This window comes from Alphaproteobacteria bacterium (assembly GCA_024244705.1).
Lineage (GTDB): Bacteria > Pseudomonadota > Alphaproteobacteria > JAAEOK01 > JAAEOK01 > JAAEOK01.
The window spans coordinates 57,672-115,342 of the sequence record JAAEOK010000088.1 but is presented as its reverse complement, the minus strand read 5'-3'; the positions used below and the strand labels follow the sequence as shown (position 1 = coordinate 115,342).

The following is a 57,671-nucleotide window of genomic DNA, read 5'->3' as shown; positions in this document are numbered from 1 at the left end:
AACGGGCCTTTGTCTTCATCGTCGAAGCGGAGTCCAACGACGAGTTGGACCGACTTCTGCGCAACCTGCCGGCCTGGGGCGTGCTCGAGTGGGATGTCGTCCCGCTTCAGTCCTTCGCCGGGCGCAGCGATCAGGAACGATCGATCGCGGCCGACCTGAAGAAGGTCTTGGGATAAGGCAGTAGGTCAGCGGTTCCCCGGTCAGGGTCGATATCGCGATCTCTTGGGAGCGGAACCGTCCGCCGATCGTACAAATTGGTCTCGTGTCGCTGGTTCAATCCCCGCCACCGCCCTCCGCGTTGACAGCCGAGGGCGTGCTGGTTTAAGCCCTGCCGCGCCCGCCAAGTGTTGTATGATCGGGGGTCTAGGGGCCCCGGGGAGACCGCCGTGGATCAGCCGCATGACAAGCCACAGGATACCAGCGTGCCCGCGCCCGTAGACGCGCCGGCGGCGGCCGCGCGTCCAGCGCTGTCGGTGGTGATCCCGATCCACAACGAGGAGGAGAGCATCCCGCCGCTGTGCGAGCAGCTGTTCCCGGTCCTCGACGGGCTCGGCAAGCCGTTCGAGGTGATCGCCGTCAACGACGGCAGTTCCGACGGCTCGTTCAAGGCGCTGGCCGCGGCGGCGGCCCGCCGACCCGAGCTCAAGATCGTCGATTTCCGCCGCAATTACGGCCAGACGGCGGCGATGATGGCGGGCTTCGACCACGCCACCGGCGACGTCATCGTCTCCCTCGACGCCGACCTGCAGAACGACCCGTCCGACATCCCGACCCTGCTCGACAAGCTCGACGAGGGCTACGACGTGGTCTCGGGCTGGCGCAAGAACCGGACCGACGCGGCGATCCGGCGCAACTTCGTCAGCCGCGTCGCCAACCGCATGATCTCGGTCGTCTCCGGGGTCCGGCTCAACGATTACGGCTGCACGCTCAAGGCCTATCGTCGCGACGTCATCGACGGCGTCCGCCTCTATGGCGAGATGCACCGCTTCCTGCCGATCTACGTCCACTGGATGGGCGCGCGCATCACCGAGATGCCGGTCAAGCACCACCCGCGCCAGTTCGGCCACTCGAAGTATGGATTGCGGCGGACGTTCAAGGTCATCCTCGACCTGATGGTGGTCAAGTTCCTCGAGAACCACTTCGTCAACCCGATCTATTTGTTCGGCGGCTTCGGTGTGCTGTTCATCCTACTGTCGGCGGTGTTCCTCGCCTACATGTTCTATCTCAAGTTCGTCGAGGGCATCTCCTTCATCCTGACCCCGCTGCCGGTGCTGTCGGCGGTGATCTTCCTGGCCGGGATCATGAGCCTGATGATGGGCCTCTTGGCCGAGATGCTGGTCCGCACCTATTTCGAATCACAGCACCGGCCGGCCTATCTGGTGCGGCGCAAGGTGAATTTCGACGAGGCGGCGTGATGTGCGGCCTGGCCGGCTTCGCCGGTTCCGGAGACGCGGCCGACCTGGCGCGCATGACCACGGCGCTGGCCCATCGCGGGCCCGATGGCGAGGGCTTCTATAGCGATCCCGAGACCGCGGTCCATCTCGGCCACCGCCGGCTGGCGATCATCGACCTCGGCGGCGGCGCGCAGCCGATGTGGAACGGCGACGAGACGATCGCCGTCGTCTACAACGGAGAGATCTACAACCACGTCGAACTGCGCCGCGAGCTCGAGGCGCGCGGCCATGTCTTCCGTTCCAGCCATTCCGACACCGAGGTGCTGATCCACGGCTATGCGGAATGGGGCAGCGACCTGCCGCGCCGGCTGAACGGCATGTTCGCCTTCGCCCTCTACGACCGGACGCGGCGCCAACTGTTCCTCGCCCGCGACCGTTTCGGCGAGAAGCCGCTCTATTACTATTTCGACGGCCGCAACTTCGGCTTCGCCTCGGAACTGAGCGCGCTGACCGAGCACCGGCATTACGATCGCACGGTCGACATCCGCTCGCTGCAGAAGTTCTTCGCCTACAGCTTCCTGCCGGCGCCGAACGCGCTCTATCGCCATTGCCGCAAGCTCCCGGGCGGCCATTTCCTAGCCTTCGACCTCGATAGCCGCCGGCTTTCGGTCGACCGCTACTGGCAGTTCGTCATCGAGCCCGACATCGACCCCAGCGACGAGGACGGCCTAGCCGAGGAACTCCTGGGCCTGCTCCAGCAGGCGGTGGAGCGGCGGCTGATCAGCGACGTGCCGCTCGGCATCTTCCTCAGCGGCGGCATCGATTCGAGCGCCACCCTGGCCCTCGCGGCGCGGTGCCGGGATGCGGCCGAGCTCAAGACCTTCACCATCGGCTTCACCGAGAAGTCGTTCAGCGAGCACGACTACGCCGACGCGGTCGCCAAGCGCTTCGGCTCCCACCACAGCGTCGAGGTCCTCGGCCTCGACGGCGCGCGGGCGCTGATCCCCGAGGTGCTGGCCAAGCTCGACGAGCCGCTCGGCGACGGGTCGATCATCCCGACCTATATGTTGAGCCGGTTCACCCGCCGCGATGTCACGGTGGCGCTGTCCGGCGACGGCGGCGACGAGCTGTTCGCCGGCTACGACCCGTTCCGGGCGCTCGGTCCGGCCGCGCTCTACGAACGCCTGGTGCCCAAGGCCGTCCATTCGGGGTTGCGCCGGGTCGCCGATTGGCTGCCGATCTCGACCCGCAACATGAGCTTGGATTTCAGGATCCGCCGCACCCTGATGGGGCTGTCCTACCCGCGCGCGGTGTGGAATCCGATCTGGCTCAGTTCGCTCGAGCCGCAGGACATCCGCGAGGCGCTCGAGGAGCCGCTCGAGACCGAGGAGCTCTACGCCGAGGCGCTCGAGGTGTGGCACGGCAACCGGACCGGGAACCTGGTCGACCGCGGGCTGGAATTCTATACCAACCTCTATCTGCAGGACGACATCCTGACCAAGGTCGATCGCGCGGCGATGATGGTGTCGCTCGAATCGCGGGCGGTGTTTCTCGACAACGACCTCGTCGAGTTCTGTCGGCGCCTGCCGCATACGCTCAAATACCGCAACGGCCAGGGCAAATACCTGCTGCGCAAGGCGCTCGCCAACGTGCTGCCCGACAGCGTGCTGTCGCGTCCCAAGAAGGGGTTCGGCATCCCGATGGCGGCGTGGCTCAAGCAGATCCCGGCCAACCCGCCGCTCGATCCGGTCTCGGGAGTCGATGTCGACTGGGTCGCCAAAAGGTGGCAGGAACACCGCCAGGGCAAGGCCGACCACCGCTTCCTGCTGTGGAGCTGGCTCGGCTTCCGGCTCTTCGCCGACGGCATGGGCATCGGCGGTCCCGCTCTGGCCGGAGACGCCGCCGACGCCTGATACTCGTCGGGCGGAATTACTCGGCGGCGGCCGGAAAAAACGTATCGCTGACCCGAATGACCGCACCCTCGCCGCCGTGCCACAGCACCGGCCCGCAGGAGTTCATGCGGGACAAGGTCTCGGCATCGAACACGACGATGAGGCGGATCGGATAGGCCAGCGGCGCCACGCAGCCGGTCTCGAACAGCGCGTCGCGATAGGACAGCCGGTCGTGCCAGCGCATGATGTCGGCCGGATTGATCGGCACGAATTTCCACGACACCAGGGTCGGGCGCGCGAAGCGGCGGGCGAGCCCGGCATAGGGCTGCCGCTTCTCGGCCTTGGGCTCGATCAGCACGATTTCGCCGCGGCTGCTCGCGCGCTGGACGACGTCGATCAGCGCGGCCATGCCGCCGAAGTCACGGGTGACGATATATTCCCGCGCCACGAGTGCCGCCTGGACCGCGAAGCCGAGACAAACGATCACCGTCAATGTCGCGACGAGCCTGGGTTTGAATCGCTCCGGCAACCACAGATCGACGAAGGCGACACCAATGGCGATGGTCAGGAACAGGGTCAGCGAGGCCGGCCGAAACAGGTAGAGCTTGGCCAGCAGGTGCGTATCGCGGTCGAAAAAGGCGATCGCCGACGCGAGGAAGAAGTAGGCCAGCAGGGCGAGGGCGAACAGCGGCAGACTGCGGTCGGGCGCGCGCCTGGCGAGCACCGTCATGACCGCGATCAGGAATGCCGCGCCGACCACGCCACGGACCCAGGTCCAGGTCACCGCCTCGACCGCGAAGGGGGCGATGTGGTGGGGGTTGCGCAGGGCATAGAGGACGTTGGGGTCGGGGCCGCCGGGGGCGACCGCGACGGCGTTGCCCAACTGGTCGAAGGCGACGATGACGACCAGAGGCGCAACCGCGAGGGCGTAGGCCCCCGCGAACAGAAGCAGGCGGGGCACCGGCATCTGCCGCAGGATTGCGAGGAGGAAGAACGCGAGCGTCCAGAAGCCGCCGACCAGGAAATGAAGGTAGGTGGCCAGAACCATCAGTGCCGCCGCCGGCCACCACCGCGATCGCAGCCCCAGCCCGATGGCGAAGATGACGGCGCCATAGGCATAGGTCTTGCTCTCGGCGCCCTCGAACAGCCAATCGTCGCCATGGAGCGTTTCGCCGGCGAAATCGAACAACACGACGATTGCGAGCGCGCGTAGCGCCGAAACGCCCAAGGTGCTGAAAAGAAACGCGAAGGCGGCCGCGTAGAGCGCCGCCATGACCAGCCGCAGGAGGACCTGGGTCGCCGCAAAGCCGATGGTCTCCACCACGGCGCCGGAGAACGACCTGAACAGGAAACGCGCATTGGCCTGGTCGAAGATGGCGGTGTAGGGCGAATACAGGTCCGGGTTCACGCTGCGGTGGGCGAGGATGTAATTGAATTCCTCGTTCGGGTTCCACGACACCGGCAACAGCACCAACACGGTCATCGGCAGCAGCGCCAACGCCAGGAAGCGAAAGTCCGAGCGGCGGTCGAGTTCGGCGATCCAGGCGGATACCCGCTCGCGCAGGGTCGCGCCGCCCGCCGCGGGCGCGGTCATCGATCACCTCGGGCGACGGCGACCGGGCGAACGCCGGATAGTGGCGGTGCCGGGCGGGCGTCGCGGGCGACCATCATCAAGGCTTCGCTGTGACGCGGCACGACAGGACCAGGGTTGGGTGACGGATGCGCCGGTCTTATGCCGCTCCGGCGCCGCCGGCGCAAGGCTCTAGAGCATGATCCGCGGTGGTGCCTTCGACTCGATTCTGTGGGCGAAACGCGCGCAACGGATCCCAATGTCCGTATGCCGCGCGTTGGCGGTTGTGATCGGACGGGCGCGCCCGACACACCGTATTCGACGGGGACGGCTCACTCGGCCAAAGTGATCTCTCCCTCCCATTCGGAAACGGTACGGCCACCGGACAACTGGGTCGGCCGAAAGGTGCCTTGCCCGGCAATACCCGCATACTTGCCGGTCCCGCTCAGGAGCTTCCAATGGCCGACCGATTTGCCCTGGTCTCTTTTCCAGGAACTCGTTCGGGTATCGTCACCGTCGCCGTGCAAACAGATACCTTCGCCCCAGGTCCCGCTTTCGTCCCAGAATCCGGCGCCATGGCATTCGATCGCCTCGGTTCCGAAGACACTGTCCGGCGAATGCGAAACTCCCGTGCCCTCAAACACCCAATACCCGCTGTTCTCTCCGGTCTGCCAGTTGTCAGTTTCCGAGACCAAGAAATTTGTGCCGCTGACCTTTTCACCGGCCAGCGCCGTCAGGGGAAAGAGCATGAGTATCACCGCCAATGTCATGCGTTTCATGGCTGTCCTTCTGGGTTTGATGGCGATGCAGATCAGCCTATCGCACGGCGGTAGATCGACGAAGCGGGAAGTTGGGAGATCGCTCGGGATCAAGAAACGGCGCTCACCGGCCGGCTGCGGAAGGTCCCAGCGGCCTCGTTCGACACCGTCGATCACGCACATCGCAGTTGAATGCCCCTAGCCGGTCGATTAGGGTTTTCGGACACTAACAAAAATTACACCGCTCGATCCGGCCGGAAAACGGACCGCCGAACGGCTCATGTGTCGCGCACCGGAACGGAACCGGCCGACACCTGTCTAGGGAGGAGATGGAACATGTCAACACTTCGAGCCACACAAGGAGCCCTCGCGGTAGCGGCCGCGGCGGCAATCGTCGTCGGCCTCGGGACCGGGTTGTCCCCGGCGAGCGCGAAAGAAAAGGTCACGGTCGGCTTCATTGGGCCGTTGAGCGGGGGCACCTCGTCGAACGGCCTCGGCGGGCGCAACGCGGCCGATCTCGCGGTCCAGCTGCGCAACGCCGACCCCGACGCCAAGTACGAATACGAGCTGCTCGTCCAAGACGACGAATGCAAGCCCAACATCGGGGTCCAGGCGGCGACCAAGTACGGCGCCAACAAGGACGTGATCGCCGCCACCACCCATTACTGTTCCGCTGTCGCCATCTCGACGGTCGACGTCTATCACAAGTTCGGACTGCCGATCATCGTCTGGGGCGCGGTGCTGCCGGACATCACCTACGGCAACGATTACAAAGAGGTGCATCGCGTCAACGGCACCATGATCAACCAGAATGCGACCGCCGCCGAGTTCATGACCGGGCTGGGTTACAAGACCTGGGCGATCATCCACGACACCACCGACTACGGCAAAGGCCACAACAAGTATTTCAGCGAGAACCTGGCCAAGAACGGCGGCGAGATCCTCGGCACCTTTGGCGTCACCGCCGACCAGCAGGACTTTTCGGCCGAGCTTACCAAGATCAAGGCGCTGAACCCGGAGGTTCTGTATTTCGGCGGCCTGACGCCGATCGGTGTCCGCATCCGTGCGCAGATGGAGAAGCTGGGCCTGGACGCGCAGTTCGAAGGGACCTCGGGGATCGTCTCCGATACCTTCATCGAAGGAACCGGCGACTTGGCGGAGGGCGTGCTGGCGTTCCGCGAGGGCGCGCCGACGGAGAAGCTGCCGGGCGGCCAGTTCTTTCTCGAGCAGTACGCCAAGCAGGGCTATTCCGAACCTCCGGAAGCATACGGTGCCTTCGCCTTCACCGCGATGAACCTGATTCTCGATACCATCGAGGCGGTGGGACCCGATCGCAAGAAAGTCCGCGACGCGCTCAACAACGTGAGCGGTGCCAATGCGGCCGATTCGATCACCGGCAAAGTCGACTTCGACGACCACGGCCAGAACACTATCGCAGTGATCACCAAATACGTCATCCAGGACGGCGAATGGACGATCTGGGAGGAAAGCGAATACGCCGCCGGCAAGCGTAAGCTCAAGGGCATGTAGGACCGCAATCGTCGGTGCGGCGGCCGGGCGTCGGTCCGGCCGCCCGCCATTCCCCGATCGACCACGACCCTGAGGGCGCTGCCATGGATGTCGGGCTGGTTGGCCAGCACCTCATGAACGGCCTTATGCTGGGCATGATGTATGCCCTCGTGGCGGTCGGGTTCACCCTCTTCTTCGGGGTCATGGACATCATCAATTTCGCCCACGGCGACGTGCTGATGGTGGGCGCCTTCGTCGGCCTGGCAACCTATCTCGGGCTGACCTTCGTCGGCATCGAAAACCCCTGGGTGCTGCTGCTTGCCATGATCGCGTTCGCGACCTGCACGGTAGCCGCGTTGGGGGCGCTGATCGCCAGGTTCCTGGTTCTGCCGCTCAAAAACGCGCCGCCCTTGAACACGCTGCTGATCACGCTGATGCTGGGCACGGCGCTGCACGAAGGCGTCAGGCTGTTCTATCCGCGAGGCGCCAACCCCCAGCACTTTCCGTCGCTGCTGCCGAGCACGGACTATGCCTTCGGCAACTTCACCCTCAGGGTCGACAGCGTGATGCTGTTGGTCGCCGGAATGGCGGCGATTGTCGGGCTCCACCTGCTGATCAACCGGACCAAGCTGGGGCTCGCCATCCGCGCCGTCGCCCAGGACGAGGACACGGCCAAGACGATGGGCATCAACTTCACCCTGATCGTGCTGGTCACGTTCGCCATCGGATCGGCGCTGGCCGCGTTTGCCGGCATTCTCCACGGGCTTTATTACAGCGAGATCAATTTCGCCATGGGTCTGCTGCTCGGGGTGATCGGCTTTTCGGCGGCCATCGTCGGCGGCCTCGGCAACATCTACGGCGCCATCATCGGCGGCTTCCTGTTCGCCGGCCTGCAGACGATCAGCGTCGTCGCGCTGCCGTTCGCCAGCGCCTACAAGGATGTCTTCGCCTTCGGCGTCGTCATCCTCATCATGGCCTGGCGGCCCACCGGACTGATCCGCGAGAAGGTCAGCGAGCGGGTGTAGCGGATGGACAATTCGCCGGCCAGGGCCCCGCTATTTCCCGCCATCGCCGCCGCCGTCGCGGCGGTCGTCTTTGTGATCCTGCTGCTCAAGGTCGAATCGCAGGCCGGGATCGCGGCCTTGCTGGCGGCCGGTGCGGTCGCGCTCATGGCGGCGGCCCATTTCGGCATGACGGCCCGGATCGGACATGTCTTTGCCGAACGCGACCACGTCCTCAATCTGATGATGGTGATCGGGGTCGTGGCGGTGACCGGTTTCTTCCACGAGGACCATTTCGTCCTGCTACTGGTCGCCACCGTGATCATCTACGTGATCGCCTGTTTGGGGCTGAATCTGCAATTCGGCTATTCCGGCGTTCTCAACTTCGCCGGGGCGGCGTTCTTCGGCATCGGTTGCTACACGGCGGCGGTACTGACCGCGCATACCGCGATCCCCCACCTCATCGTCCTCGTCGCCGGCGGGATCATGGCGGCGGCCATCGGATCGCTGCTTCTGCTGCCGGTGTTACGTACCTCGAGCCATTATTCGGCGGTGGTGACCATCGCCTTCGGGTTGCTGTTCAAAATCTTCTTGGAGGTCAACGACGCCCTCGGCGGGCCGCAAGGGCTCCGCGTCGAGGGCATGAGCGTGCTCGGTTGGAACTTCAACGACAACATCGAGATCGGCGACACTTTCGAGGCGTCGTTCTACGTCAATTACATCGTCATCGGACTGATCGTCCTGGTGCTGGCCTTCGCCTTCGTCAGGCGCGTGGAGCGCTCGTGGATCGGGCTCAACCTCGACGCGGTGCGGCTCGACGAGACGGCGGGCGCGTGCTTCGGGCTCAACGGCATCCGCTGGAAAATCACCGCCTTCACCCTCGGCAATTTTCTGATCGGAATCGCGGGCGCATTGTTCGCCATGATGCTGGGCTTCATCGCGCCGACCAACTTCACCTTCGGCGATTCGCTGATCCTGGTATCCATCGTGCTGCTCGGCGGCATCGGCAATCCATGGGGCCTGGCGGTGGCGACGACGATCCTGATCATCATTCCGGAGAAGTTGCAGGTGATTCAGGAATACCGTTTCCTTATCTTCGCCGCGATCGTCATCCTGATCCTGCTCTACCGTCCCCAGGGCATTCTGCCGCGGCCGCTTCGCACTTACATACCGGGATGGCGGCCGAAATGAGCGCGTCTCCTGAACCGATCCTGGTCGCTACCGACCTGTCCAAGATGTTCGGCGGCGTCGTCGCCTTGGACCAGCTGAATGTCGAGGTGTTCGAGGATCGGGTGCTCGGACTAATCGGTCCCAACGGTTCCGGCAAGACGACATTCTTCAACGTTGCCACCGGGCTCTATCCGGCGACCAGCGGCCGCGTGATATTCGATGGCCGGGATATCACCAACGGCTCGCCTCAGGCGGTTTACCGGGCCGGTATATCGCGGACCTTTCAGCGCTCGCGCCTGGCCCTGCCGCTCAGCATTTTCGACAACATCATGATCGGCAATCACAAGCGGTTGAACCAGGGTCTGTGGTTCAACCTCGTCACGCGCAAGGCCTTCCGCCAGCAATTCGAGGAGAATTTCGAGCAGGCCCGGGCGCTGGTCGACGTCTTCGACCCGCCGCTGGCCGGCCGCATGTTCGAGCCCATCGGCAACCTGCCGCTGATCGACCGGCGGCGCATCGAGATCTGCCGCGCGCTGATCTGCCGCCCGAGGCTGCTGCTGCTCGACGAGCCCTCGGCCGGCATGACCCACGAGGAAACGACACAATTGATGGATGACATCCTCAAGGTCAAACAACAGATCGCGGGCCTGACCATCATCATCATCGAGCACGAGATGGGCGTCATCGAGCGCATCACCGACAGGTGTGTCGTGCTGAACTTCGGCCAGAAGATCTGCGAGGGGCCTTATAACGAGGTGGCGGCGGACCGGCAGGTCCAGGAAGCCTATTTGGGGGTCGAATGAGCGAAGTCCGACAACAGGGGTTGCTGGTCGAGGGGCTCCATACCGCCTACGACCGGGCCGACGTCCTGGAGGGCGTTACGCTGCACGCCGAGACCGGCAAGATCACCTGTCTGCTGGGCTCCAACGGGTCCGGCAAGACGACCCTCATTCGCTCGGTGCTCGGCCTCACGCGGCCCAACAAGGGTCGGATCGTGTTCGACGGCACCGACCTCACCGGGCTCGCCACCCACAAGGTCGTCGCCGCCGGCATCGCCTGCATTCCGGAAGGCCGCCAGGTGTTCCCCAAGATGACGGTGGCGGAAAACCTGCGCCTCGGCGGCTATCAGGAATCCGCGGCCGAAGTCCTGGCGCGGCGGCTCGAGCAAGTCTACGAGACCTTTCCGCGGCTGCGCGAGCGCAAGGACCAGATCGCCGGCACCATGTCCGGCGGCGAGCAGGCGATGGTGTCGATCGGCCGCGGCCTGATGAGCGCGCCCAAGCTGTTGCTGGTCGACGAGCCCTCGCTCGGCCTGTCGCCGATCCTGGTCAAGGAGAACTTCAACATCATCCGCCGCATCAACGAGCAAGGCATCACCGTGTTCCTGGTCGAACAGAACGTGCGCCAGACCCTGGCCATCGCCGACTACGGCTACGTGTTGTCGAAGGGCCGCGTCGTCGGCGCCGGCACACCGGAAGAATTGAGTCGCACCGAGGAGGTCCATCAGGCCTATTTCGGCTGATGGGCGTGGGACCGGCCGCCGGGTCCGTGCCGCGGCGCCGGGGCCGGCGTCTTTCGGACTTCGCTGCCGTCGGCCAGGGCCGGTGGCCCAGGTTTCGAGCGCACACAAAAACTGCGATATTGGGTGACCTTTCGAGCGCGGGATACCGACCGTCATGACCCAGCACATCGGCATCGTCGCCTGTTCGGCCGAGGGCGCTTCCCTCTGCTATCGCACCATATGCGTGGAAGGCGCGGACTTGCTCGGCCCCCGGGCCCATCCCGAGGTTTCGATGCATACGCCGTCGCTGGCCGACTACGTCACCTGTCTCGACCGCGGCGACATGGCGGGCGTCGGCGAATTGATGCTCGCATCGGCCGACAAACTCGCAAGAATCGGCGCCGACTTCCTGATTTGCCCCGACAACACAATCCATCAGGCATTCGACTACGTCGCCCCGCGCTCGCCGCTGCCCTGGCTCCATATTGCCGAAATCGTCGCAGTGGAGGCCGCCGGTCGCGGGTTTCGCCGTCTCGCCCTCACCGGAACACGTTGGCTCGTGGAGAGCGATGTCTATCCCGAAAAACTGGCCGCCCACGGCTTGCAGTGCCAACGTCCCGAGCCCGCCGAAATCAACGAAATCGATCGCATAATCATGGATGAGCTGGTCAAGGGCGACTTCGAGCCGGAAGCGATTGCCTATTTCCAGCGGACTCTCGTGCGTCTGAAGCGAGCCGGATGCGATGCCGCGATCCTCGGCTGCACCGAGATCCCGCTGATCATCGACGACACGACCTCGCCGGTTCCGACACTCGATTCGACCCGACTGCTGGCGCGCGCCGCGCTCCGTCGGGCAACGCTCATCGAATAGACAATTCGAGTCGCCGCCATCGCACCACGTGAGTGCTATCTCTTCGGTGCCGGGGCCATCGCCTCATGGATGTCGATGCCCTCCGGCAGCACCAGCCAGTCCGGTTTCGAGCGCGCATAGACATAGCGCTGCAATTTGTACCAAAAGGTCGGCTGGTCGAAACTGCCGCCGGCGATGCCGCGATAGCCGGGGAGGAATTCCAGGGTCCAGGTTACGGTCGACCCGCAGACCTCGCAGAATTGGGATTCGATCCAGCGTCCGGCGTCGGAGGTGAGCCGGTAGGTCTTGAACGCCCCCTGGCTGAAAGTGACGTCTTCGTCGTTGAAATAGACCGATATGCCGAACGCGCTTCCGGTCCGGCGCTGGCACCAAGTGCACGAGCAGGCACCGACCCGCTGCGGATTCCCGGACGTGCGATAGCGGACGCCGCCGCAAACGCAGCCGCCTTCATGGATTTCAGCCACGGCGCATCTCCCTCCAGTGAAATCGTCAATCAACACCGTATCGGGCCACGGGTCATGTTCGCATTTCGGCCCGCGTTTCACGACCCATCTGCCCGAAACCGCCACAGAATTGATTCCGCAGGAACGCATAGCACCCTAGGCGGCACGCCGGGAACACGTTAGTATGGTTAATAGAATTGGCTGGTCGTCGGAATGCGCCGCCCACTTGTGCTCTCCCAATGCGGCGCCCGGCAATAGGGGAGGTACGATGAGCTTTTCGATCAAATCTGTAGCCGTGATCCTCGGTCTGGCTGCCTTTGCGTTGGCCCAGGCGCTACCCCTCGACGCGCGGGCACAGGACGCCGAGGCGCTGTTGAACGCGAAATGCTCGAGCTGCCACAAGCCGTTGGCGGATGGCGGTATTCACCGCATCAACGAGGCCCGCAAGACGCCCGAGGGCTGGTTCATGACGCTGTTCCGGATGACCAATATTCATGGCGTCAAACTGACCTCCGACGAGACCCGCACGCTGGTCACGTATCTGTCCAATACGCAGGGCTTGGCGCCGGCCGAAACCGAAGGCTATCGCTATGTCTTGGAGCGGACGCCGGGGGCCATCGATGGCGCGCCCAACGAGAATCTCGGCGCGATGTGCGGCCGCTGCCACACCTTCGCGCGCGTCGCCCTGCAGCGTCGCGACACGGACGATTGGCGTAAGCTCGTCCATTTCCATCTCGGCCAATATCCGACCACGGAGTATCAAGCGCTTGGCCGCGACCGCGACTGGTTCGGCCTCGCCTCCGACAACATGGCGACCGAACTGGGCCGGACCCAGCCCCTCGATACGCCCGACTGGGCAACCTGGAAGGACCGTGCGCCGACCGATCTCTCGGGGATATGGATCGTCGTCGGCAGGCAGCCGGGCAAAGGCGCCTATGACGGCTCGATGCAGGTTACCGCCAGCGGAGACGACACCTACGATGCCATCCTGGCGATACAATTTGCCGACGGCCAGACCGCCGAACACAAGGGCACCGCGATCGTCTATACCGGTCACGAATGGCGCGCGAGCAAGCTTGGACCCGACGGTCCGGTGCGCCAGGTTCTGGGCGCCTCGGAGGATGGCGGTATGCTGACCGGGCGCTGGTTCCTGCGCGACAACGATGTCATTGGCGGCTCGATGAAGGCAGTTCGCGTCGCCGGTGCGGAGCCACAGATTCTGGCCGTCAACCCACCCTATATCAAGCAAGGCGGGTCGGTGCAGGTCACCATCATCGGGCTCGGCATGGATGGCGAGCCCCAACTCGGCGCCGGCGTGACGGTCAAGAATATTATCGCGCAAACTTCAGAGAAGATCGTCGCCGAGATCGAGGCCGCCGCCGACGCCGCCGTTGGGCCACGTGGCGTCAGTGCCGGCGAGGCCAACGCGCCCGACTCGTTCGTCGTCTACGATAAGGTCGACCGCGTCGCCGTGCTGCCGGAAACCACGATCGCGCGGGTCGGCGACGGCGGCGGGCCGATCGCGTCGGTGCCGGCCCAGTTCGAGGCGATGGGATTCATGGCCGGACCCGACGGCGAGGGCGGAACCGATGACGACATCGCGATTGGTGTCATGCCGGCGACCTGGTCGACGTCGAACTTCGACGCCACGGCTGAAATGCTGAAGGACACGGAATTCGCCGGCACCATCGACCAGGGCGGCCTGTTCTCGCCGGGAATCGCCGGCCCCAATCCGGCGCGACCGATGAGCACCAACAACGCCGGCAACCTCAATGTCGTTGCAACCGTCGACGACGACGGTAACCCGGTCGAGGGGGCGGCACACCTGTTCGTCACCGTGCAGCGCTATATCGATCCGCCGATCCGCTGACCAGCGACAACGGAGAGTCCAGATGTCGGGATTGAGCCTCGTCGCCCATAACGTCCACGATGTTGCTATCGACGGTAGGCGCGTGCTGTTTCACATTCCGACCACGTCGTTGTTCGAGATGGACGACGTCAGCGGTGCCGTGCTCGATCTTTTCAAGTCGCGGGCCGCGGTGACGCGGGAGGTCCTGCGCACTCAGTTCAAAGGCCGCTACCAGCGGGCCGAGCTGGAAGAGACGATCGACGGCTTCCTCGAACTCGACATCGTTCGTGACGTCCGCGCCCAGGACCAGGCGGTGCGTCCGGTGAAGGTGGAGAACTTCCCCCTCAGCACGATGATTCTGACCGTCAATACAGGCTGCAACCTGGCCTGCAACTATTGTTACAAGGAGGATCTGACCTCTCCCGACAAGGGCCAAAAGATGGAGTTCGAAACGGCGGTCAAAGCCTTCGAGCTGCTACTCGAACGGGCCCGTGACCGGGCCCGGGTGAATCTCGTCTTTTTCGGCGGTGAGCCGCTCACCAATCTGCCGCTGATCAAGCAGATGGTGGACTACGCCGAGCGCCGCGGCGCCGAGGTCGGGAAGACCGTCGATTTCAGCCTGACCACGAATGCGACCTTGTTGCGCGAGGAGATCGTCGACTATCTCGACGCCCACCGCTTCGGCATCACGGTCAGCATGGACGGGCCCAAGGCGCTTCACGACAAATACCGCAAGACCGTCGGCGGCAAGGGCTCCTACGACGCCGTGGCGAAGAACGCGCGCATGCTGCTGTCGCGCTACCGGTCGCGCCCGGTGGGCGTTCGGGTGACGCTGACCCGTGGCGTCACCGACGTCATCGGTATCCACGACCACTTGAAGAACGACATCGGATTCTTCGAAGTCGGTTTTTCGCCGGTGAGTTCGGGCGACATTGCGCAATTCAACCTGGACGCCGACGAGCTGGCGCAGGTCTTTCACGACATGAAGGTGCTGGGCGAAACCTATACCGAGGCCGCGCTTCGGGACGAGAATATCGGCTTCTCGAATATGCATCAGCTGATGAACGATCTCGTCGAAGGTACCAAGAAGGCTCTGCCGTGCGGCGCCGGCCTCGGCATGCTGGCCGCCGACAAGGATGGCGGCCTCAACTTGTGCCACCGCTTCACCGGCTCGAAGCTGCCGACTTTCGGTTCGGTCGATGACGGGATCGACGAGCCGGCGCTCGCCGATTTCCTCGAACAGGCCCAGGACAAATCCGAAAAGGGCTGCGCCACCTGCCGCATCCGCAACATCTGCGCCGGCGGTTGCTACCACGAATCCTATGCCCGCTTCGAGGACCCGCATTCGCCGGTCTATCACTATTGCGAGTTGATGCGCGATTGGGTCGATTTCGGAATCTCCGCCTACGGTCGGATCATGGCGGGAAATCCCGGCTTCCTGAAGCGCCACGTCGAACCACGGAGGACACGTTATGAAACACCTTAAGCCGATGAACGCCAAGGCGGAGCGGTTCGTGGAGGCCGCCGAGCAGGGCAAGGCGGACGAGGTTCAGTTGATGCAGACCGTCGCCGGCTGCACGGCGACCTTGGACCCTGGTTGGGAGGTCGATGCGTTCGGCGGCGTGGCTGCCCTCTGTCAACCGATGGAGGCCGACCTCTATGGTTGCGCCGATCCTTGCTGGTGGCCGGCACAGGTGGCGGATACGCTCAATACCTATCCGGAATGGAACGCCGGCGCCCCGGCGGCCCAGAGCGATTGGCGCAAGTTGCAATCGGTCTTCCCGGACGAAATTTGACCGCCCGGCAGGTTGACGGACCGATGACGAAGAACGAACGGGGACGCGTGATGAGTACCAGGAATCTGACCAGGACATTTGCTACGGCCGGTGCGGTTGCCATGTTGTTTGGCGGTGCCGCCGATCTTTCGGCGAAAGACTACCTCCTGACCGGGATCAAACCCGACAAGTTGATCCTGATCGACGCCGGCGCGCGCAAGATCGACAAGGTGCTCGAGATCCCGAACGCGGGGCCCGGCATGACCACGATTACGCCGTCGCCGGACGGCGCGACCGCTTATGCAATCGTCAATCGGTGGGAAAGCATTTCCGGCATCGACCTCGATAGCGGCAAGCAGGTCTTCCGCGCCGAGTTGTCGGGCGGCGAGATGCGCGGCAAGGCGATGTTCGGCATGGACATCTCGCCCGACGGCAGCGAGCTCGCGGTCTATGTGTCGTCGGTCAAGCTCGGACTTGGCGAGTATGAAGTTCAGCCAACGGAGATCCGTTTCTTCGATCCCAAGGCGGGTATCGATGCCAAGCCAATCCGCACAATTCCGGTGCCCCGTCAGGTCACGGTATTGTTCTACTCCGCGGACGGCACCAAACTTTACGGTATGGGCCGCGCCCTCTACGTCATCGATCCCCAGACCGGCGACATCATCGAGGATCACAAGACCCAGGCCTGGGACCGGCCCAATTTCTACCCCCCCGATGTCCTCGACGTGTGGAGCCAGTGGGAGCAGGCCATGGTCTTTTCGACGCCCTATTATACGGCGCGGAGCGACATGAGCCTCGAGGACCCGGCGGCCTACTGGACCGGTATCCTGACGCTCGATCTCGAGACGGGCGCCTTCGCGCTCAAGGATGTCGAGAATACCGAGGTGTTCTATTTCTCGTCGGTGGTCAATCCGATGAACCCGAATCAGGTGTTCGGCGTCTACAACACCCTAGCCAAGCTCGATATTGCTGAAGGCAAGTCCCTGGGCTCGGTCGAGCTCGATCACAGCTACTACGACATCAATATGTCGAGCGACGGCAAGGAGGTTTATATCGGTGGCACCCTCGGCGATGTCGCCGTCTACAACGCCGATACGCTCAAGAAGATCGGCGAAATCAAGATGCCGGGGGAAGCGAATCAAGCTCTATCGACCCTGCGCGTTATTCGCAAATAGACCGGTCGAACGACGACCGGCCCGCGTACAGGCGCCGCTCCATCGGCTTCCATCGAAGACGCCCTAGACCGGCGTCCGCGTAGACGAGATGTTTCAGATGGTCGACGTTCTGCTGTCGATCGCGCCGGTGTTTGCGCTGATCGTACTCGGCCATGTATTGCGCCGCCTCGGCTTTCCCAGTTTCGAGTTTTGGAACATCAACGACAGACTCGTCTACTGGGTGCTGTTTCCGGCGCTGCTATTCTCCAAAACCTCGACCCTGTCGTTCGCCGGCGATCTGGTCGGCGACTATGCCATCGTCATTCTCGGCGGTTTCGCCGCGGCGACGATCTACGGCCTCGCCATGGGTCGGGCGCTCGGCTTGGGCGGGCCCGCCGCGAGCTCGGTCCTGCAAGGCGCCGCGCGCCACAATACCTTCATCGCCCTGGCCGTTTCCGAGCGCCTGTTCGGCGGCGAGGGCTTGGGGCTGGCGGCGGTGGCGACATCGCTGCTGATCCCGGTCACCAATATTGTCATCGTCTCGTGCATGGTCGGACTGATCCATGCCGGCGGCGGCCGGAAATTCGGCGCCATCTTCGTCCGCGAACTCCTGCGCAACCCGCTGATCGCGGCGGTCGGCCTGGGCGTCGCGGTCAATGTGACCGCTATCGGCCCGATTCCGATCCTCAACGATGCCACCGCCATCCTCGGCGCGGCGGCGCTACCGGTGATGCTGCTCTGCGTCGGGGCCAGCCTTCACCGCGAAGGCATCCGCGGATCCTTGCTGCCTTTTGTCGCGACCGGGTTCGGCAAGCTGCTGGTCTTCCCGCTGGTCATTATGGGCCTGGCGCTGGCGCTTGGTCTCCACGGCACGGCCGCCATGGTGGCGATGATCTACGGCGCGGTTCCGACCGCGTCCTCGGGCTATACGCTTGCCCGTCAGATGGGCGGCGACGCCCACCTGATGGCCAGCATCATCACCTTCCAAACGGCGATCGGCTTTGTCACCATGCCGCTGACGATTTTGGCGGCGGGACTGGTGTTTGGTTAGCCCGGCCTATGCCCCTTGTCACCGGACCTTGGTGCGGCGAAGGTATCGGCCATGACCGATCGTCGTACTCTGAATTGGCTGTTCGGATTCGTCCGTCCCCATGTTGCGCGCCTGGGCATCGTCTTCGTGTTGTCCCTGGCGGCGGCGCTGCTTTCCCTCGCCCAGCCCTATATCACCAAATATCTGATCGATGACGGCCTGATCGCCGGCGATTTCACAGTTGTCGTGCTGGCCTGCGGGTTGATGATTCTCGTCGCGCTGATTGGTACCGCGCTGGGCGCGTTCAACCGTTGGCACTACATCACCGCGTCGAGCGGGATCCTGTTCGCCCTGCGCGAGAGCGTGTATCGGCATTTGCAGATTCTGTCGCCAAAATTCTTCGCCCGTACGCGAGGCGGCGATCTGATGGCACGCCTCGACGGCGATGTCGCCGAGGTCCAGCGCTTCGCCGTCGATTCGGCGCTTGCATTTCTCAACGGCATTATCGGTTTGGCCGGCGCCGTGGTGCTGATGATCGTGTTGAGCCCGCTCCTGTCCCTGTTCGCCTTCGTATTGTTGCCGGTGCAGTTTTTGTTCCTGCGCATCATGCGGCCGCGCATCGAATCGTGGACGCGAATCTTGCGGGAACGCGCAAGCGACGTCTCGGCCTTCTTCTTCGAGACCCTGGGGGCAATGAAATTCATCCAGTCGGTGGCCGCCGAAAAGCGCGAGGCGGCGCAATTGTCCACGCTGCAGGATCACTATTTCCAGATCCTCAGGCCCCTGCAGATGCTCAATTTCGCCACCGCTTCGGTGCCGACCTTGCTGACCCTGCTGAGCACCGCCTTGGTTTTCATCGCCGGCGGCTATCTGGTCATCGAAGGGTCGCTTACGCTCGGCACGTTGATCGCCTTCACCGCCTATCTCAGCCGCGCCACGGGCCCGGTCCACACCCTGCTTGGCCTCTACGTCGCCATGAAGCGCGCCCAGGTCAGCCTCGGCCGGGTCGCCGAGATCACCGATGCCGAGCCGGCGGTGCGACCGCCGGCGTCGCCCCAGGCCTTCCCGTCCGACGCGGTCGGGCATATCGTGTTCGATGGGGTCCGCTTCGGCTATGATCCGGAGCAGGCGCCGATTCTCCGCGATGTCACGGTCGACATTCCCGGCGGCTCCAAGGTCGCCGTGCTCGGCGCTTCGGGCGCCGGAAAAACGACCTTGATCGATCTGCTGCAGCGCCATTACGACCCGGATTCCGGCGCCATCGCAATCGACGGCAGCGACCTCCGAACCTTGGCTTTGGACGAGTTGCGGCGGCGCGTCGCCGTCGTCGCCCAGGACACGGTGCTGTTCGCCGGCACCATTGCCGACAATATCCGCTATGCCGCACCGGAGGCGGACGAGGCACGAATTCGCGAGGTCGGACGGCTCGCCCTGGTCGACGCCTTCGCCGACGAGCTGCCCGACGGCTACCAATCCCAGGTCGGCAGCCGGGGCACGCAGCTCTCGGGAGGCCAGCGCCAGCGCATCGCCATCGCGCGCGCTCTGCTTCAGGACCCGTTGGTCCTCATCCTCGACGAAGCGACGACCGGCATCGATCCGGAATCGGAACAGGCCATCCGTGCCGCCATCGACCTCTTGTTCGCCGGCCGTACGCGCATCGTCGTCAGCCATCACTCGACGATCGCGGACGATGCCGACCGCGTCTTCGAGTTGAGCGATGGGCGGCTCGTCGAGCGGGCGGTGAAAGCTTTGGCCGGGTCGCGGTGAGTATGACGGTCGCGGTCGGTATTCTTGATAGCGGGGTCGGTGAGGAGATGTCACCCCTCGTCGCGGCCGGACGGGCCTTCGTCCTCGACCGTTCGGGGGAGGTGGCGTCATCGAACGATATCGGCGATCTCCTCGGCCATGGTGCCGAGATGGCCCGGATCATCATCGAGCAGGCGCCCGGGTGCCGTTTGATTGTCGCCCGCGTCTTCCACCACACTTTCACATCCCAACCGCAAACCGTGGCCGCCGGGCTCGACTGGCTCGTCGACCACGGCGCCCGGCTGGTCAATATGAGCTTCGGTCTCGGCGAGGACCGCGCGGTCTTGCGGCACAGCGTCGCGCATGCGCTTTCGGCCGGGACCATATTGGTCGCTTCGGCGCCGGCACTCGGCAGCGCGGTCTATCCGGCATCCTATGACGACGTGATCGCGGTGACCGGCGACGCCCGCTGCGGGCCGGGCGAGATTTCCGATCTCGGTGGCGACCGTGCCGATTTCGGCACCTATTGCGGCGATCCCGACCAACGAAAGGGGCGGCCGGTGATCGCGGGCGCCAGCATCGGCGCCGCCCATTTCAGTGGTCTTGCGGCCGATCTCCTCGACCGGCAGCCTGATTTGGATCGCCAATCCGCGACCGCTCATTTCCGGGCCACGGCCATGTTCGGAGAGGATCCCCGCCGGCGCCGCCCTGGACTCCGGTGATGCTGGGCGGGCTGCGAGAAATGCTCGGTAACGATCGCATCCGGGCGCCGCTGTTCTGGGCGGTGCTGGCCGCCCTGACCGCCGCCGCCGTCGGGCTCGGCCCGGTGATCGAGCGGTCGTGTCTCGCGGCCGGGCTGTTGTCCGCGGTGGCGGCTTCCGTCGCTGCACCATCGCGGCGCGGCCTCTTGGGCGCAACCGCTTTGGTGTTTCTGACCGCGGCCGGCCTCAGCCTGTCGTTCCGCCTGCTCGGCGACGATTTTTCGTACTCCTACGTCTGGTTGCTCAGCGCGCCCGAGCTGGCCTGGTACCTCAAGCTCTCCAATCTGTGGGCCGGGGAGGCGGGCACCCTGCTGTGCCTCGCCCTGGTCGGCCTCGTCATGGCGCGCCGCCTGTCCCGCTACGACGGCTGGGCGGGTCCGGGTGCTTTCGTCGTGGCGGCATTCTTCATCGCCGGGACGCTGATCTGGGATCCTTTCGCTCAAACCGGCGCGGCGCAGCTGGCGAGCGCGGTGAGCCTCGGCATGAACGCCCATTTGACGCGGATCTGGATGGCGGTGCATCCGCCGCTCGTTTTCGTGGCGACGATGCTGTTGCTGGCGCCGGTGGGATCGGCGCTGCAGGCGATGGCGACGGGCACCGGCGCTTGGCGTCCGATATCCGACCGCTACAGCCGTGGAGCCTGGCTCATTCTGTCGGCCGGCATCGCGTTCGGCATGTGGTGGGCCTACGAAGACTTTGCCTATGGCACGGTCTGGCACTGGGACCCGGTGCAGACCGCCAGCTTCGTCGTCTGGTGCCTCTTGACCGCCCAGCTCCATGCCCAAAAGCGCTACCGCACCGACGGCGCCTTCGGCCTAATCCAGCCGCTGATGGCGTTGCTGGCGGCGGCGGCGATCGTGGTGTCGATGATCGTCACCCGCAGCCCCGTCCTCGCGTCCTCCCACCGCTATGTCGGCGATACCTCGCTGCCGCTGCTGGGCGTCCTCTTGGGCGCGCTGACCCTGGCCGTCGTCGCCGCCTTGATCTATCGCTGGCGGCGAGGTTTCAAGTGGCGCCCGCCGGCCGGCGAGAAGGAAATCCTGATCTGGCTGGCGATGGTGCTCTTCGCCGGGGCCGGCGCGATCGGTCTCGGCCAGATCGCCTTCGCCTATGGCAGCGCCTATTTGGACCTGCCGCGACCGTCGAACCTCAAACCATTCTTCGAGACGCTGACCCGGTTCGCCCATGGCGGCGAGATCGAGTCGTTGCGTCGCGCATTCGCCCAATGGGACATCGACAATTTTTCCACCAACGCTTGGTTGGCGCCGCTCGGCGCGGTGGTCGGCTTCGTCGGCGGCCATTATTTCCTACCGCTGGCGGGGCGCTGGCGCTGGACTTGTTCGGTTGGCGCGGTTGCCCTCGCGATTGCCTTGGCCTGGTTCCTCGAACCCTTTGGCGGCTTCTACAAAGGCACCGGGCTGACCTCGAGCAACACGGTCGCCATCTTCCCCTGGCTCGACGTCATGATCGTGGCCGCATTTTATCTGGCCGCCGCGGTCGTCGCCTGGTCGATCGCCGCCGCGGTGCGAAACGGCAGCCGCCGTGCTTACGCCTATTACGGGCCGGTCGCCTTGATCCACGCCGGCGCCATGATCGTGGTCGGCGCCGGGTTGGCCGCCACCGTGCTCGATAGCTATACCCAAACCATGGTGCAATTGCCCCGGGACTTCGGCAAACAGCTCCGCTTCCCCGGCGGCTATTCCTTGCGGGTCGGGCTCACCGAATCCGACTGGAAAACGGATGGTGCCCGCGCCAACGGCGGCGACGCCGCGTTTCACGCCATCGCCCGTGTCGAATGGGCGCTGACCCGGGACGGACAAGTGGTCGAGGCCGAGACAGGGCACACCGTCTACCGCGATCAAAGGCCGCCCTATAGCGACGAGATCGGACCGGTTCGCATGATGTGCGAGATCGTCGACTACCGCTATGCCCGCTATGCCAGCGACGATCGCCAGATGATTCACCCCTTCATCTCGCGCGGCTTGTGGCGCGACGTCCAGGTTTGGTTCCCCGCGGTCAGCTATCCGTCGCGCCTCGATGCGACCGAGGGCAGCCTCGGCGAGGGCAGCGGCACCGCGCCGATGGTATTGAAAGTCATTCCGGCAATGTCGTGGATCTGGATCGGACTGTGTATGGTGATCGGCGGATTCGCCCTGCTCTATCTGTTCGAGTGGCGCCGCCCCACCGACCGCGAGGCCGCGGAGAACAGCCTTTAGAGTCCGACCAGGTGAATCTGATGGGGCGGCCCATCGATCAGGATGCCGCGATAACGAAGCCAGTTTAACGCCACCGCGACCCCGTCGGCGTCCGCGTCCAGACTTGCGGCGGCCCGATCGGTGAGATCGGCAATCGATCGACCCTGCTGACTGACAATGAAGCGGGCGAGATCGATCACCGCCACGCCGGCGATACGCCAAACGCCGCGCGGATGATCGGGTGTAACGCAGACCTCGCGGGCGACAACCAAGCCGTTCTCGACCACCGGGTTGAGTTCGACACGCGGCGGCGCGGAGCGAAGCCCGCCGTGGGCCGGCGCGTCGTCGGGCCATGCCGCGCGGGCACGCCAGAAGGGGTTTTTGGGCCACCGGGTCTCGAGCCGGTAGAAGTCGCGCCCAACCCGGCAATAACGTCGGAACGCCTCGCACTCACGCTCTGTATAGAACGCCTGTGCCAGCGCGGCGTCGCCGGTGCCGGAGAGCATGGTGTGGACGGCCGCTACTGCGGCGAGTGCCGAGCCGAAGGCCTCGAAAACGCCGTTGCCGGACAGCGGATCGACGGCGACGGCGGCGTCGCCGACGCGGATCTTTCGGTCGCCGATCAATTCCTTGGCCAACCAAGCGGTCGCGTTGCGCGTCATCGGCTGTCCGGCCGGATCCCCAAGCGGGACCATACCAGCGGCAGGACCGAGCGCCGCAACCCGGGCATCGAAAAAGGCATCGAGTCCGGGGCGCTTGGGAAGCGCGCCGGCGCTGCCGTCGAGAAAGAACTGCAAATAGCCGATGCCATCGCCTGTCGATACGTACCACACCCAGCCGTCCGCAAGCGCGGCGACGATTGTCTCGGGCCGAGGCGGTATGCCGGTCATCTTGCGGATCAGCGCCGTTGTTTCGGGACCGCGTTGGGCGCGACCATGGGGGTGTGGTGCGCGGCGGCCCCGGGCCTCGACCACGAACCGGCACCGCAGTCTGCGCGCGATGCCGCCGGAATGCCGATAGCCGATCACGGTGTCGCCATCGCTCATGTCGATGCGGCCGACACGGCCGGCAATCGCCGTCACGCCGCGCGCACTGGCGTCGCTGAGCAGGCCGGCATCGAAGGCCTTGCGTTCGGTCACCGATTCGCGATTTCGCGCCGCGCTCTCGCCATTCCAGATAGGGAGGCGCTCGACCCGCGGCCCCACCGCGGCAAGCGCATTCCGGCACTCATAGGTGGACAGGAATTCGATAACGCGGTCGGACAGGCCTTCGACGGTGAGACGCGCACGCGGCGTCGAAAGGATCGCCACATCGTACCCGCGTTCGCGCAGCAGCAGAGCGGTCAAGCATCCGGCCGGTCCGGCGCCGAGCACCGCGATATCGAACTCTTTCATGATCGTCCTGACGGCAGTGTCGTGGAATGAATGCCGTCATCTTGGGATGGAGATCGCATCGAAACAAGGCCGATCAGCCGACGCCACTCGATCGGCTCGCCGGCCTCCCTTTTGCCCGTGCAACCCGCCTAGGCGCTCTGCGCCAGGACGGCGTTTTCGGCTCCGCCGAGTATGACTTCGAGGTCGGCCTGGTCGAGGGATTCCCGGGCTTCCAAGGCGGCGACCAGCCGATCCAATTGGGGACGGTTTTGCTCGATGATCTCGGCCGCCCGCGTTTCCGCCTCCTTGAGCAATTTCCTGACCGCGTCATCCACGGCCTCCGCGGTCGCCTCGCTGAAATGCCGGGGCAGGGCGATTTCGCGGCCGAGAAACGGATGGGCGTCGCTTTCGCGAACGTCAACCGGCCCGACATCCTCGGACATTCCCCATCGTCCGACCATGGCGCGCGCCAATAGCGTCGCTTGGTGGATGTCGTCGTCGGCACCGGAGCTACGGCTCCCGAGCAGCAGCCGCTCGGCGGTCCGTCCGCCCATCATGATGACGAGCCGATCGAGTAGGTACTCTTCGGGCAGGGTGTGGCGGTCCTCTTCCGGCAATTGCTGGGTGACGCCCAACGCTCGCCCGCGGGGAATGATGCTGACCTTGTGGAGCGGATCCGCGGTCGGCAGATTAAACGCGAGGACGGCGTGCCCCGATTCATGGACGGCCAGCCGATGACGCTCCTCCGGCTGGATCGCCAGTGTCCGCACCGAGCCCATCAAGAGCTTGTCGCGCATCTGTTCGAAATGTCCGGCATCGACCTCGGTCGCGCCTTCGCGGGCCGCCAGAATCGCCGCTTCGTTGACCAGGTTCTTCAGGTCGGCGCCGGAAAATCCCGGTGTGCCGGCGGCGAGCGTCGCGAGGTCGACGTCGCCGGCCAGGGGAATCTTGCGCGTGTGGACGCGCAGGATGTCCCGCCGCGCCGTCTTGTCCGGCAGATCGAGCGTAACGTGGCGGTCGAAACGCCCCGGCCGCAACAGCGCCGCATCGAGCACGTCGGGGCGGTTGGTCGCGGCCAGGACGATCACCGCTTCGTGGCCGGAGAATCCGTCCATCTCGGCGAGGATCTGGTTGAGTGTCTGCTCACGTTCATCGTGCCCACCGCCCAGCCCGGTGCCACGCACCCGGCCGACGCTGTCGAGTTCGTCGATGAAGATGATGCTCGGGGCCCGCTTCTTCGCTTCGTCGAACATCCGCCGCACCCGCGATGCTCCGACACCGACGAACAGTTCGATGAACTCCGACGCCGAGATATGAAAGAACGGCACTTCGGACTCTCCGGCGAGCGCCCGGGCGAGCAGGGTCTTGCCGGTTCCCGGCGGTCCCATCAGGAGGACGCCATGGGGAACTTCGGCGCCCAGGCGCGTGAAGCGGTCGGGATCGCGGAGGTAGTCGACCAGCTCCGAAACCTCGCGCTTGGCGTTGTCCAGGCCGGCGACGTCGGCGAAGGTCACTTTCTTGCGCCCTTTCTCTTCCTTCCGTGCCGAGCCCTCGAGAAACCCTGTGACATCGCCGGCGCGTCCAACGCCACCGGGAAGGTTATGCGCGAGACGGCTCCAAAAAAGCCAAAACAGGCCGAGCATCAGCAACCACGGGACCATGGCATAGATCAGTCCTTGGCCGCCCGGTTCGTCCTCGATCACAGATAGTTTCACGCCGTGGCTGAATATGAGCGGCAGCAGATCGGGATCGCCGAAGGCCGGGACCCGGGTGCTGAAGCGGCTGATCGGCGTGTCGATGGGCGGGACGATCTGGTCGTTCTTGAAGGTGCCGCGAATGTCGTCGCCGCGCAGGTGGATCGTCGCGATCTCGCCCTTTTCCAGGAATCCGCGGAACTGATCGTAGGACAGCACGGCTTCGGCGGCGGTCTGTTCACCGGGCGGCACGGCCACATAGTTCAACGCCAACAACGCCGCCAACGTCAGCCCGACAACGAGAACCCATTTCGGTATCGAGTTCACGCCGCGCCTTTGGCACGCGGTGGCGCCAACGGTACCGACTCCCACTGCGGGTCGACGACGGTCATAGGCAACCGGGCATCATTCATGGGGTTCGCTCTGGTCCAGGACCCTCGATGTCCGGTCGCCGTGCCGGCACTACTTCTTGGCCTGTCCCGGTGAGTCCTCGCCCACGGTCTGCATAGATACCATGCCGTTCTTGGCGATCTCCGCGGACAAGTTAAGAATTCTGCTAGCTTGGGTCATATAAGCTTCGCTCACCGACCGGGCATACTGCGACTGCAATTCCATGGCTTCGGCGAAGGTGACGCAACGGACCAGCGACTGGCAGGTGTCGATCGAAGCGCGCGCACGCTTGTCCGCGAAATTCATCATTTCCTCATTGATCGTGGCCATGCCCTTCAAGGTCGCTTCGCCCGATCGAATCATGGCGTCCATCGCGGTGCCGTTGGCGTCGACGAAGTGCCGCATGTCGACCATCGATTCCATCATCGGGTTTTCGAGTGGGCTGTCAGGTGTGTTCTTGTGTTCTGTCATCGGTCGCAACTCCTCCTGGATTGGGGTGCCGGGCAATGACGAGGTTGGTTCTCAGGGCCTCGTTCGTTGAATTTGTTCCCCCGAGCCTATCCGCAGAGTCGAGACGTGGTTTCCGCCGGCAGGAACCAAGTTCTGGTTCCGACGAAAGCCTCGCAGCGCTTGTCGGCCCCAAGCGCAATCAGTTCCAATCGCAAGGAGCATTCCGCCATTTCAATAGTGAGGCGGTTCGCGGCCAACGGCATTGATTCAAGTCAACGGGGTCCGGCGCCGGCCAAATCGGTCCATTGGGTCGACCACGAATTATGTTGTGTCGTTTTGCCGAAATTGGCCGATCCCGGACTCCGTGATACCGTCACGAGGCGTTGCGGACCCTCGCCGCCTCGGCGCCCGGTAGGAACAGACACAATGTCGCTCAGTATATTCGATCTTTACAAGGTGGGGATCGGCCCGTCGAGTTCGCACACGGTCGGACCGATGTGGGCGGCGCATCGATTCCTGCTCGATCTCGAGGCGCGCGGCATCCTCGGCGATACGGCCTCCGTCGAGGTCGGCCTCTATGGGTCGTTGGCGGTGACCGGTCACGGCCACGGCACCGATCTTGCGATCCTGCTCGGTCTGATGGGTGAAACGCCCGACAGGGTCGACCCCGACCGGGTCGACGAATTGGTCGGGGTCGTCCGTGAACTGGGCCGTCTGAAATTGGCCGGACGTCACGACATTCCGTTCCGCGAAGCCGACAACCTGATGTTCAATTTCGGCGAAATGATGCCCATGCATCCCAACGGCATGCGTTTTATCGCCCGCGATGTGGCGGGAACGGTGCTTGCCGAAGAGGAGTACTATTCGGTCGGCGGCGGGTTCGTGCTCAGCGGTGAGGAGGCCGAGGCCGGAATCGACAAGGCGGGATCCAATGTGGAACTGCCACATCCGTTCGAGAGCGCCCGTGAACTGCTGGAAATCGGTGAGCGGACCGGCCTGACGATCGCCGACATCGTCCTCGAAAACGAGAAGGCGTGGCGCGACGAGGAAGAAATTTGCGACGGTCTCCGCGAAATTTGGTCGGCCATGGAAGGCTGCATCGAGCGCGGATGCCACCAGGATGGAATCTTGCCGGGCGGCCTCGAGGTCAACCGCCGGGCCCACGGCCTTTACAAGGAATTGGTCCGAAAACCCGAGGCCGCGCATAAGGATCAGCTGGCGATCCTCGACTGGATCAATCTCTATGCCTTGGCGGTCAACGAAGAGAACGCGGCCGGCGGCCGCGTCGTCACCGCGCCGACCAACGGTGCCGCCGGTGTCATACCGGCCGTCGTCGCCTACTATGACCGCTTCGTCCCGGGCTCGAACGAACGCGGCATCTTCACCATGCTGGCGACCGCGGCGGCGATCGGGATGCTCTACAAGAAGAACGCGTCGATCTCGGCAGCCGAGGTCGGCTGCCAGGGCGAGGTCGGCGTTGCCTGCTCGATGGCGGCGGCCGGCCTGACCGCGGCCATGGGCGGGACCAATGCCCAGATCGAGAATGCCGCCGAGATCGGCATGGAACACAATCTCGGCCTGACCTGCGATCCGATCGGCGGATTGGTGCAGATCCCCTGTATCGAACGCAATACCATGGGCGCGGTCAAGGCAATCAACGCGGCCCGGCTTGCATTGAAGGGCGATGGCACGCATAAGGTGCACCTCGACAAGGTCATCGAAACCATGCGCCAAACCGGCGCCGACATGAGCAACAAGTACAAGGAGACGTCGCAGGGCGGGTTGGCCGTCAACGTCGTCGAATGCTGAGGAGATTGGAGCCATGCAGCAGGCCAAACAGAGCTCGGGCCCGGCGGCGGCCGGCACCCCGGACACATTCTTCACCATGTCCCTTGCCGATGCCGATCCGGAGGTCTTCAGCTCGATCGGGGAAGAGCTGCACCGGCAACAGGATCAGATCGAGCTGATCGCGTCCGAGAACATCGTCTCGCGCGCGGTTCTCGAGGCCCAGGGTTCGGTGCTGACCAACAAATACGCCGAGGGCTATCCCGGGCGGCGGTACTATGGCGGTTGTGAGTTCGTCGATATCGCCGAGGCGCTCGCCATCGAGCGCGCCAAGGAATTGTTCGATTGCGGTTACGCCAATGTCCAGCCGCATTCCGGCGCCCAGGCGAATGGCGCCGTCATGCTGGCGCTGTGCAAACCCGGCGACACGATACTCGGCATGGCTTTGAACGCCGGCGGTCATCTCACTCACGGCGCCAAACCGGCGTTGTCGGGAAAATGGTTCAACGCGGTGCAATACGGCGTCCGCAAGGATGATTCACGGGTCGATTTCGACCAACTCGAGGAACTCGCGGTCGCCCACAAACCGGCTCTGGTTATCGCCGGTGCCTCGGCCTATCCGCGGACGTTCGACTTTCCGCGTTTCCGCGAGATCGCCGACAAGGTGGGCGCGTTGTTCATGGTCGACATGGCGCATATCGCCGGCCTGGTCGCCGCCGGCGTTCATCCCAGCCCGATGCCCCACGCCCACGTCGTTACTACGACCACCCACAAGACACTGCGCGGGCCACGCGGTGGCATGATCCTGACCAACGACGAAGATGTCGCCAAGAAGATAAACTCGGCGGTGTTCCCCGGCCTGCAGGGCGGTCCGCTGATGCATGTCATTGCCGCCAAGGCGGTCGCCTTTGGCGAAGCGCTGCAACCCGGCTTCAAGACCTATGCGCGTCAGGTCGTCGATAACGCCCAAGCGCTGGCGGCGGTCATGGTCGAGCGCGGCTGCGACATCGTCTCGGGCGGGACCGACACCCATCTCATGTTGGTCGATCTCAGGCCCAAGGGATTGACCGGAAACATCACCGAGGAAAGCCTCGAGCGCGCCGGCATCACCTGCAACAAGAACGGCATTCCGTTCGATCCGGAGAAGCCGATGGTGACTTCGGGGGTCCGGCTCGGGACGCCGGCAGGCACCACGCGAGGTTTCGGCGTCGTCGAATTCCGCGAGATCGGCAACCTGATCAGCGATGTCCTCGACGGGCTGGCCGCCAATCCCGACGACAACGGCGCCGTCGAGAGCGAGGTGCGCGCCAAGGTCGAGGCCCTGTGCAAGCGGTTCCCGATCTATCCTTGACCGCGTCCGTCGCGTTCCGTGACACGGACATAGCCTGGGCCGTGATCCGCCATCCGATCACGCGCTCTATTCGGGCGACAAACGCTGCTCGAACAATACCGCTCCCGAGATGTCGTGCAGCCGCGCAATGAGGTCGCCATCCTCGTTCACTTCGATCGAGCCGAAGGATTGCAAGTCGGGCGGTGGCGTGTTTTGCGCCATGTTTTCGGTTCCCGGACCGCGGGCAAACGCGTAGCGCGGGCCAAAACTCTGGTCCAATGGCACGGGTCCGAAGGCGCCGGCGTGAAGCGGTCCGGCGACGAATTCCCAAAACGGCCTGAATGAATCGACGGCGGCACCGCGGGGATCGTACGCGATCGCCGCCGTGAAATGGACGTCGGCGGCGATAAAGATCACGTTCTTGATGTTTTCATCCTTGATGATCCGCAGCAGCCGGTTCAACGGGACCTCCCGCCCGAGTACCGCGCGGTCGCCTTGCGCCCAGCCATCGCGGTCACTTGGCCTGCCGGTGGGGACCGATAGCGGGTCGGTGGTGGAAATCACCTTCCACGTCGCCGCCGATTGCCGAAGGCCGTCGACAAGCCAGTCGAACTGCGCGGCACCCAGCATTTCACTGCCGCCCGGATCGATATTGGCCGAATTCGGTCCGCGATAGGAGCGGAGGTCGAGTAGAAAGATCTCGAGGTGCCGCCCGTGCCGGAATTTGCGATGGAGCCGGCCACCGGCGATCGGGTTGTACTCGAACATCGCTTGGCGGGCCCGCGCGGCCAGGGTGTCGGCATCTATCCCGTGATAGGGCGGCGCGGTCAGAATCTCGCCGGGATACCAATTGTCGGTCACTTCGTGGTCGTCCCATTGCACATATATCGGCGTCGCGCGATGGAACGCGCGGTACTTGGAATCTGCCAAATTGTAGCGCCAATTGGCCCGGTAATCGGCGAGAGAGCGGGCAACAAAGTCCTTCGCCGGGTCGTTGACGAAGGTGCCGCCGCCCAATTCGACGGGCATCGCGATGAGGGGCGGGATGGGGTTGTCGGCATAAATATTGTCGCCGGCGAGAATGGCGAAGTCCGGCGCCATGTTCCGGAGGAACTCGAAGCCTAGATAGCCGCCGACGATCTCTTGTCCCGAAAGGTCGCGGATCTTCAGATCCGGATTTTGGCCCCAGCCCTGGCCGGCGATGTCGGCGACCCAAACGAACCTGACCGCGGTCGGTTCGGAGGCGGGCGCGGCGGTTCGGAAACTGCCGACGGGGCCCTCATCAGCGAATCCGTCGCCGATGCAATCGATTCGAAAGGTGTAGGCCGTGCCCGGCGCCAAGTCATCGAGCGATACCGAACCGGTATAGTCGGAGGCGGCTGACACGTTCGGTCCGTCGGCGGTCGTTTCTCCCTGCGGCGCCGGCGCGAATAGGCGAATGCGAAGGCGGGCGTCACGCGCTCGGTTGCATCGCGCCCATAAGACGGCGCCGGTGTCTCGGATGTCGCCGCTCTTCACTGCGACCGCCGCGTCGTCGGAGCTGTCGGCACGCGTTGCGGCCGCGTTGGCCACGACGATCAATATTGTCGCAATCGATAACGCGGCGATTCGGGTGACGGACGTGACCGGCGTCCCGGGTGTCGGCGACCGTTCGGCCGACGGCCGGGTTCTACAGCGATTCAAGGTTGGTGCGCCGGGGTAGCGCGCGGCGGACGCCTTGCTCTCCGGCAATGAGAACGTCGCGCAACAATGCCGTCGGGGCGAAGCGGACATAGAGCGATGCCAGGTGTCCATAGCATCGCAAACATTTCGACGGCGACGGCGGGACATGTCCGATCGAGCGGGCGTATTCGCGAAACACTCGCCAGTCAGGAAACATGATGCGGTCGGCCAGCGTCCAGTCGAACCACTCGCTTGCCGACCGCGGGCCGGTACCGAGCCGCCGGCCGGCATAGGTTCGGCCCCGCGCGCTTTGGCTCTCATCGATATTGACCGAACGGCCGGAATGTTCCCGATTGAAGAATAGCTGTTCGGGGACCCGGACGATGCGGCCGATCATACTGAGCTCCGCCAGCGTGATCTTGTCGCCGCGGCCGAACAGGCGGCCCCGCTGCATTGCGCAAGGCGTCTACGCGGATGACGCCAAAGATCTCGACCGCCCGGTAAGAGGTGTGATTAGCCTCCGTCATGGCGCGAAACCGCTCATGCGGACGGGCCGCCGCGGCTCCCTCCGGGTAGGTCACCTCGGCTACAGAATTGTCGTTCTCATCGATAGCCTGGGTCGCGGCGTGACACAGAACGACGCCGGGGTCGCGCTCGAGGACCTCGACGCATCGCTCGAGGTAGGTCGGTGCACAAACGTCATCGGCGGCGACGAATTTGAAAAAGCGGCTTCGCGTGCGCTCGAATGCCTCGTTGAAGTTGCGTGCGCCGCTGCAAGTATCCCGGCGCCGATGGTAGATGACCCGGTTGTCACGCGCGGCGTATTCGCGCCCGGTCTCCGTCGTGCCGTCGCTCGACGCATTGTCCGAAATGATCAGTTCGAAATCCGTGTAGGTCTGGTCGAGAATCGAATCGATCGCCTGGCGCAGAAAACGCTCCCCATTATAGACAGGCAATGCCAGACCGACCGTCGGTGCGTTCAATTCACTAATACTCGATGCAATTTCGCGCGGCCACTCTACCAGCTTGAGTGGTTGCGGGAACAGGCCGCACGCCGGGTCGGCGGGAAAGATGACTTTCGAGAAACGGTGTCATCGGCGGCGGCCCAAATTGAAAGTATACTATAGCCATGCCCGCGACCCGGACCGTGGAGGAATCCGGTAATGCGATCGCCGAAGCCGCGATCGTGGCCGCCTGGGTCGTGGCGACCTATTTCATTCTCCGGCCGGTCTTCGATTCCACGGTGACCCTCAACCTGGGCTCTATCTGGACCTGGTTCGGGATCGCCGCGGCCGGGTTCGGCTACCCGGTCTGGACGATGCTCGTGATCGCCATGGTCGGCGGCTATGTTCGGCGAATGGTGGACCGACGCCGTGGCCGGTGACGCCTTCAGGACGGCGATTCTTGGCGCCGGTCACGGGAATTGTTCCGGTCGGTCGCCGTTCGCTCTATAGTCCAATCACAACGAAATTCGGTCTCGAAACAGGAGAGATTGTAATGAAGCGTTTTGTTGCCATGGTGATGCTCCTCGCGTTCACGGCGGCGTGCGAGTCATCCGGCGGGGTATACCAACAGCCGCGAGTCGATGGCACCGTCACCTACCAGGGGACGCCGCCGCCGGGCTCCGTACTGGAAGTGCGCATCGTCGAGAACGCCAACTGGCCCAATCCCTTCATCGTCGGCGTCCACCGCATCGTCGACCCGGGTCCGTCACCGGTCCGTTTCACCGTCGATTTCAATGCGGCCGAGATCGATTCCAATACGCAATACCTGCTCGAGGCGGAGGTCGTTGTTAACGGTCGCATCGAGGCGACCAACGATCGACCCTATTTCGTGATTACCGGCGGATATCCAGCGCGCGGTGTCCAGGTGCCGATGCGCCGCCTGTAGCGCGGCTTCGATTTGGCGGGGACCGAGCGAAGAATTCGGCTGATAACGGCCGCGTAGGCCGCCGGTACAATTGCGCGGGGTGCCGCGCCGACACGGGGAGTCGTGAGGATGACGGATAGGGCCGACCTGGTCATTCGCAATGCGGCGGTGATCGACGGCACCGGCGCGCCGCCGCGGCCGGGCGGCGTCGCGGTCACCGACGCGCGCATTGCCGCGGTGGGCGATGTCGACCGGATAGGCGGGCCCCAAGAAGTCGACGCCGGCGGCAAGGTCCTGGCTCCCGGCTTCATCGATGTCCACACCCATGACGACCGCGCGTTGCTTGTCGATCCGGCGATGACCTGCAAGGTGAGCCAAGGCGTGACCACGGTGGTGACCGGGAATTGCGGCGTCAGCCTGGCGCCGCTCGACATCGGCCGCCGGCCGCCGGCGCCACTCGATCTGATCTGCGACCGCCCCGATGGGTTCTACGCCGATTTCGGTGGCTACCTCGACCGGCTCGATGCCGACCCGCCGGCGGTGAACATGCTCGGTCAGGTCGGCCACTCCTCTCTGCGCGTTGGCGCCATGGAAGAGCTTGGGCGCCCGGCGACCGCTGGCGAAATTCGGATCATGCGGGAGCGGCTGGAAGCCGCGCTGGATGCGGGCGCGGTCGGCCTCAGCACAGGCCTTTTCTATCCGCCGGCCAGCGCCGCCCCGACCGCTGAGGTGATCGCCTTGGCTGGCGCCTTGAAGCCTTTCAACGGGCTCCACACGACCCATATGCGCGACGAGTCGGACCGTGTCGTCGAAGCCCTCGAAGAGAGCTTTGCCATCGGGCAAGCAGCTCAGGTGCCAGTGGTCCTATCGCACCACAAATGCGCGGGCGCCGCCAACTTTGGCCGATCCGCCGAAACCCTCGGCGTGATCGATGCGGCATGCCGCCATCAACCGATTGGCCTCGATGCCTATCCCTATGTTGCCGCGTCGACCATGCTCGACGGCGACAGCGTGTCGAGCGCATCGAAGGTCATGGTGACGTGGTCGGTTCCCCATCCGACAGCGGCCGGCCGCGATTTGTCGGAAATTGCCGACGAGTTGGAGTTGAGCCAGGACGACGCCATCGAAGCCTTGAAGCCGGCCGGCGGCATATTCTTCATGATGGACGAGGCCGACGTCAGGCGCATCCTGGCCCATCCGCGCACCATGATCGGATCCGATGGCCTGCCCCACGACCGCCATCCGCATCCACGGCTGTGGGGCACTTTTCCGCGGGTGCTCGGGCACTATGCCCGGGAGGTCGGCCTGTTTACGCTGGAAGAGGCGGTTTTCAAGATGACGGGCCTGCCGGCCAAACGTTTCGGCCTCGCCGACCGCGGCGTCCTACGCCCCGGCGCCTTCGCCGATTTGGTCCTGTTCGATCGCGACCGAATTTCCGATAGCGCCACATTCGAGAATCCGACGACGCCGGCCGCCGGCATCGAGCTTGTCGTGGTCAATGGCCGCGCGGTTTGGCGTGATGGGGAACATACGAGTGCCCGGCCCGGCCGCGCCCTACGGCGGCAGGAACTCGCGCCATTCGATTTCTAGCGAGCAGCGCGGCGTAACCGGCAGCGCGGTCAAGCGCCCATTCAACGGAATGCGGTTTGTGGAACCGGACGGCCGCGGAGACCGTCGATCATGCCCGGCACTTCCAGCAGATGGACGCCTATGGCGGCTACGAAGGCGAGCAGCATGGCGTACCAGGCGACACCAAAGCTTTTTCGGAAGCGGTAGCACTGGCCCCAGCTGGTGAGAATTCCTTTGCCGACAATAATCGGGATCGACGCATAACGAACTCGCCGCAGCCACTGATTGGGCATGGTTGCGTCTGCCTCCCGGGACTTGATCGCGACATAGCCGGCGTGCCGTCGTGAATCGCGTTCGAAGCGCCAGCCGATGTGGTCGTGCACGACGTGCAGGCCGGGATCATAGAGGATCAAATGCCCGTTGCGGCGCAGCGCCCGGGCCTGCATACCCGCGCTAAAGGGTCCGACATTGTCGATCAGCGGATTTGATAGAAACGCGGTTCGCCGATAGGCCGCGTTGTTGTTGGTCAGGTATTCGGTCTCGCCGAGTTCAGTGCGATGCAAAAAGGACCGCGAGAGAAGGGCCAGAATCCGTACAATCTGCGAGCGGGGGCCGTAGGTCGTCATTCCAGTTAGCACGGCGCATTTCGGGTTGTTGCCCATGATCATCACGATTCGGCTCAGCCAATTTCTATCCGGCACGCAGTCGCCGTCGATCACGGCCACGACATCGCTTCGGGCCGATTCGACGCCGTCGCGGATCAGGCCGTAGGCGGACGGCGCATCGGAGCAGACGATGCGCAGACCCGGCACGGTTTCTTTGAAATCCGGCGGGATTTGATCCGCGATTTGGCTGGTCTCGACGTAGATGGTCTCGACGGTGCCGCCGAAATCCTGGGCGGAGAGGGCTTGGAAATTCGACCGCAATTGACCCCAGGCGATCGGCTCGCCGACCGCGTAATCCTGCGTGACTACGACGCTTATGTCGGGGTTATTGTGATCAGGCATAGCCCGAATTTATCGATTATTCGACGACCGGCAAGGCCGCAATGCGCTATTCTCGGCAAATTGCGAAATCGCCGGCGTTTTTTGGAGTGGTGGGGTGGCAAAAGGGGTTCGCGGATCGCTCAAATCGGGCGGCTCTCACACCGGCGCGGTCAAAGCCCCGCCGGGATTTCAAGATAGGGACAGGAATCTATGACAAATCAGGATCAACGCGCGGTGATGATCTCGGGCGCCAATCGCGGCATCGGCAAGGCAATCGCGGAGCGTCTGCGCGACGCGGGTTACCTCTTGAGTCTGGGGGTTCGAAGGAGCGCCGAGATCGAGCGACTCGGCGCGGCGTTCGATCCCGGGCGGACGATGTTCTTTCCCTACGAGGCGCGCGATAAGCAGAGCCCGGTCGATTGGGTGGCGGCGACGGTCGAACGGTTTGGCAAGCTCGACGCCATCGTCAATGCCGCCGGCATCTTGCACAATTTCAGCTTTCTCGAAGATGCCGAGGACCGGTTCGACGAACTGATCGACATCAACGTCAAGGGGCCGATGCGCCTCATGCGCGAAGCCTATCCCCATTTGAAGAAAAGCGGTGCCGGCCGTATCGTCAACTTGGCATCGCTTTCGGGGCTTCGTGTTCCGAGCCAGTCGGCCGGCTATGCGATGTCCAAATTCGCCGTCGTTGCGCTGACCCATTCCGCGCGCCATGTCGGTTGGCACGACGGTGTCCGCGCGACGGCGATTTGCCCGGGTTTCGTCAATACGGATATGGTCGCCGAGTACGATGTGGTGCCGAGCGAAGAAATGATTCAGCCCGAGGACGTGGCGACCATCGTGCAGACGGTCATCGAAATGCCGAACACCACGTCGATTTCCCATATTCCGCTCAATTGTACGGTCGAATCGGGCTATTGACCGCTTGGATCAGGTTTCAAGCGCCGCGATACATCGTCCGCTTTGATCGCCGGGGATCACCGAAATGGATCGGCACCCAAATCAGCGTTCGACATACGGCCTTCGGTTGTTCCACGAGGTGCTCGGGCTCGATTACGGCCACCCCGGGATTTGGCACGGCGAGCCGCTGACCTTCGCCAACCTGAAGCGGACCCAGCAGCGTTACGCCGATGAGTTGATAGGTTGGATCGACGAGGGGGTTCGGGACGTGCTCGAGGTCGGCGGCGGATTCGGCGGTCTGGCGGCGGAGATGGCGCGCCGGGGGCTCAGTGTCTACGGGCTGACGCCGGATCCCTATGAATGCGAATCGTTCACAGCGCGGACCGGTCTGCCGTGCTACCTCGCTCAATTCCAGGACTTTGAGCCCGAGCGCCGGTTCGGTTTCGTGGTGATGAACCAGTCCTGTCACAACATGCCGTCGGTGGAAGTGTTCGAGGCGGCGCGAAAATCGGCGCCGGGCGGCTGTCTCTTGATCGCCGACTACTTCCTCCGCGACACGGCCAACGTGCCCGCAAAACATCGCGGGTTTGAAATCGATGCGTTTCTCGACGTCGCCACGGCCAGCGGCTTCGACCTGATCCGTGAGCGCGACCTGACCGATGCCATTCTGCCGACGCGAGAGCTGCGGCAACAATTGGTCGATGCCCACGTGCTGCCGGCGATCGAGTTCGTCCGCGATGCCGGCCTGCGGGAGCGCCCCCTATTGACCCGGGCGCTGCTGTGGCTGGTCGGGAGCGAGGTCGAAAAGCTGCAGGCCAAACTCCGCGTTCCCGACCCCGATCACTACGCCACCCACCGGCGCTTCAAGTTCTATCTGTTCCGTGTGCCGCCGCCGCGAGACGAACCCACGTCGTGAACTCCACGCCATAGGCGGAATCGACCAGTCGAGAGCGCTCCAGGCCTCAGAACAGCCCTTCGATCTGGCCTTCGTCGTTGAGGTAAATGTTGTTGGCCGACGGTATCCGCGGCAGGCCGGGCATGGTCATGATGGCACCGGTGACCGCGACGATGAATCCGGCGCCGTTCGACAACCGCAACTCGCGGATCGGAATCTCGAAACCCGAGGGGGCGCCCTTCATGTCCGGATCGGTCGAAAAGCTGTATTGGGTTTTCGCCATACACACCGGGAAATGCCCGTAGTCCTTTTGCAGGTCCTGGAACTGCTTCTCGATGGCGCCATCGCAGGTGATGCCGTCGGCGCCGTAGATTTCCTTGGCCACGGTTTCGACCTTGTTGCGGAGCGGCATGTCGTCGGGATAGAGGGGCTTGAAATCGGCCTCGCCGCTGTCCGCCAATTCGACCACATGGCGGGCGAGATCCTCGGTGCCGGCGCCGCCATCGGCCCAATGGGTGGCGATGAAGGCCTTGACGCCTTCGGCCTCCGCCGCGGCCTTCACCGCTTCCAGCTCGGCGTCGCTGTCGGTGATGAAACGGTTGATCGACACCGTCACCGGCACGCCGAAGCCTTTCACGTTTCTGATGTGGCGCGCCATATTGGTGCAGCCGGCCTTGACCGCTTCGACGTTTTCGGTGCCGAGATCGGCCTTGGCGACACCGCCGTGCATCTTGAGCGCCCGCACGGTGGCGACGATCACCGCCGTGTCGGGATGCAGGCCGGACAGGCGGCATTTGATGTCGAAGAACTTCTCGGCCCCAAGGTCGGCGCCGAAACCGGCCTCGGTGACCACGTAATCGCAGAGCTTCAGCGCGGTCTTGGTCGCGATCACGGTGTTGCAGCCGTGGGCGATATTGGCGAACGGGCCGCCATGAACGAAGGCCGGATTGTTCTCCAGCGTCTGCACCAGATTGGGCGCGACGGCTTCCTTCAGCAGCACCGACATCGGACCGGGGCCCTTGACGTCGGCGGCATGTATCGGCGCGCGCTCGCGGTTCTGACCGATGACGATGCGGCCCAGCCGCTCCGTCAAGTCCTGCAAGTTCTCGGCGAGACAGAAGATGGCCATGATTTCGGAAGCGACAACAATGTCGAAGCCGTCCTCACGCGGGAAGCCGTTGGCGACTCCGCCGAGCGAATTGGTGATCACGCGCAGCGCCCGGTCGTTCATGTCGACGACCCGCTTCCACGTCACCCGGCGGGAATCGATCGCCGGGTCGAGGCCCCAATAAATGTGGTTGTCGATCAGCGCCGAAAGCAAATTGTGGGCGATGCCGATGGCGTGGAAGTCGCCGGTGAAATGAAGGTTGATGTCTTCCATCGGCACGACCTGGGCATAGCCGCCGCCGGCTGCGCCCCCCTTCATCCCGAAGCACGGCCCGAGCGAGGGTTCGCGAAGGCAGATCATCGCATTCTTGCCGATGCGATTGAGGCCGTCGCCGAGCCCAACCGTTGTGGTCGTCTTGCCCTCGCCGGCCGGAGTCGGCGTGATCGCGGTGGTCAGGATCAGCTTGCCGTTGGGCCGGTCAGCCAGCGACTCGATGTAGTCCATCGAGACCTTGGCCTTGAATGGGCCGTAATGCAGCAAGGCATCGGACGGGATGTCCAGCTTTTCGCCGACCTTATCGACCCGTTGCATGGTCGCGGCGCGGGCAATCTCGATATCGCTCTTAGGGCTTGAATCGGGCATCGATTTATCTCGCTTCTGTCAGTTGTTTCCTCGACCGGGGGCAATCGCTTCCCGGTATGCGGGTTCAGTTTGCGGGGCGGAAGGCGGCGTCCTATCCCAAGGTGTCGCCAACGGAAAGACCCGATTGGCCCGCATATTCGCCGGCTGCGATTTTTCCGCTGCCCTCGGGGCGAACGCGTTTGACGGTGATGCGACCTCCTGCGGCCGCGATGGTGATCGAATCGCCATCGATCGCGGTGACTTGGCCGGGACTTGCGCCGTCGCCGTCCTCGCGGGTGGCGTCGAAAACCTGCAGCTGCTTGCCGTCGCGCGTGGTCCAGGCCCCCGGTTGCGGGTCGCAGCCGCGGATCAAATTATGCACCGTGGCGGCAGGCTTGGACCAGTCGATCTCCGCGTCGGCCTTGCGGCACCAGCTCTCGTAGGTCGCCTGGCGGTGGTCTTGATCGATCTTGGGCGCCTTACCCTCGCGCACCAAATCGACCGCCTCGAGCATGGCCTCGACGCCGAGCGGGAACAGTTTGTTGAAATAGATGCTGCCGAGCGTCGCATCGGGCTCGATCTCGACCTCCTTCTGAAGCAGGATCGGCCCCTCGTCGAGGCCCTCGTCGGGCCAGAAGATCGAAAGCCCGGTCTTGGTTTCGCCCATGATGATCGGCCAGTTGATCGAGCTCGGCCCGCGATGCAACGGCAGCAGTGAGGGGTGATACTGGATCGTGCCATGGCTCGGGATATCGAGAGGCCGTTGCGGTACGAAAAGGGTCACGTAGGCCATCACACCGAGATCGGGCTTGAGCTCGGCGAGCGCTTCCCATACCGCCGGGTCTTTCCACGATTCCGGCTGGCGAACCTCGAAACCCTTTGTTTCCGCGAATTCCTTGAGCGGGTCGACCGGGCGCCCGTCACGATCGGGCGCGCAATAGACGCCTACGATATCCTCACCGCGTTCGATCAAAGCCTCGAGCACCGCCTTGCCGAAGGCCTGCTGTCCGTGCACCACAATGCGCATTGTGTCCTCCCTCTAGGGCCCTTAACCGCCGCGGCGGCGCCCGGTTCATTCGTGTTTCGTCCTCAAGGTGTCGTCAGACCGTGCCGTCGGCTCTTGCCGCTTCGATTTCCTCGGCGGTCATGCCGACAACCTCGGCAAGGATTTCATCCGTGTGTTCGCCCAACAGGGGAGATCGGTCGACCTCGCTCGGCGAGTCCGACAGCTTTATGGGATTGCCGACGGTCAAGTACTTGCCGCGAGTCGGGTGATCGACCTCGACGATGGTTCCGGTTTCGCGCAGCGACGGTTCCACCGCCAGCTCTTTCATGCTCAGGATCGGGCCGCACGGTACATTGAGCGGATTGAGGATGTCCATGATCTCGAATTTGTCCTTGGTCATGGTCCATTTTTCGATCTCGGCGAACACCTCATCGAGCTTTGGCAGGCGCGCCTCGGGGGTGTTCCATTCCGTGTCCTCGAGCCAGTCCTCGTGGCCGATGACCTTGGCAAAAGCGGGAAACGCGGCGGCCTGGGTGATGACGTAGATGTAGGCGTCGGGGTCGGTCTCCCAGCCCTTGCATTTGACGATCCAGCCCGGCTGGCCGCCGCCCGAGGCGTTGCCGGCACGCGGTACGGCGTCGCCAAAGGTGCCGTTGGGATATTGTGGGTACTCGGTCAGCGGGCCATGCGACAGCCGTTGTTGATCGCGCAGCTTGACGCGGCACAGGTTGAGCACGCCGTCCTGCATGGCGCAGGTGACACGTTGGCCGCGCCCCGACCGCTCGCGCTGAAACAGTGCCGTGACGATGCCGAGGGCAAGGTTGAGGCCGGTTCCCGAATCGCCGATCTGCGCTCCGGTGACGAGCGGAACGCTGTCGACCTCGCCGGTTGTCGAGGCCGAACCGCCGGTGCACTGGGCAACGTTTTCGTAGACCTTGCAATCCTGATAGGGTCCCGGTCCGAAACCCTTGACCGATGCGTAAATCATGCGCGGGTTGATTTCCTGGATGCGTTCCCAGGTAAAACCCATGCGGTCGAGCGCGCCGGGGGCGAAATTTTCGACCATGACGTCGCAGGCTTTGATCAGCTTGGTGAAGACTTCTTTGCCCTTGTCGCTCTTGGTGTTGAGCGTGACGCTGCGCTTGTTGCTGTTCAGCATCGTGAAATAGAGGCTGTCGACATCGGGAATGTCACGCAGTTGGCCACGTGTCGCATCGCCGGTGCCCGTTCGCTCGACTTTGATGACATCGGCGCCGAACCAGGCCAAGAGCTGGGTGCAAGTGGGCCCCGATTGTACGTGTGTCATGTCCAGAATGCGTACGCCGTCTAGCGCTTTTGCCATTTCCCCCTCTTCTTCGAATGGGTTTGTTTCCAGGTGTTCGGGAATTCCCGCCGCCGGGACGGGCTACTTGTACATCGTTTGAGCTTTGGTCCCCGGTGCGTATTCCTTGGGGTCGACCCAAATATTGACGACCGCCGATTTGCCGCTCGATTGAACGGCCTCGCGGGCACGCAGCAAGGCGGGGGCGATTTCGGCCGGGTCGCGGACTTCCTCGCCATGGCCACCGAGCATTTCAGCGAAGGTGCCGAAGGGGACGTCGCCGAGGAGATTGCCGACACTGCCCCGCTGCTCGCCGTATTTCGATATCTGGCCGTAGCGGATCTGGTTCATCGCCGAATTGTTGCCGATGACCGCGATATAGGGTGCATGGAACCGGTTGGCGGTTTCCATGTCGAAGGCGGTCATACCGAATGAACCATCGCCATAGTAGCACATGACCTCCTTCGACGGGTGGGCGAGTTTGGTCGCCATCGCGAAGGACGTGCCGACGCCGAGCGTGCCGAGCGGACCGGGATCCATCCAGTGTCCGGGCCGCCGCGGTTGCACGGCCTGCGCGCTGATGGTGACGACGTCGCCGCCGTCGCCGATGTAGACCGTGTTGTCGGTCAGGAACTCGTTGATCTCCCAGGCCACGCGGTAGGGGTGGATCGGCGAGCTGTCGGAAAGGAACAGGGGCATCAGCTTTTCGGTGCGCACCGCCTCTTCGGCGCGCAACTCGTCCATCCACCCGGTCCGATTGTCGGCACCGGTCGAGATGCGTCCCGTGGCCGCCTGGGTGACCGCGGCGAGAATGGCACCCGGATCGCCGACCAAGCCGAGAGAGATATCCCGGTTCTTGCCGACGGTGCGGTAGTCCATATCGATCTGAACGACCGTCGCGTCCTCGCGCAAACGACGGCCGTACCCCATGCGGAAATCGAACGGGGTGCCGACGATGACGATAACGTCGGCCTTGTCGAAAGCAGTGCGGCGGGTGCGATTGAAATAATGAGGATCGCCCGGCGGCAGGGTGCCACGCGCCGCGCCGTTCATATAAGCCGGAATGTTGAGCGTGCGGACCAGCTCGATTGCCGCGTCGGTTCCGCCGCAGGTCTGTACCTGGGTGCCAAGCAGGATGCACGGACGCTTCGACGCGACCAGTATGTCGGCGAGCATCTCGACATCGTTGGGGTCGCCGATCGATTTGGTCGACGCACGATAGTGACCCGGCGCCGGAATGCGCGCATTGGCGATGTCGATCTCGCGATCGAGGACATCGCGCGGGATTTCAAGGTAGGACGGCCCCGGAGCGCCGTTGAAGCATTCCCGCGCCGCCATCGACACCATGTCCGCGGCGCGCTCGGTGCTCGGCACCGTCGCCGCGAATTTCGTGATCGGTGACATGATATCGACGTGGGGAAGGTCCTGAAGCGAGCCCATCTTGTGCTGGGTCAGCGCGCCTTGGCCGCCGATATGCAGCACCGGGCTTTCGGCACGAAAGGCGTTGGCGATGCCTGTGATCGCGTTGGTGCATCCGGGTCCCGCCGTCGTCACCACGCAGCCCAACTTGCCGGTTTGTCGCGCATAGCCGTCGGCGGCATGGGCCGCCACCTGTTCGTGGCGAACGTCGATAATACGGATGTCCTCGTCGACGCAGCCATCGTAGATGTCGATGATATGCCCGCCGCACAGCGTAAAGATCGTATCCACGCCCTCGTTCTTGAGGGCCTTGGCGACGAGGTGTCCGCCGGAAATGATGCTCTCGTCGGCGCTTTTCTTCGCCAGCGTATCGACGGCTGTCACTGACATGATAAATCCTCCTTGATTGCTCGAAACCGATGCACGGCGTTCGTTAGTCGAGCTCGATATTCCTTTCGACATGGGCCAGCAGGTTGAGCGTGTGCTCGCGAACCAGCCGCGCGGCGAGCTCCGTATCGCGGCTTTCGAGCGCTTCGATGATGTTCATGTGATCGATGATCGAACGATTGGCCCGATTGTCTTCCGAGATCGTCCGCGCCCGGATCGCCCGCATATGGATGAACAGCCCGGCCGCGATGTCCTTCAGCAGCTGGCAGTCGCTCAGATTGAGAATCGCCTGGTGAAACTCGATATTGGTTTCTGAGTATTCGTCGATGTGGGCCTGGATATGATCGTTCTCGAAAGTGGCGAACATGTCGCGTAGCGAGCGGATATCGGCATCCGAGGCATTCTTCGTAATAAGCCGCGCCGCCATGCTTTCGAGCGCGGCCCAGACGGTAATCATTTCGAGAATCTCGGCCTTGGTCTTGCGCACGATGTAGACGCCGCGTCGCGGCACGATGCGCACCAAGCCTTCCTGCTCGAGGCGCGCCAGCGCTTCGCGGATCGGCGTGCGGCTGATGGTCAGCCGCTCCGATAATTCCCGTTCGTCGAGGCGCAGCTCGGCCTCCGGATCGTAGATGTTCATCGACGTGATGGCGATCTTCAGGGACTCGTAGATCTTGTCCTTGAGGCTGAAGTTGCCATCGATCGGCTGGACATCGAGTCGCGCAGTTTGCATGCCCGTTTCACACTTGGTTGGTATTGCCCGTGACGTCGATGACGGCGCCGCGGGCGTGGTTATTGTCTGTGGTATACCATACTCCAAATACCAGATACCCCACAATCGCCCTGGCGCCGACCGGACCGATCAACGCACCATTCCGGGGACCGGTTGGTCGATATCCTAGCGGTCGTCATCGGTCTGGTTTCCCGCCGCCGCCGCGCGGGCCCGCGCCCGCTTGCGCCGCATATCGAGGATCAGCGGGTAGACGAAAAGCAAGACCGCCAAGGCCATGATGGTGCCCGACAGCGGCCGGACGAAAAATATCGTCGGATCGCCATGGGAGCCGATCAGCGTCTGCCGAAACGCCTTTTCCGCCAGCGGACCGAGGACGATCGCCAGGACCGCGGGCGCCATCGGATAATTGAGTTTACGCAGCAGATAGCCGCCGACGCCGAAACCGATGATCATCCAGACATCGTGCATCGTCTGGGTCGGCGCATAGCCGCCGATGAGGCAAAGCATGAAGATGATCGGCGCCAGGATCGTGAACGGCATCTTCAGCACCCAGATAAATATCGGGATGAAGGCCAGGTTGATGATCAGGGTGAAGAGATTGGCGGCATAGAGACTGGCGATCAGTCCCCAGACGAATTCCTGCTGATCGATGAACAGCATCGGACCGGGTTCGAGGCCCCAGATGATCATCCCCCCGAGCAGGATGGCGGTGGTCGGCGAGCCGGGGATGCCGAGAGTCAGCATGGGCAGCATGGAGCCCGTGCTGGCGGCGTTGTTGGCGCATTCCGGCGCGACCACGCCGTTGATCTCGCCTTTGCCGTAATTCTCCGGGTGCTTGGACATGCTCTTCGTCATACCGTAGGCCATCAACGACCCCGGGGTGGCGCCGGCCGCCGGCAGGATGCCGACGAAGTAACCGAGGCCGGAGCTCAAGACCATCGTTTTCAGACTGCCCCTGAGCGACCGGATCGCCTCCCAAAGCCGCTTGATGGTAAATCTGTGCTGGGCGATCTGCACGTCGCCCCGGCTGCTGTCCATGGTCCACAACATCTCGCCGATGCCGTAGATCCCGATCGCCAGCACGAGGAAGGAGATGCCCTTATAGAACCCCGGTATGTCGCCGAATATGAGCCGCGGATCGCCGCTGATAATGTCGAGACCGACGGCGCTGAAAACAAGGCCGAGGAAGATCGACACCAGAGTTTTCGGGATGTCGTCGCCGCCCAACCCGATAAAAGTGGCGAACGCCAGCATCATCAGGGCGAATTCTTCGGGCGGACCGAACTTGAGCGCGAAGTCGGCCAGCGGCGGGGCGAACAGCGTGAACAACACGACCGAGATCGTACCGCCGACGAAGGACGCGACAGCGGCGGCAACCAGGGCCCGGTCGGCCAATCCCTTCAAGGCCATGGGTCGTCCGTCGAAAGTCGTGGCGACGGCCGTCGAAGCGCCGGGGATACCGAGCATGATCGAACTGATCGCGCCGCCGTACATCGCGCCGTAATAGATCGCGGCCAGGAAGATGACGGCGGCGGTCGGCGGGACGAAAAACGTGACCGGAAGCAGGATGGCGACGCCGTTGACCGAGCCCAGGCCGGGCATCGCCCCGACCAGCAGGCCGACGGTGACGCCCAGGACCATAAGCGCCAGATTGAGCGGGCCGAAGGCGACGGCGAAGCCGCCGCCGAGTTGTGCCAAGACTTCCATCTAAGAAACGGACCCCAGGTTGAGCGATCCCTTCATCCGGTCGCGGTGACATGGCACGACCGTTCGGCGTCCCGGCCGCGGCCGGCGGGTGGGATCAGAAGAAGAACGCATAGAGCGGATAGAACAGCGGTTCGGTGATTCCCTTCGGCAGCAGAATCTTCAGCCCGACCTCGAAGAACATGAACGTTCCGATCGGCATCGCGATCGCCAGCGCCAGTGCCGTCCTCCAGCTGTGGCGGCCGACGAAGCGGACGTAGAAAATGAAAAACAAGGGCAGGGCGACATATACCCCGACGAAATGAAACAGCGCCGCCATGGCGGTGATCGAGCCGGCCGAAATGGCAAACAGCTTGATCCGCGCAAAGTCCATATAGGGCTCGGTCGAGCGCGATTCCGGTGTGATCCCCTTGGCCGCCCGGATGATGATGACGATCGAACAGATCAGAATGCCGAGCGAAAGCCAGAACGGGAAGGCGCCGCCACCCGGGCCGCGGTCGGTTTCCCAACCGATCGGCAGCTTGGCGCTTTCGTACATCAGGTAGAGGGAGAGCAGCGCGAGCGCTCCGGCCATGACGAACTCAGCCGCCCTCACCGCCGCCTCTCCCTCACCTGACTTAAGGACCGGCGCTAGGCAGTCAGTCGATCTCGCCCGTCGACTTCAGCAATGCGCGGTGCTTTTCACGCTCGTCGTTGAAATAGGACATCAGGTCGTCGCCGGTCAGCCAGGCACGGTTGAGGGCCTTGCTGTCGGTATATTCCTGCCATTCCGGTGAGTCGTTGACCTTCTGGAAGACCTCTTCGTAAAAGGCCTGCGCGTCGGCCGGGATACCGCCGGGAGCGACGACGCTGCGCTGCATGTAGTACACCATATCGTCCTTGCCGAGCTCGCCGAAGGTTGGCACGTCCGGGAACACAGCGATGCGTTCGGGAGTAAACGCGGCAATCGGCCGCGATTTGCCGGCCTCGTAGAAGCCGAGTTGCTCGGACGGGTTGTTCACCGTCGAATTGACGTGACCGCCGACGAGGTTCTTGGCAACCGTGCCTCCGCCTTTGAAGGGGACGTAGGTGTGCCCGATCCCATACGCATTCTCGAGCATCGCCGTGACCAGGGAGTCTTCCTGCCCGGTGCCGGTGCCGCCCATCTTCCAGTTGTCGGCGCCCGTTGCTTTGACCGCCGCGACGTAATCCTCAACGGAGTTGATGTCGGTGTCCGAGTTTACCCACAGGACAAACGTGTCTTCGGCCAGCCGAGCAACCGGCGTGAAGTCCATGATATCGACACCGATCCCGGGATTGCGCAACGGCGTCGTGTAGAGGCTGTTGAGCGTCGCCATGATGACGTGCGGGTCGCCTTCCTTGTCCTTGAGATAGCGCAGGGCCTCGGCGCCCGATCCGCCGCCCTTATTGATCGGGATGAACGGCTGGTTCGAGAAGTCGTTCTTTTCGATGATGCTCTGGATCAACCGTGCCAAACGGTCGGCACCGCCGCCCTGACCGGCCATGATCACAAACTCGACCGGCTTCTGCGGCTGCCATTCGGCGGCCGCGGTCTGCGGGAGCCCGATAGCGCCGAGCCCGAGCCCGGCCGCCAGGCCAAAGGCCAGAATCGTCCGACTAATAGATTGCATGATTTCCTCCCTTTATGAGTGCGTAGGTCATTTTATGGTTAATTGGTCGAGAAGCGACCCGTTAATCCGCGATCGTCAGTATTGGTCGAATGTACATGGTCGCTGGTATACCAGCAGCGAAGATAGCTTCATTCCTGGGGACCTGTACAGCCCAAATGTGCGCCGGTCCCGAGGGCCACTGCCAGCACCTTTTGCATTGCAGCGACGCGTCCAAAAAAGTCTGAAAACTAGCCGGTTCGTAATTGTGCATTGCAATATCTATGCCGATTGAGTTGGCCGCTGTTTGACGCTCTTGCGCCATCGCGCGGAATAATTCCGCGGCCGATTCGCGTGACGATCGTGGACGATGTCGTACCGTCGCGCTCCGATCCGAGCGCCGGGGTCTCAGTGCGTGGCGTCGGCCGCCAACACCCGGCACAGGTCCTCGGGCGTGGTGAAATCAATCCGTGGATGTCGAAATGGCACCCATTGGAAGCGCTGGTAAAACGTCCGGCCGGGATGGGGCGGGCCCGCGTAATCGTAACCTGCCAAGGGGCGAAAGCATTCCCGGCCGGTGCCGACATGGCCGAGATTTCCTTTCTCCGATGCATAAAGCGATAGCGCGGAGCGCTTGCGGGCGGCTTCGTCCGGCGTCAGGTCGAGGCTGATCTCGTCGCCGGCGGGATCGATGAACGTTTGGCAACGAACGGTGCCGCCGGCAAAATTGTACTCGGCGAATTCCCAGACCTCGGCCCCGGATTCGATTCGCGACGCGATGAAGTTAGCAGCGTCGTGATCCTGATGCCCACCTTCATAGGCGGGCACCCAGAGCACGTCGATTTGGTGGCGATCGACGAGCGCCATGATTGCGCGCCGGGTGTCCGCGAGGTGAAGGCGCAGCGCGCGGGTGGGGATTTCACGGAACTCCAACGGTTCGATCGCCAACTGTTTCGCGGCGGCGATCGCCTCGGCACGGCGCCGGCCGACAAGATTGCCGTGGCGGTGCCGCTGCCACGGCCACAGAACATCCGGCGCCGGCACGCCCGTCGTCAGGTATGTCACGTGAACGCGCGCGCCCCGCGCCCGGGCCCGGCCGATCGCGGCCGCGCAGCCGACCACCTCATCGTCCGGGTGCGGCGCCAGAATCAATATTTGCCGGCCAAACATTCGAGTGACTAGTCGTCCTCTGACCCGGACTGTCCCGTAGCCGCCTGGCGCCATAGGTGAACAAGATCGTTTGCCAAGATGTCGTCCCACGATGGTAACGACGTCTCGGCCGCCAACCGCGCCTCGCGTCCCATGGCGGTCATTCGCTCCGGGTGGCGGACCAAATCCGAAATTGCCGACGTCCAGTTTTCGGTCTCTGCGCCATCGATGACGATGCCCGTGCGGCCGTCTTCCAAGAGGCGCCCCATTCGGCTACCGGAGCTCACAACGGGGACGATGCCGGATGCCATGGCTTCCGGTACGACATTCGCAAAAACCTCGATCTCGGACGGCATCGCCAGAATATCGGCACTGGCGAAGACCTTGGGCATGAGGTCAGCGGTGACGAACCCAGGCGCGGTCACATGGTCGCCAAGCCGATCGATCACGAGTTGCCGATCGGGACCGCGGCCGGCGCAGAACAGATGGATGGGAAGACCGGAATCGACCATGCCGCGAACTGTCTCGGCGAGAGTCAGAATGCGTTTGCCGCTGTCGAGACGGCCGACAAAAAGCACGATGACGCGGTCGACGGGAACGCCGAAGGTATCGCGCAGCCACTCCCGGTCCCTTTGACACGGATGGAATTGCGACCGGTCGATACCGCGTCCCAGGACATGGACGCTTCGGTTCGGGCGCGCTGCCCGCAGCCGCAGGCATTCGTCCTCCGTGGCCACCAACGAATGCGTCGACTGTATCTGATGGCGCTCGAGTTTGTTCCGCATGTTCCGTTCCAACCGCCGGTCGAGCTGCAGCCGATCGAGCAAGATGCGGGAGCCGACTCCGTCGCCGAACAAGCGGTTGATCATCTGCCGCGTATACACCCGCGTGTAGCTTGGCGTGTCGGTATGAACGGAGTTGACCAGCGGGATCGACTTGCGGCGGGCCAACCTAGCGCCGGTCCGCGCAAAGGCGAAGAAGCCATCCGTGGTATGGATCACGTCGACGTCCGAAATGCAGCGCGCGACATCCGGATGATAGGGGCTGAGGTCGGTGTGGTCCGGGATATGACCGAGGAACGGTAGCCGAGCCGTGCTGAACACCGACCGATGAATGCGGAAACGGACGTTTTCGGAAAGATCCACAACGCGCTCGGAAGTCCCGGAAAAATGCACGGTCAAATCGAGATCGCTCCGCCTGGTAGCGGCGTGTGCAAGGCGTTCCCAGCACTTCACATGTCCGCCGGCGAGGGGCGACCAAATCAAGTCGACGAGCACCGCCACCCGCAGCCGTTCGCCAGAGACCCCCGTGTCGCGTGACTTGTGATGCACGCTTCGCGTATCCCCTGTTTCAGCGGGCTGCCACTTCACCTTTGGGCGCTTTGCACCCGTTGCCAGTGGACCCCCTGGCTTCTGCACGATCTGGATCATTTCTTGAAACGCTGATTTCCAGAACAACTCATAGTGCATTGATTTTCGGTGTTTGTCATGCCCCTGTTAGGCCCGGGGGAGGGTATAAAGGGGGGCGAATTGACCGTCCGCGGCCGCGGTACCTTCGGCATCGTCCCGGGGCGCATTGCTCTGTTAGACGGCGATCCTCATCCTTCCCGGCCGCTCCAGGCACCGAGCAGCTTCGGCAGATCCCCGTAGCGGGCGATGAGCCCGAAGACGAGGATCGCGACACCGACAAACAACACCGCCACCGAGGCCATCACCGGCGTGTAGCCATAGCGCAGGCTGTTGAAGATCTTGATCGGCAGCGTCTCGACCGTAAAGCCTGCGACCATGTAGGCGACGATGTATTCGTTGAGGCTGAGCACGAAGGCAAAGGCGTAGCCGGAGATGATGTAGGGACGAACCAGCGGTAACACCACGGTGCGGAACACGGTACGGTCATTTGCACCCATGGTACGGGCCGCTTCCAGCACCTGCTCGTCGATCGATTCGAGGCCGAGTGATATCATCACCAAAGGCAAGGTGACGAAAAAGATGCCGTGCGAGATCAAGGTCGCCAGCATGCTGCCGTAGAACCCGGCGTGAATCCAAAAAATCAAGAACCCCAATGCGGTGATGACCGGCGGCAGCATGAAAGGCGCGATGCCAAGACCGAACAATGCCTTGGCGTACGGGGTGCGATGGCGCCAAACGAAATAGGCCAAGGGCAGCGCGATCGAGATCGCCAACAATCCCGAACCGGTCGCGATCACGAGGCTGTTCTTGACTGCGTTGAGCCAATCCGATTGGACAAAAATCTCGCCGTACCATTGCAGCGAGAATCCCTTGGGCGGAAAGAGGAGTTGTTTTTGCTCGTTGAGCGAAACCCCGGCAACCACGACCAGCGGCGCGGCAAGGATCGCGATGACCGCGCCCATGAACAGATTGCGGAACAGTTTGCTCATCGCGTCGCCTCCTGCTCGCGGCCGATCATCAGCGTGATTGCGACCAGAGCGAGGCTCACCAGCATCAGGAAGATCGCCAACGCCGCCGCGAACGGCACGTTCGACTGGAAGATCGCCTGATCGGTGATCAACACGGAAAGCGTCCAATGCTGGGGCCGTCCCAGCACTTGGGGCAGTAGATATGCGCCCAGGGTGAACACGAAAACCATGATGATGGCGCCAATGATGGTGTTTCGCAGGGCCGGGACGACGACGGTGAAGAACGTTCGCACCGGGGATGCGCCCAACATCCGCGCCGCCTCGGGCAGTTCGGGATCGAGCCGCGATAGGGTCGGGTAGAGGACCAGCACGGTATAGGGAAAGCCGAGATAACAGAGCCCGATCAACAATGCGCCGAGCCCCGGGGTCCACGACGTCGGCTGCTCCATCAGTCCGAGCCAGACCAGCAGGTTCGACACGCCGGCGGTGCGCGACAACAGGGTCGACCACGAGAACCCGATGATCACCTCGGACAGCGACAGGACGGCGAGGATGAAGACCAGGATCGGAACCTGTCGACGGCGACGCATTCGGGTCAGATGATAGGTGAAGGGAAAGGCGATCACCGTCGAGATGAGGGCGGCGAAGGCCGCGGCGAACAACGAGAAGCCGAGCACCCGGACGAAGAAAGTTGTGAAGAATCGGGTGTAGTTCTCGAGTTGAAAGGCGGGCTCGAAGAGCGCGCCGTCGACCCGTGCGTAGAAGCTGGTCGCCAGCATGATGCCGAAGGGAATGACGAAGAAGACGGCTAACATCAGCGCCGGATAGACGAGGACGCTGATATGGCGCGCGCCGGGCGCGGTTCGCGCGCTCATCGCGGCAAGACCACGCACGCCGCCGCCGGCAATTCAACGATGACCGTGTCGCCGAGGTCGGCCGCCGGCCGTGATTTCGGCGGTGTGATGGCGAGAACCACGAAGCGGTCGCAATCGACGGTGATTTCGACGCTTGCGCCGACATCGCGAATGAAAGAGACGCGGCCGGCCAGCTGATTGCGTCCCGCGCTCTCGGCGGCAAGGATGTGCACCTCCTCGGGCCGAATAGAGATGGCCACGGGGTCGTTTTCGGCGAAGCGCTGACCTTCGATAGCGACCTCGATTATCGGTCCGCCGATGTCGATGGCGCCGCCGCCGGAGACCGTGCCGTGGATCAGGTTGCTGGTGCCGATAAAGTCGGCGACGAAGGTATTGGCCGGCTGGCGGTAGATTGCCAACGGGTCCCCGGCCTGATGAACCCGCCCATGCTCCATCACCACCACGATGTCGGCCATGGTCATCGCCTCGCGCTGGTCATGGGTGACGACGATAGTCGTCACGCCGAGACGCTGTTGAAGCTGACGCAGTTCGACTTGCATGGTTTCGCGCAGGTTGGCGTCGAGAGCGGAGAGCGGCTCGTCGAGGAGGAAAAGCGCCGGGTCCAGCGCCAAGGCGCGGGCGATCGCCACGCGCTGACGCTGGCCGCCGGAAAGCTGGGCGATACTGCGTGCGCCGAGCCCCGGGAGCTGGACGAGGTCGAGCAGTTCCTCGACCCGCTTCTCGCGGGTTGCGGCATCGGTCCCGCGAATCCGCAACGGATAGCCAATATTGTCGGCGACGTTTAAATGGGGGAACAGCGCCAGCGATTGAAACACCATGCCGAAACCGCGCTGGTGGGCCGGGACATGGGTCAGATCTTTTCCGTCGAGCCTGATTTCTCCCCGCGTCGGCGCCTCAAGGCCGGCGATGAGCCGCAACAGGGTCGTCTTGCCGCAACCGGATGGTCCGAGCAGGCAGACGAAGGTGCCGTGGGGAATTTCAAGGTCGACGTCGGCGACGGCTTGCAGGGCGCCGAATGACTTGCCGACTCCAATAAGGCTCAAGCCGGACATGCGTCTCCCCTCTTGGAGCACGGGAGCCCCTGGTCGGGATCCCGGCCCGCCGCCATGCCGTAGCGGAAGGAACAGGCCGGCGGCGTCACCGCCGGCCCCTCCGATTTAGCCCGCGATCATTTCGGTCCAGGTCTGGTTCAGCCAAGTGTCGCGCTCGGCATACATGTCATAGCGCGGGATGATCGGCGTGATGTCGCTGGCGACGGCGGCAAATTCCTCCGACGTCAAATCGAGCAGGCTGCGCTTGACGGTGGGGGCGGTGCCGACGTTGCGGGCCAGGCTCGCCTGGATTTCCGGGCGGCACATGTAGTTGATGAAGATCTCCGCCTGCTCGATCTTGTCGGACGCTTTCGACACCGACCACGAACCGGAATCGAGAACGCCGCCTTCCTCGGGGAACGTCGAGCGCACGGGGTTTCCGGTCGCCGCCGCGAGTCCCGTGACATCGTGATAATACTGCCCCATCGGAATCTCTCCGGTTTCCAACGCCTGTTGGAATTGGCCTTCGTCGCGAAACCAAAGTTTTACGTTGGGTTTGACCTCGGCGAGCTTGTCGAAGACCTTTTCGATCCCTTCCTCGCTGCTGAGAATATCGGTGCCGCCGAACCAGGTCCGGGCGGTGATTTCGAGCAAGAACGAGTTGCTGACCAAGGCCAACAGGCCGAGGCGATCGCGATTCGAGTCGTCCCACAACGCCTTCCAGGACGCAGGCGGATCGGGATAGACGTCGGTATTGGTGACCAGGGTGATGTACCACGACACCGCGCCGATGCCGGCGATCGTACCGTCGGGATAGCGTTGCACGAAATTCGGCAGGCAGTTTTCGATATTGGGCATCTTGGCCTCGTCGAGCGGGGCCCACAACTTGCTCTTCTCGCCCTTGGCGCGGGCGACCTGTGCCATCATCGAAACGTCCGCCGGCGCCCGTCCGGCGCGCGCTGCCGCTTCCAACTGGACCAGCCAGGCCTCACCGGTCGGCTCGGCGATCGACTCGATCTCGATCCCGGTCTCCTTGAAGAAATCCGGATAGATGTATTTGTCGAAGGAATCCTTGAAGTAGCCGCCATAGGTGCCGACCTTGAGAACCTCGGCCGCCTTGACGTGGATGGCCGGTATGCCGATCGCGGCCACCGCGACCAGGCCGCCTGCGCCCTGTATCAACCAGCGACGGCTGATCGGGCCTGCTTTCTTGGTTGTCACAATAGTCTTCGCTTTCATGGATTTCGTTCCTCGCTGATCGAATGAGCTTTCGCCACCATTGGCCGACTCGGTTAAGCTGTCGGTCTTTACGCCTCGGATCTTCGGCCCGGCAACGACAGCATCAGCACCAATAACACTCCTGTATTGATTTTGGCGTTGATCCGAGGCCATTTGCCATGTCCAAATCTCGGCCGTCGGGGCGGACCCGCGCCGCGGCAGAAACAAGGGTGTGGAGCACATGACTAACTCGGATGATGCGTCCTCGGATGTGGGGCCCCCGCGCGGATTTTCGCCATCGGAGTTCGAATCCCGTCTAACCCGCGCCAGTCGCCTGATGCGCGAGGCCGAGATCGATGCGTTGTTCGTAACCACCGAGCCCAATGTCCGCTATTTCACCGGCTTCGACACCCAGTTTTGGGCCAGTCCGACGCGGCCATGGTTCGTAGTTATCCCGGCCAATGCGGCGCCGATCGCGGTCATCCCCGAGATCGGCGCACGCGGAATGGAGATTGCCGGTATCGACGATATTCGCACCTGGCCGGCGCCGCGGCCGGAGGATGACGGTATCTCATTGCTCGGTGCGGCACTCGCCGAGGTCGGCAACCGCTATGGCCGGATCGGCGCGACGTTGGGACCCGAATCGCATTTGCGTATGCCGCCGGACGACTTTGGCCGTCTTCGCGACGCGCTCCGCCCGATCGAGGTGGTCAACGCGACGGCGATCATGCGAGCGCTGCGCGGCGTCAAATCGCCCGCCGAGATCGACAAGGTCCGCCATATCTGCCGGCTCGCATCGGAATCGTTCACGGCGCTGGAAACGTCCCTCGAGATCGGCGACAGCGAACGCGCCGCATGCCGCAAGATGCGCATCGACCTGCTCGAACGGGGCGCCGATACCTCGCCCTACTTGATGGGCGTGTCCGGCCCCGGCGGCTATGACAACATCATCATGGGACCGACCGACCGCCGAATTATGGCCGGCGATGTGCTGATCATCGACACCGGCACCACGTTCGACGGCTACTACTGCGATTTCGACCGCAACTTCGCGTTCGGCGCGGTCGACGATGCGGCACGGCGCGCCCACGACGTGGTCTATCGCGCCACCGACGCCGGTATCGCCGCGGCGCGGCCCGGCGCGACCACAAGCGACTTGTGGGCGGCGATGAACTCGGTTCTCGAGGCCGGCGGCGCGCTTGGAAACAATGTCGGCCGCCTCGGTCACGGCCTCGGACTACAGCTGACCGAATGGCCGTCCAACCGGCCCGGCGACGACACGCCCCTGGTGCCGGGCATGGTGCTGACCATCGAGCCGGGGATGGAATTCGCCCCCGGCAAGATGATGGTGCACGAGGAGAACATCGTCGTCACGGACGGCGACGCGGAGTTGCTGTCCGTTCGCGCCGCGCCGGAGATGGCGGTCATTTCGTGAACTTGCCTGGCTAACAAATCGAACGGATCAATCCGCGCTCCGTTTCGCCGGCGCCGACCGGCCGTCGAACACGTCGAGCCGCCGGTAGTCAAGCCGGCGAGGATTTTCATCGCGTTGCTTCGGACGCATGGTCCCGGTTGCTGCACGGGCCGGCCAGACGGTTTTCGTCGTACCGGGTCAACGTCACCGCCGACCGTCGGCGGCAAGCGGATTGTCTCCCTGGACAAGATCGGGGCATGCTGTCCTGCGGAGGTCGGTTTCACATCGGGGATCCGGGTCGATTCTCGTCTCACCTCGGCGGGCCACTACGATGAGAGAGAAGCACTCGACGTCGATATTGATATGCTTCGACAACGCCTATGCGCCGGCGGCGAGTGTCATGCTGACCTCCTTGTTCCTGAACAACGGACATCTCGACATCGACCTATACGCGATCACGGCGGGTCTCAGCTCCGATAGCTTGGAAGCGCTCGATCACCTGTGCCAGTCCTTCCAGCGTAGGATCGAATTCATCGAGATCGATCGCCAAGAGTACGACCACCTCAAGGCATCGGACCATTTTTCCCAAGCGACCTACTTCAGGGTGTTCGGGCCCGACAAGATAGCGGCGGACAGAATACTCTATCACGACGTCGATCTGATCGTCCAAGCCGACTTGGCACCGCTCCTCGATTGTGACCTGGATGGCAAGCTCTTCGCCGCGGCCTTGGACAACAATGTAAAGCCCGATCGTCGCGATGCGCTCGCGCTCGTCGCCGGGGAACCCTACGTCAATGCCGGGGTGCTGTTGATCGATGCGGTTCGATGGCGGCACGAGAACGTCGCGGCCCGGCTCGTCGATTACTACAGGCGAAACGAGAGCAAGATCCGATGGGCCGACCAGGACATGATCAACGGTTGCCTCCAGGGAGATAAGCTAGTCCTCGACCAGAAGTGGAACGTGCTTTATGGCGACCTCATCAACGACCGGATGCGGCTTCCCGATTTCGACACCGACTCCTTTCGCGGCATCTTTCATTTCAACACGGTGGAAAAACCCTGGTTCCAATGGGCGCGATATCCCTATAGGACACTCTACGAAAAATATGCGGCGGTCGCTCCGATCAGAATGACGGAAGTTACCGAGTCCGGATTCCGCGCACGGAAGCGGCGGATTCGGCGCTTCAAACGCCGTGCGCGCCGGAGATCTACTTAAACGACGCGCCGCGCGGTGTCGGACCCACCTGGGAAATCGAGTGTAATGGGAGCGGTCGATAAGATAGGCGCGGCGCTGGAGACGGCGGTCATTTTCTGACACTGCCGCTCCAACAAATACGGCAGGCTAATCGGTGTCCGGCTTGGTGGCGGCCGACCTGCCGTCGCGCACGTCGAGCCGACGGTAGTCGGGCAGGCGGTCTTCGAGAAAGGAGTAGGTCTTTCGCGCCTCGACGATCCGGGCCCGGTCGATCTCGAAACTCGCGAAGGTCTCTTCTTTGGGCAGCATGATTTCCGGCGCCGTCTCGTCGACCCAAGGCGGGCAGAAGATCGACGAGCCGTAATCGTCGCCGGCCCGGTTGAGGCTGAGCATGTAGGCTTGGTTTTCCAATGCCCGGGTGACGACGAAATGGCGCCAGCTGTAATAGGACCGGTCGACGAAATAGGCGCCGCAATGGAGGATCAGCTCGACGCCGTAATCGACGCACAGCATGCGCGCGAGTTCCGGGATGCGAATGTCGTAGCAGATGATCGGCGCCATCCGGATGCCGGCGATCTCGAACAGGAAGACATGCCGCCCGCGCGTGAAATAATCCTTTTCCGGGGACGCTCCGTAATGAGCGATATGCATCTTGTCGAAATGGCCGACCCGGCTGCCGTTGGCATCGACGACGACCTGCGAGATGTGAAAGCCCTCGTCTCCGATGCGCGGTATGCCGTAACAGATGGCGACACTCAGTTCGCGGGCAGCGCGTCCGAAGACTTCGAACGAATGGCCGTCCAGATCCTCTGAGAGCTGGTCGAGATTGTCGAAGGCGCGGCGCGAATATTCGATCGACGACAGTTCCGGCAGCACCACGAGGTCCGCTGGCTCCTGGGCCTGTTTGGCGGAAATCTTCTCGATCGTGTCGTCGAGAAACGACGATCGCTGCGCGGCCGTGGTGATCTCCGGGATTTCGAT

The 57,671-nt window shown here is 63.5% G+C and carries 50 protein-coding genes (2 of these 50 cut by a window edge); 26 read left to right on the top strand and 24 right to left on the bottom strand.

Annotated features, from left to right (window positions below; translation table 11 throughout):
• From GY791_17590 to asnB, 3 genes are all read left to right on the top strand, one after another.
• The coding region annotated (locus GY791_17590; GenBank protein ID MCP4330241.1) for a hypothetical protein crosses the window boundary (this coding region is incomplete at its 5' end): on the top strand, positions 1–176 show 176 of its 178 nt. 2 nt of the annotated region lie to the left of the window's left edge.
• Between the two features lie 210 nt (positions 177–386).
• Entirely contained in the window at positions 387–1,415 is a 1,029-nt protein-coding gene (locus tag GY791_17585; protein ID MCP4330240.1) for a glycosyltransferase family 2 protein, read from the top strand.
• Complete coding sequence (gene asnB, locus GY791_17580) at positions 1,415–3,307, top strand: asparagine synthase (glutamine-hydrolyzing) (protein MCP4330239.1); 1,893 nt, start codon at positions 1,415–1,417, stop codon at positions 3,305–3,307. Before GY791_17585 ends, asnB begins: the two co-directional genes overlap by 1 nt.
• Positions 3,308–3,323: 16 nt before the next feature.
• Here the strand turns inward: asnB and GY791_17575 are convergent, their stop codons facing one another.
• Positions 3,324–4,880 (bottom strand): hypothetical protein, encoded by a 1,557-nt coding sequence (locus GY791_17575; protein MCP4330238.1) that lies wholly within the window; start codon positions 4,878–4,880, stop codon positions 3,324–3,326.
• 308 nt (positions 4,881–5,188) lie between these two features.
• Positions 5,189–5,635, bottom strand: a complete 447-nt coding sequence (locus GY791_17570) for a hypothetical protein (protein ID MCP4330237.1) — start codon at positions 5,633–5,635, stop codon at positions 5,189–5,191.
• 315 nt (positions 5,636–5,950) lie between these two features.
• On the opposite strand from GY791_17570, the gene GY791_17565 reads away from it, so the two are divergent.
• The 6 genes from GY791_17565 (at position 5,951) to GY791_17540 (ending at position 11,666) form a co-directional block, all read left to right on the top strand.
• Positions 5,951–7,144 carry a branched-chain amino acid ABC transporter substrate-binding protein gene (locus tag GY791_17565; GenBank protein MCP4330236.1) on the top strand — a complete coding sequence of 398 codons (1,194 nt, stop codon included), beginning with the start codon at positions 5,951–5,953 and terminating at the stop codon, positions 7,142–7,144.
• 83 nt (positions 7,145–7,227) lie between these two features.
• The gene (locus tag GY791_17560) at positions 7,228–8,148 is read left to right on the top strand and encodes a branched-chain amino acid ABC transporter permease (protein ID MCP4330235.1); all 921 of its coding nucleotides are present in this window, start codon (positions 7,228–7,230) and stop codon (positions 8,146–8,148) included.
• Between the two features lie 3 nt (positions 8,149–8,151).
• The gene (locus GY791_17555) at positions 8,152–9,315 is read left to right on the top strand and encodes a branched-chain amino acid ABC transporter permease (GenBank protein ID MCP4330234.1); all 1,164 of its coding nucleotides are present in this window, start codon (positions 8,152–8,154) and stop codon (positions 9,313–9,315) included.
• Positions 9,312–10,097 carry an ABC transporter ATP-binding protein gene (locus GY791_17550; protein MCP4330233.1) on the top strand — a complete coding sequence of 262 codons (786 nt, stop codon included), beginning with the start codon at positions 9,312–9,314 and terminating at the stop codon, positions 10,095–10,097. Before GY791_17555 ends, GY791_17550 begins: the two co-directional genes overlap by 4 nt.
• Positions 10,094–10,816 carry an ABC transporter ATP-binding protein gene (locus GY791_17545; protein MCP4330232.1) on the top strand — a complete coding sequence of 241 codons (723 nt, stop codon included), beginning with the start codon at positions 10,094–10,096 and terminating at the stop codon, positions 10,814–10,816. Before GY791_17550 ends, GY791_17545 begins: the two co-directional genes overlap by 4 nt.
• A gap of 154 nt (positions 10,817–10,970) precedes the next feature.
• On the top strand, positions 10,971–11,666 hold the full coding sequence (locus GY791_17540) for an amino acid racemase (protein ID MCP4330231.1): 696 nt from the start codon (positions 10,971–10,973) through the stop codon (positions 11,664–11,666).
• Between the two features lie 35 nt (positions 11,667–11,701).
• Here GY791_17540 and GY791_17535 read toward each other — a convergent pair whose 3' ends face one another.
• A complete protein-coding gene (locus GY791_17535) occupies positions 11,702–12,130 on the bottom strand; it encodes a GFA family protein (protein MCP4330230.1) in 429 nt (142 codons plus the stop codon).
• Between the two features lie 247 nt (positions 12,131–12,377).
• Here GY791_17535 and peaA point away from each other — a divergent pair, with 247 nt between their 5' ends.
• The 8 genes from peaA to ccsA all read left to right on the top strand — a co-directional run bounded on the left by peaA (position 12,378) and on the right by ccsA (position 22,640).
• A complete protein-coding gene (gene peaA / locus GY791_17530; protein ID MCP4330229.1) occupies positions 12,378–13,979 on the top strand; it encodes a quinohemoprotein amine dehydrogenase subunit alpha in 1,602 nt (533 codons plus the stop codon).
• 22 nt (positions 13,980–14,001) lie between these two features.
• Complete coding sequence (gene peaB, locus GY791_17525) at positions 14,002–15,444, top strand: quinohemoprotein amine dehydrogenase maturation protein (GenBank protein MCP4330228.1); 1,443 nt, start codon at positions 14,002–14,004, stop codon at positions 15,442–15,444.
• Positions 15,431–15,754, top strand: coding sequence for a quinohemoprotein amine dehydrogenase subunit gamma (gene qhpC, locus GY791_17520; GenBank protein MCP4330227.1), 324 nt, complete (start codon positions 15,431–15,433; stop codon positions 15,752–15,754). The genes peaB and qhpC overlap by 14 nt, the downstream gene beginning before the upstream one ends.
• Before the next feature lie 50 nt (positions 15,755–15,804).
• The gene (gene peaD, locus GY791_17515) at positions 15,805–16,908 is read left to right on the top strand and encodes a quinohemoprotein amine dehydrogenase subunit beta (GenBank protein MCP4330226.1); all 1,104 of its coding nucleotides are present in this window, start codon (positions 15,805–15,807) and stop codon (positions 16,906–16,908) included.
• 97 nt (positions 16,909–17,005) lie between these two features.
• The gene (locus GY791_17510) at positions 17,006–17,938 is read left to right on the top strand and encodes an AEC family transporter (protein ID MCP4330225.1); all 933 of its coding nucleotides are present in this window, start codon (positions 17,006–17,008) and stop codon (positions 17,936–17,938) included.
• 51 nt (positions 17,939–17,989) lie between these two features.
• Positions 17,990–19,684 (top strand): ABC transporter ATP-binding protein, encoded by a 1,695-nt coding sequence (locus GY791_17505; GenBank protein MCP4330224.1) that lies wholly within the window; start codon positions 17,990–17,992, stop codon positions 19,682–19,684.
• A gap of 2 nt (positions 19,685–19,686) precedes the next feature.
• Complete coding sequence (locus GY791_17500; protein ID MCP4330223.1) at positions 19,687–20,385, top strand: S8 family serine peptidase; 699 nt, start codon at positions 19,687–19,689, stop codon at positions 20,383–20,385.
• Positions 20,385–22,640 carry a cytochrome c biogenesis protein CcsA gene (gene ccsA, locus GY791_17495; GenBank protein ID MCP4330222.1) on the top strand — a complete coding sequence of 752 codons (2,256 nt, stop codon included), beginning with the start codon at positions 20,385–20,387 and terminating at the stop codon, positions 22,638–22,640. Before GY791_17500 ends, ccsA begins: the two co-directional genes overlap by 1 nt.
• Here ccsA and GY791_17490 read toward each other — a convergent pair.
• The 3 genes from GY791_17490 to GY791_17480 all read right to left on the bottom strand — a co-directional run bounded on the left by GY791_17490 (position 22,637) and on the right by GY791_17480 (position 26,547).
• Complete coding sequence (locus tag GY791_17490; GenBank protein MCP4330221.1) at positions 22,637–24,013, bottom strand: FAD-dependent oxidoreductase; 1,377 nt, start codon at positions 24,011–24,013, stop codon at positions 22,637–22,639. The genes ccsA and GY791_17490 overlap by 4 nt on opposite strands.
• 128 nt (positions 24,014–24,141) lie before the next feature.
• Positions 24,142–26,013 (bottom strand): ATP-dependent zinc metalloprotease FtsH, encoded by a 1,872-nt coding sequence (gene hflB, locus GY791_17485; GenBank protein MCP4330220.1) that lies wholly within the window; start codon positions 26,011–26,013, stop codon positions 24,142–24,144.
• A gap of 135 nt (positions 26,014–26,148) precedes the next feature.
• The gene (locus GY791_17480) at positions 26,149–26,547 is read right to left on the bottom strand and encodes a phasin family protein (GenBank protein ID MCP4330219.1); all 399 of its coding nucleotides are present in this window, start codon (positions 26,545–26,547) and stop codon (positions 26,149–26,151) included.
• 405 nt (positions 26,548–26,952) lie between these two features.
• Between GY791_17480 and GY791_17475 the strand changes: the two genes are divergently transcribed.
• Complete coding sequence (locus GY791_17475) at positions 26,953–28,335, top strand: L-serine ammonia-lyase (protein MCP4330218.1); 1,383 nt, start codon at positions 26,953–26,955, stop codon at positions 28,333–28,335.
• A gap of 76 nt (positions 28,336–28,411) precedes the next feature.
• The gene (locus tag GY791_17470; protein ID MCP4330217.1) at positions 28,412–29,662 is read left to right on the top strand and encodes a serine hydroxymethyltransferase; all 1,251 of its coding nucleotides are present in this window, start codon (positions 28,412–28,414) and stop codon (positions 29,660–29,662) included.
• Positions 29,663–29,728: 66 nt separating this feature from the next.
• Here the strand turns inward: GY791_17470 and GY791_17465 are convergent, their stop codons facing one another.
• Positions 29,729–31,414, bottom strand: coding sequence for a hypothetical protein (locus GY791_17465; GenBank protein MCP4330216.1), 1,686 nt, complete (start codon positions 31,412–31,414; stop codon positions 29,729–29,731).
• A 206-nt stretch (positions 31,415–31,620) separates the two neighbouring features.
• Positions 31,621–32,286, bottom strand: a complete 666-nt coding sequence (locus GY791_17460; GenBank protein MCP4330215.1) for a glycosyltransferase family 2 protein — start codon at positions 32,284–32,286, stop codon at positions 31,621–31,623.
• A gap of 146 nt (positions 32,287–32,432) precedes the next feature.
• Between GY791_17460 and GY791_17455 the strand changes: the two genes are divergently transcribed.
• The 3 genes from GY791_17455 to GY791_17445 all read left to right on the top strand — a co-directional run bounded on the left by GY791_17455 (position 32,433) and on the right by GY791_17445 (position 34,762).
• Complete coding sequence (locus tag GY791_17455; protein MCP4330214.1) at positions 32,433–32,687, top strand: hypothetical protein; 255 nt, start codon at positions 32,433–32,435, stop codon at positions 32,685–32,687.
• A 113-nt stretch (positions 32,688–32,800) separates the two neighbouring features.
• Positions 32,801–33,193: a hypothetical protein gene (locus GY791_17450; protein ID MCP4330213.1), complete on the top strand. Its 393-nt coding sequence runs from the start codon at positions 32,801–32,803 to the stop codon at positions 33,191–33,193.
• 108 nt (positions 33,194–33,301) lie between these two features.
• Positions 33,302–34,762 (top strand): D-aminoacylase, encoded by a 1,461-nt coding sequence (locus tag GY791_17445; protein ID MCP4330212.1) that lies wholly within the window; start codon positions 33,302–33,304, stop codon positions 34,760–34,762.
• 41 nt (positions 34,763–34,803) lie between these two features.
• Here the strand turns inward: GY791_17445 and GY791_17440 are convergent, their stop codons facing one another.
• Positions 34,804–35,748 (bottom strand): glycosyltransferase family 2 protein, encoded by a 945-nt coding sequence (locus tag GY791_17440; protein MCP4330211.1) that lies wholly within the window; start codon positions 35,746–35,748, stop codon positions 34,804–34,806.
• A gap of 216 nt (positions 35,749–35,964) precedes the next feature.
• On the opposite strand from GY791_17440, the gene GY791_17435 reads away from it, so the two are divergent.
• Both GY791_17435 and GY791_17430 read left to right on the top strand, forming a co-directional pair.
• Positions 35,965–36,651 carry an SDR family NAD(P)-dependent oxidoreductase gene (locus GY791_17435; GenBank protein ID MCP4330210.1) on the top strand — a complete coding sequence of 229 codons (687 nt, stop codon included), beginning with the start codon at positions 35,965–35,967 and terminating at the stop codon, positions 36,649–36,651.
• 64 nt (positions 36,652–36,715) lie between these two features.
• Entirely contained in the window at positions 36,716–37,546 is an 831-nt protein-coding gene (locus GY791_17430; protein MCP4330209.1) for a class I SAM-dependent methyltransferase, read from the top strand.
• Between the two features lie 46 nt (positions 37,547–37,592).
• Here the strand turns inward: GY791_17430 and GY791_17425 are convergent, their stop codons facing one another.
• The 14 genes from GY791_17425 to GY791_17360 form a co-directional block, all read right to left on the bottom strand.
• Positions 37,593–39,275: a formate--tetrahydrofolate ligase gene (locus tag GY791_17425; protein MCP4330208.1), complete on the bottom strand. Its 1,683-nt coding sequence runs from the start codon at positions 39,273–39,275 to the stop codon at positions 37,593–37,595.
• 91 nt (positions 39,276–39,366) lie between these two features.
• Entirely contained in the window at positions 39,367–40,281 is a 915-nt protein-coding gene (locus GY791_17420; GenBank protein ID MCP4330207.1) for a methionyl-tRNA formyltransferase, read from the bottom strand.
• A 73-nt stretch (positions 40,282–40,354) separates the two neighbouring features.
• On the bottom strand, positions 40,355–41,602 hold the full coding sequence (gene frc, locus GY791_17415; protein ID MCP4330206.1) for a formyl-CoA transferase: 1,248 nt from the start codon (positions 41,600–41,602) through the stop codon (positions 40,355–40,357).
• Positions 41,603–41,665: 63 nt separating this feature from the next.
• On the bottom strand, positions 41,666–43,390 hold the full coding sequence (locus tag GY791_17410; GenBank protein ID MCP4330205.1) for a thiamine pyrophosphate-binding protein: 1,725 nt from the start codon (positions 43,388–43,390) through the stop codon (positions 41,666–41,668).
• A gap of 43 nt (positions 43,391–43,433) precedes the next feature.
• The gene (locus tag GY791_17405; protein MCP4330204.1) at positions 43,434–44,120 is read right to left on the bottom strand and encodes a GntR family transcriptional regulator; all 687 of its coding nucleotides are present in this window, start codon (positions 44,118–44,120) and stop codon (positions 43,434–43,436) included.
• 165 nt (positions 44,121–44,285) lie between these two features.
• A complete protein-coding gene (locus tag GY791_17400) occupies positions 44,286–45,827 on the bottom strand; it encodes a tripartite tricarboxylate transporter permease (GenBank protein MCP4330203.1) in 1,542 nt (513 codons plus the stop codon).
• Between the two features lie 94 nt (positions 45,828–45,921).
• Positions 45,922–46,419 carry a tripartite tricarboxylate transporter TctB family protein gene (locus tag GY791_17395; protein MCP4330202.1) on the bottom strand — a complete coding sequence of 166 codons (498 nt, stop codon included), beginning with the start codon at positions 46,417–46,419 and terminating at the stop codon, positions 45,922–45,924.
• Between the two features lie 43 nt (positions 46,420–46,462).
• Complete coding sequence (locus GY791_17390; protein ID MCP4330201.1) at positions 46,463–47,455, bottom strand: tripartite tricarboxylate transporter substrate binding protein; 993 nt, start codon at positions 47,453–47,455, stop codon at positions 46,463–46,465.
• A gap of 384 nt (positions 47,456–47,839) precedes the next feature.
• Positions 47,840–48,601: a PIG-L family deacetylase gene (locus GY791_17385; GenBank protein MCP4330200.1), complete on the bottom strand. Its 762-nt coding sequence runs from the start codon at positions 48,599–48,601 to the stop codon at positions 47,840–47,842.
• An 8-nt stretch (positions 48,602–48,609) separates the two neighbouring features.
• Positions 48,610–49,911, bottom strand: coding sequence for a glycosyltransferase (locus GY791_17380; GenBank protein ID MCP4330199.1), 1,302 nt, complete (start codon positions 49,909–49,911; stop codon positions 48,610–48,612).
• Positions 49,912–50,177: 266 nt separating this feature from the next.
• The gene (locus GY791_17375; GenBank protein ID MCP4330198.1) at positions 50,178–50,978 is read right to left on the bottom strand and encodes an ABC transporter permease; all 801 of its coding nucleotides are present in this window, start codon (positions 50,976–50,978) and stop codon (positions 50,178–50,180) included.
• A complete protein-coding gene (locus tag GY791_17370) occupies positions 50,975–51,832 on the bottom strand; it encodes an ABC transporter permease (GenBank protein MCP4330197.1) in 858 nt (285 codons plus the stop codon). The genes GY791_17375 and GY791_17370 overlap by 4 nt, the downstream gene beginning before the upstream one ends.
• Complete coding sequence (locus GY791_17365) at positions 51,829–52,884, bottom strand: ABC transporter ATP-binding protein (protein MCP4330196.1); 1,056 nt, start codon at positions 52,882–52,884, stop codon at positions 51,829–51,831. Before GY791_17365 ends, GY791_17370 begins: the two co-directional genes overlap by 4 nt.
• Positions 52,885–52,989: 105 nt before the next feature.
• Positions 52,990–54,102, bottom strand: coding sequence for an extracellular solute-binding protein (locus GY791_17360; GenBank protein ID MCP4330195.1), 1,113 nt, complete (start codon positions 54,100–54,102; stop codon positions 52,990–52,992).
• Between the two features lie 220 nt (positions 54,103–54,322).
• Here GY791_17360 and GY791_17355 point away from each other — a divergent pair, with 220 nt between their 5' ends.
• Together GY791_17355 and GY791_17350 are read left to right on the top strand one after the other, a co-directional pair.
• Entirely contained in the window at positions 54,323–55,516 is a 1,194-nt protein-coding gene (locus tag GY791_17355) for an aminopeptidase P family protein (GenBank protein MCP4330194.1), read from the top strand.
• 310 nt (positions 55,517–55,826) lie between these two features.
• The gene (locus GY791_17350; GenBank protein MCP4330193.1) at positions 55,827–56,711 is read left to right on the top strand and encodes a glycosyltransferase family 8 protein; all 885 of its coding nucleotides are present in this window, start codon (positions 55,827–55,829) and stop codon (positions 56,709–56,711) included.
• A gap of 126 nt (positions 56,712–56,837) precedes the next feature.
• Here GY791_17350 and GY791_17345 read toward each other — a convergent pair whose 3' ends face one another.
• Positions 56,838–57,671, bottom strand: partial view of a carbon-nitrogen hydrolase family protein gene (locus GY791_17345; protein MCP4330192.1) — the 3' portion only. The gene runs 21 nt beyond the window's last position; only the last 834 of its 855 coding nucleotides appear in the window; its start codon lies beyond the right edge, outside the window; the stop codon is at positions 56,838–56,840.

Bases quoted from the DNA above. Each gene is read 5' to 3' on its own strand.
- GY791_17560 (MCP4330235.1), top strand. From the start codon at position 7,228: ATGGATGTCGGGCTGGTTGGCCAGCACCTCATGAACGGCCTTATGCTG.
- qhpC (MCP4330227.1), top strand. From the start codon at position 15,431: ATGAAACACCTTAAGCCGATGAACGCCAAGGCGGAGCGGTTCGTGGAG.
- GY791_17440 (MCP4330211.1), bottom strand. From the start codon at position 35,748: ATGCCTGATCACAATAACCCCGACATAAGCGTCGTAGTCACGCAGGAT.
- GY791_17540 (MCP4330231.1), top strand. From the start codon at position 10,971: ATGACCCAGCACATCGGCATCGTCGCCTGTTCGGCCGAGGGCGCTTCC.
- GY791_17385 (MCP4330200.1), bottom strand. From the start codon at position 48,601: ATGTTTGGCCGGCAAATATTGATTCTGGCGCCGCACCCGGACGATGAG.
- GY791_17365 (MCP4330196.1), bottom strand. From the start codon at position 52,884: ATGTCCGGCTTGAGCCTTATTGGAGTCGGCAAGTCATTCGGCGCCCTG.
- GY791_17355 (MCP4330194.1), top strand. From the start codon at position 54,323: ATGACTAACTCGGATGATGCGTCCTCGGATGTGGGGCCCCCGCGCGGA.
- GY791_17400 (MCP4330203.1), bottom strand. From the start codon at position 45,827: ATGGAAGTCTTGGCACAACTCGGCGGCGGCTTCGCCGTCGCCTTCGGC.
- GY791_17545 (MCP4330232.1), top strand. From the start codon at position 10,094: ATGAGCGAAGTCCGACAACAGGGGTTGCTGGTCGAGGGGCTCCATACC.
- GY791_17490 (MCP4330221.1), bottom strand. From the start codon at position 24,013: ATGAAAGAGTTCGATATCGCGGTGCTCGGCGCCGGACCGGCCGGATGC.
- GY791_17475 (MCP4330218.1), top strand. From the start codon at position 26,953: ATGTCGCTCAGTATATTCGATCTTTACAAGGTGGGGATCGGCCCGTCG.
- GY791_17455 (MCP4330214.1), top strand. From the start codon at position 32,433: ATGCCCGCGACCCGGACCGTGGAGGAATCCGGTAATGCGATCGCCGAA.
- GY791_17390 (MCP4330201.1), bottom strand. From the start codon at position 47,455: ATGCAATCTATTAGTCGGACGATTCTGGCCTTTGGCCTGGCGGCCGGG.
- GY791_17505 (MCP4330224.1), top strand. From the start codon at position 17,990: ATGACCGATCGTCGTACTCTGAATTGGCTGTTCGGATTCGTCCGTCCC.
- GY791_17430 (MCP4330209.1), top strand. From the start codon at position 36,716: ATGGATCGGCACCCAAATCAGCGTTCGACATACGGCCTTCGGTTGTTC.
- GY791_17420 (MCP4330207.1), bottom strand. From the start codon at position 40,281: ATGCGCATTGTGGTGCACGGACAGCAGGCCTTCGGCAAGGCGGTGCTC.
- peaB (MCP4330228.1), top strand. From the start codon at position 14,002: ATGTCGGGATTGAGCCTCGTCGCCCATAACGTCCACGATGTTGCTATC.
- GY791_17445 (MCP4330212.1), top strand. From the start codon at position 33,302: ATGACGGATAGGGCCGACCTGGTCATTCGCAATGCGGCGGTGATCGAC.
- GY791_17565 (MCP4330236.1), top strand. From the start codon at position 5,951: ATGTCAACACTTCGAGCCACACAAGGAGCCCTCGCGGTAGCGGCCGCG.
- GY791_17500 (MCP4330223.1), top strand. From the start codon at position 19,687: ATGACGGTCGCGGTCGGTATTCTTGATAGCGGGGTCGGTGAGGAGATG.
- asnB (MCP4330239.1), top strand. From the start codon at position 1,415: ATGTGCGGCCTGGCCGGCTTCGCCGGTTCCGGAGACGCGGCCGACCTG.
- GY791_17555 (MCP4330234.1), top strand. From the start codon at position 8,152: ATGGACAATTCGCCGGCCAGGGCCCCGCTATTTCCCGCCATCGCCGCC.
- GY791_17470 (MCP4330217.1), top strand. From the start codon at position 28,412: ATGTCCCTTGCCGATGCCGATCCGGAGGTCTTCAGCTCGATCGGGGAA.
- GY791_17480 (MCP4330219.1), bottom strand. From the start codon at position 26,547: ATGACAGAACACAAGAACACACCTGACAGCCCACTCGAAAACCCGATG.
- peaA (MCP4330229.1), top strand. From the start codon at position 12,378: ATGAGCTTTTCGATCAAATCTGTAGCCGTGATCCTCGGTCTGGCTGCC.
- GY791_17410 (MCP4330205.1), bottom strand. From the start codon at position 43,390: ATGTCAGTGACAGCCGTCGATACGCTGGCGAAGAAAAGCGCCGACGAG.
- GY791_17575 (MCP4330238.1), bottom strand. From the start codon at position 4,880: ATGACCGCGCCCGCGGCGGGCGGCGCGACCCTGCGCGAGCGGGTATCC.
- GY791_17435 (MCP4330210.1), top strand. From the start codon at position 35,965: ATGATCTCGGGCGCCAATCGCGGCATCGGCAAGGCAATCGCGGAGCGT.
- GY791_17360 (MCP4330195.1), bottom strand. From the start codon at position 54,102: ATGAAAGCGAAGACTATTGTGACAACCAAGAAAGCAGGCCCGATCAGC.
- peaD (MCP4330226.1), top strand. From the start codon at position 15,805: ATGAGTACCAGGAATCTGACCAGGACATTTGCTACGGCCGGTGCGGTT.
- GY791_17550 (MCP4330233.1), top strand. From the start codon at position 9,312: ATGAGCGCGTCTCCTGAACCGATCCTGGTCGCTACCGACCTGTCCAAG.
- ccsA (MCP4330222.1), top strand. From the start codon at position 20,385: ATGCTGGGCGGGCTGCGAGAAATGCTCGGTAACGATCGCATCCGGGCG.
- GY791_17375 (MCP4330198.1), bottom strand. From the start codon at position 50,978: ATGAGCAAACTGTTCCGCAATCTGTTCATGGGCGCGGTCATCGCGATC.
- GY791_17350 (MCP4330193.1), top strand. From the start codon at position 55,827: ATGAGAGAGAAGCACTCGACGTCGATATTGATATGCTTCGACAACGCC.
- frc (MCP4330206.1), bottom strand. From the start codon at position 41,602: ATGGCAAAAGCGCTAGACGGCGTACGCATTCTGGACATGACACACGTA.
- GY791_17425 (MCP4330208.1), bottom strand. From the start codon at position 39,275: ATGCCCGATTCAAGCCCTAAGAGCGATATCGAGATTGCCCGCGCCGCG.
- GY791_17465 (MCP4330216.1), bottom strand. From the start codon at position 31,414: ATGTCCGCTTCGCCCCGACGGCATTGTTGCGCGACGTTCTCATTGCCG.
- GY791_17370 (MCP4330197.1), bottom strand. From the start codon at position 51,832: ATGAGCGCGCGAACCGCGCCCGGCGCGCGCCATATCAGCGTCCTCGTC.
- GY791_17570 (MCP4330237.1), bottom strand. From the start codon at position 5,635: ATGAAACGCATGACATTGGCGGTGATACTCATGCTCTTTCCCCTGACG.
- GY791_17405 (MCP4330204.1), bottom strand. From the start codon at position 44,120: ATGCAAACTGCGCGACTCGATGTCCAGCCGATCGATGGCAACTTCAGC.
- GY791_17450 (MCP4330213.1), top strand. From the start codon at position 32,801: ATGAAGCGTTTTGTTGCCATGGTGATGCTCCTCGCGTTCACGGCGGCG.
- GY791_17510 (MCP4330225.1), top strand. From the start codon at position 17,006: ATGGTCGACGTTCTGCTGTCGATCGCGCCGGTGTTTGCGCTGATCGTA.